39 protein-coding genes and 1 riboswitch (1 of these 40 only partly in view) are annotated in these 51,326 nt (G+C 32.0%); of the genes, 30 read left to right on the top strand and 9 right to left on the bottom strand.

Going from position 1 to position 51,326, the window contains the following annotated elements; translation table 11 throughout:
- Positions 1 to 145: 145 nt before the first annotated feature.
- Complete coding sequence (gene ttcA / locus AC1XJX_RS08350; RefSeq protein ID WP_482003518.1) at positions 146 to 940, bottom strand: tRNA 2-thiocytidine(32) synthetase TtcA; 795 nt, start codon at positions 938 to 940, stop codon at positions 146 to 148.
- A 94-nt stretch (positions 941 to 1,034) separates the two neighbouring features.
- The gene (gene metK / locus AC1XJX_RS08345; protein WP_482003517.1) at positions 1,035 to 2,288 is read right to left on the bottom strand and encodes a methionine adenosyltransferase; all 1,254 of its coding nucleotides are present in this window, start codon (positions 2,286 to 2,288) and stop codon (positions 1,035 to 1,037) included.
- Positions 2,289 to 2,880: 592 nt separating this feature from the next.
- On the opposite strand from metK, the gene ilvD reads away from it, so the two are divergent.
- The 7 genes from ilvD to azu all read left to right on the top strand — a co-directional run bounded on the left by ilvD (position 2,881) and on the right by azu (position 12,034).
- Entirely contained in the window at positions 2,881 to 4,563 is a 1,683-nt protein-coding gene (gene ilvD / locus AC1XJX_RS08340) for a dihydroxy-acid dehydratase (RefSeq protein ID WP_482003516.1), read from the top strand.
- A 46-nt stretch (positions 4,564 to 4,609) separates the two neighbouring features.
- Positions 4,610 to 6,343 (top strand): biosynthetic-type acetolactate synthase large subunit, encoded by a 1,734-nt coding sequence (gene ilvB, locus AC1XJX_RS08335; protein ID WP_482003515.1) that lies wholly within the window; start codon positions 4,610 to 4,612, stop codon positions 6,341 to 6,343.
- Between the two features lie 107 nt (positions 6,344 to 6,450).
- Positions 6,451 to 6,981, top strand: a complete 531-nt coding sequence (gene ilvN, locus AC1XJX_RS08330) for an acetolactate synthase small subunit (RefSeq protein ID WP_482003514.1) — start codon at positions 6,451 to 6,453, stop codon at positions 6,979 to 6,981.
- An 18-nt stretch (positions 6,982 to 6,999) separates the two neighbouring features.
- Entirely contained in the window at positions 7,000 to 8,475 is a 1,476-nt protein-coding gene (gene ilvC, locus AC1XJX_RS08325) for a ketol-acid reductoisomerase (protein ID WP_482003513.1), read from the top strand.
- A 14-nt stretch (positions 8,476 to 8,489) separates the two neighbouring features.
- The gene (gene ilvA, locus AC1XJX_RS08320; protein ID WP_482003512.1) at positions 8,490 to 9,755 is read left to right on the top strand and encodes a threonine ammonia-lyase IlvA; all 1,266 of its coding nucleotides are present in this window, start codon (positions 8,490 to 8,492) and stop codon (positions 9,753 to 9,755) included.
- A gap of 146 nt (positions 9,756 to 9,901) precedes the next feature.
- Positions 9,902 to 11,494: an NADP-dependent glyceraldehyde-3-phosphate dehydrogenase gene (locus tag AC1XJX_RS08315; RefSeq protein WP_482003511.1), complete on the top strand. Its 1,593-nt coding sequence runs from the start codon at positions 9,902 to 9,904 to the stop codon at positions 11,492 to 11,494.
- A gap of 15 nt (positions 11,495 to 11,509) precedes the next feature.
- The gene (gene azu, locus AC1XJX_RS08310; RefSeq protein WP_482003510.1) at positions 11,510 to 12,034 is read left to right on the top strand and encodes an azurin; all 525 of its coding nucleotides are present in this window, start codon (positions 11,510 to 11,512) and stop codon (positions 12,032 to 12,034) included.
- A 60-nt stretch (positions 12,035 to 12,094) separates the two neighbouring features.
- Here the strand turns inward: azu and AC1XJX_RS08305 are convergent, their stop codons facing one another.
- Complete coding sequence (locus AC1XJX_RS08305; protein ID WP_482003509.1) at positions 12,095 to 14,905, bottom strand: TonB-dependent receptor; 2,811 nt, start codon at positions 14,903 to 14,905, stop codon at positions 12,095 to 12,097.
- Between the two features lie 157 nt (positions 14,906 to 15,062).
- Here AC1XJX_RS08305 and AC1XJX_RS08300 point away from each other — a divergent pair, with 157 nt between their 5' ends.
- Positions 15,063 to 15,422 (top strand): transmembrane 220 family protein, encoded by a 360-nt coding sequence (locus AC1XJX_RS08300; protein ID WP_482003508.1) that lies wholly within the window; start codon positions 15,063 to 15,065, stop codon positions 15,420 to 15,422.
- Here AC1XJX_RS08300 and AC1XJX_RS08295 read toward each other — a convergent pair.
- From AC1XJX_RS08295 to AC1XJX_RS08280, 4 genes are read right to left on the bottom strand one after another with little or no spacing between them, the layout of a single operon-like run.
- Complete coding sequence (locus AC1XJX_RS08295; RefSeq protein WP_482003507.1) at positions 15,419 to 16,873, bottom strand: Gfo/Idh/MocA family protein; 1,455 nt, start codon at positions 16,871 to 16,873, stop codon at positions 15,419 to 15,421. The two genes, AC1XJX_RS08300 and AC1XJX_RS08295, sit on opposite strands and share 4 nt — an antisense overlap.
- Positions 16,874 to 16,900: 27 nt before the next feature.
- The gene (locus AC1XJX_RS08290; RefSeq protein WP_482003506.1) at positions 16,901 to 17,683 is read right to left on the bottom strand and encodes a 3-keto-disaccharide hydrolase; all 783 of its coding nucleotides are present in this window, start codon (positions 17,681 to 17,683) and stop codon (positions 16,901 to 16,903) included.
- A gap of 13 nt (positions 17,684 to 17,696) precedes the next feature.
- Complete coding sequence (locus tag AC1XJX_RS08285) at positions 17,697 to 18,296, bottom strand: gluconate 2-dehydrogenase subunit 3 family protein (protein ID WP_482003505.1); 600 nt, start codon at positions 18,294 to 18,296, stop codon at positions 17,697 to 17,699.
- 11 nt (positions 18,297 to 18,307) lie between these two features.
- Positions 18,308 to 20,032, bottom strand: coding sequence for a GMC oxidoreductase (locus tag AC1XJX_RS08280; RefSeq protein WP_482003504.1), 1,725 nt, complete (start codon positions 20,030 to 20,032; stop codon positions 18,308 to 18,310).
- Between the two features lie 114 nt (positions 20,033 to 20,146).
- Between AC1XJX_RS08280 and AC1XJX_RS08275 the strand changes: the two genes are divergently transcribed.
- From AC1XJX_RS08275 to AC1XJX_RS08180, 20 genes are all read left to right on the top strand, one after another.
- The gene (locus tag AC1XJX_RS08275) at positions 20,147 to 21,169 is read left to right on the top strand and encodes an AraC family transcriptional regulator (RefSeq protein WP_482003503.1); all 1,023 of its coding nucleotides are present in this window, start codon (positions 20,147 to 20,149) and stop codon (positions 21,167 to 21,169) included.
- Positions 21,170 to 21,273: 104 nt separating this feature from the next.
- Positions 21,274 to 22,254: a sugar phosphate isomerase/epimerase family protein gene (locus AC1XJX_RS08270; RefSeq protein ID WP_482003502.1), complete on the top strand. Its 981-nt coding sequence runs from the start codon at positions 21,274 to 21,276 to the stop codon at positions 22,252 to 22,254.
- 31 nt (positions 22,255 to 22,285) lie between these two features.
- The gene (locus AC1XJX_RS08265; protein WP_482003501.1) at positions 22,286 to 23,458 is read left to right on the top strand and encodes an MFS transporter; all 1,173 of its coding nucleotides are present in this window, start codon (positions 22,286 to 22,288) and stop codon (positions 23,456 to 23,458) included.
- A 6-nt stretch (positions 23,459 to 23,464) separates the two neighbouring features.
- Complete coding sequence (locus AC1XJX_RS08260) at positions 23,465 to 24,598, top strand: Gfo/Idh/MocA family protein (RefSeq protein ID WP_482003500.1); 1,134 nt, start codon at positions 23,465 to 23,467, stop codon at positions 24,596 to 24,598.
- A 12-nt stretch (positions 24,599 to 24,610) separates the two neighbouring features.
- Positions 24,611 to 25,663, top strand: coding sequence for a sugar phosphate isomerase/epimerase family protein (locus AC1XJX_RS08255; RefSeq protein WP_482003499.1), 1,053 nt, complete (start codon positions 24,611 to 24,613; stop codon positions 25,661 to 25,663).
- Between the two features lie 18 nt (positions 25,664 to 25,681).
- The gene (locus tag AC1XJX_RS08250) at positions 25,682 to 26,416 is read left to right on the top strand and encodes a 3-keto-disaccharide hydrolase (protein ID WP_482003498.1); all 735 of its coding nucleotides are present in this window, start codon (positions 25,682 to 25,684) and stop codon (positions 26,414 to 26,416) included.
- Positions 26,417 to 26,892: 476 nt separating this feature from the next.
- Positions 26,893 to 27,510: a GNAT family N-acetyltransferase gene (locus tag AC1XJX_RS08245; RefSeq protein ID WP_482003497.1), complete on the top strand. Its 618-nt coding sequence runs from the start codon at positions 26,893 to 26,895 to the stop codon at positions 27,508 to 27,510.
- Positions 27,511 to 27,516: 6 nt separating this feature from the next.
- The gene (locus tag AC1XJX_RS08240; protein ID WP_482003496.1) at positions 27,517 to 28,692 is read left to right on the top strand and encodes an argininosuccinate synthase; all 1,176 of its coding nucleotides are present in this window, start codon (positions 27,517 to 27,519) and stop codon (positions 28,690 to 28,692) included.
- 3 nt (positions 28,693 to 28,695) lie between these two features.
- Entirely contained in the window at positions 28,696 to 29,673 is a 978-nt protein-coding gene (argC, locus tag AC1XJX_RS08235; RefSeq protein ID WP_482003495.1) for an N-acetyl-gamma-glutamyl-phosphate reductase, read from the top strand.
- 9 nt (positions 29,674 to 29,682) lie between these two features.
- Positions 29,683 to 30,477 carry a pyrroline-5-carboxylate reductase gene (proC, locus tag AC1XJX_RS08230; protein WP_482003494.1) on the top strand — a complete coding sequence of 265 codons (795 nt, stop codon included), beginning with the start codon at positions 29,683 to 29,685 and terminating at the stop codon, positions 30,475 to 30,477.
- A gap of 1 nt (position 30,478) precedes the next feature.
- Positions 30,479 to 31,603, top strand: a complete 1,125-nt coding sequence (locus AC1XJX_RS08225) for an aspartate aminotransferase family protein (protein ID WP_482003493.1) — start codon at positions 30,479 to 30,481, stop codon at positions 31,601 to 31,603.
- Positions 31,604 to 31,605: 2 nt separating this feature from the next.
- Positions 31,606 to 32,799 (top strand): glutamate-5-semialdehyde dehydrogenase, encoded by a 1,194-nt coding sequence (locus AC1XJX_RS08220; protein ID WP_482003492.1) that lies wholly within the window; start codon positions 31,606 to 31,608, stop codon positions 32,797 to 32,799.
- A 1-nt stretch (position 32,800) separates the two neighbouring features.
- Positions 32,801 to 33,565, top strand: coding sequence for a glutamate 5-kinase (proB, locus tag AC1XJX_RS08215; protein ID WP_482003519.1), 765 nt, complete (start codon positions 32,801 to 32,803; stop codon positions 33,563 to 33,565).
- Between the two features lie 7 nt (positions 33,566 to 33,572).
- Complete coding sequence (locus AC1XJX_RS08210) at positions 33,573 to 34,511, top strand: N-acetylornithine carbamoyltransferase (protein ID WP_482003491.1); 939 nt, start codon at positions 33,573 to 33,575, stop codon at positions 34,509 to 34,511.
- Entirely contained in the window at positions 34,504 to 35,286 is a 783-nt protein-coding gene (argB, locus tag AC1XJX_RS08205; protein ID WP_482003490.1) for an acetylglutamate kinase, read from the top strand. The genes AC1XJX_RS08210 and argB overlap by 8 nt, the downstream gene beginning before the upstream one ends.
- The gene (locus AC1XJX_RS08200) at positions 35,252 to 36,355 is read left to right on the top strand and encodes a M20 family metallo-hydrolase (protein WP_482003489.1); all 1,104 of its coding nucleotides are present in this window, start codon (positions 35,252 to 35,254) and stop codon (positions 36,353 to 36,355) included. The genes argB and AC1XJX_RS08200 overlap by 35 nt, the downstream gene beginning before the upstream one ends.
- Positions 36,356 to 36,387: 32 nt before the next feature.
- On the top strand, positions 36,388 to 37,659 hold the full coding sequence (gene argH / locus AC1XJX_RS08195; RefSeq protein WP_482003488.1) for an argininosuccinate lyase: 1,272 nt from the start codon (positions 36,388 to 36,390) through the stop codon (positions 37,657 to 37,659).
- 179 nt (positions 37,660 to 37,838) lie between these two features.
- Entirely contained in the window at positions 37,839 to 41,621 is a 3,783-nt protein-coding gene (locus AC1XJX_RS08190) for a PAS domain S-box protein (protein WP_482003487.1), read from the top strand.
- Between the two features lie 266 nt (positions 41,622 to 41,887).
- The gene (locus AC1XJX_RS08185) at positions 41,888 to 44,647 is read left to right on the top strand and encodes a PAS domain S-box protein (protein WP_482003486.1); all 2,760 of its coding nucleotides are present in this window, start codon (positions 41,888 to 41,890) and stop codon (positions 44,645 to 44,647) included.
- Positions 44,648 to 45,388: 741 nt separating this feature from the next.
- Positions 45,389 to 46,537 (top strand): glycoside hydrolase family 130 protein, encoded by a 1,149-nt coding sequence (locus tag AC1XJX_RS08180; RefSeq protein ID WP_482003485.1) that lies wholly within the window; start codon positions 45,389 to 45,391, stop codon positions 46,535 to 46,537.
- Between the two features lie 94 nt (positions 46,538 to 46,631).
- Here the strand turns inward: AC1XJX_RS08180 and leuB are convergent, their stop codons facing one another.
- Complete coding sequence (gene leuB / locus AC1XJX_RS08175; protein ID WP_482003484.1) at positions 46,632 to 47,750, bottom strand: 3-isopropylmalate dehydrogenase; 1,119 nt, start codon at positions 47,748 to 47,750, stop codon at positions 46,632 to 46,634.
- Positions 47,751 to 47,760: 10 nt separating this feature from the next.
- Positions 47,761 to 48,936: a 2-isopropylmalate synthase gene (locus tag AC1XJX_RS08170; RefSeq protein WP_482003483.1), complete on the bottom strand. Its 1,176-nt coding sequence runs from the start codon at positions 48,934 to 48,936 to the stop codon at positions 47,761 to 47,763.
- Positions 48,937 to 49,084: 148 nt separating this feature from the next.
- On the opposite strand from AC1XJX_RS08170, the gene AC1XJX_RS08165 reads away from it, so the two are divergent.
- A complete protein-coding gene (locus tag AC1XJX_RS08165; protein ID WP_482003482.1) occupies positions 49,085 to 50,635 on the top strand; it encodes a hypothetical protein in 1,551 nt (516 codons plus the stop codon).
- An 84-nt stretch (positions 50,636 to 50,719) separates the two neighbouring features.
- Positions 50,720 to 50,841, top strand: a riboswitch (SAM riboswitch).
- Between the two features lie 112 nt (positions 50,842 to 50,953).
- Positions 50,954 to 51,326, top strand: partial view of an O-acetylhomoserine aminocarboxypropyltransferase/cysteine synthase family protein gene (locus AC1XJX_RS08160; protein ID WP_482003481.1) — the 5' end (the start) only. The gene runs 902 nt beyond the window's last position; 373 of the gene's 1,275 nt are visible here — the first part of the coding sequence; it begins with the start codon at positions 50,954 to 50,956; its stop codon lies beyond the right edge, outside the window.

The raw sequence follows: 51,326 nt of genomic DNA, 5'->3' as shown, positions 1-51,326 counted from the left end.
AGGGGGGCACAGTGAAAATCTGTTGACAAACCTTCCGCGGTTTGAAATCCTCCTCTCCACATAAAAAAAAATCTTTAAAAAAAAAGCTATTCTTAGCTTGTCTTTTTTTAAAGATTTTTTAAATTTTTAGAATAAATTATAAAACTTAAGAAAGTTGTTTTTCTTCTATTTTGGTTTCAAGTAAATCAAAGTTGTAAATATTATGGTCCAAAAGGTGAGAAGGATACACATTTTGTAAAGCATGCATCATTGTAGAACTTCTATCTGGATACTCGGTATCCCAATCGGTAATCATTTGCTTTACTTTTTTACGTTGTAAATTTTCTTGCGAACCACATAAATTACAAGGTATAATTGGGAACTCTTTCATTCTAGAAAAAGTTTCAATGTCACTTTCGCTACAGAAAGCTAAGGGCCTTAGCACGATTAAATCTCCTGCATCATTTCTGAATTTTGGAGGCATAGTTTCTATTTTTCCAGCAAAAAATAAATTAAGAAAAAATGTTTCTAAAATATCGTTTCTGTGATGCCCAAGTGCTAGTTTATTGCAATTTAAGTTTCTAGCAGCTTCATAAAGAGTACCACGTCTTAATCTGGAACATAAACTACAAGTAGTTTTTCCTTCAGGTGTTTTCTCCATTACAATTTTATAGGTGTTTTTCTCTATAATTTTATAGTTTACGCCTAAATTGTTTAAGTAATTTGGTAATACATCAACGGGGAATCCAGGTTGTTTTTGATCTAAATTTGCAGCTATAATATCAAAAGAAATAGGAGCTACCTTTTGGAAATATAGCATCATTTCTAGCAAGGTGTAACTATCTTTTCCTCCTGAAAGGCATACCATAATACGATCGCCAGCTTCTATCATGGAAAACTGTTTAATAGCTTCGGCTGTTGCACGTTGTAATTTTTTTGTAACCTGTTTGATGGTTTCCATGGTTGAAAATTAGTATTTAAAAGGTTAGAACTAAAATAACCCGACAGACATTTTCAATTTTCATTCAAAAAAAAGTGCTTGAAAGACTTGTAAATTATAAGCCAAATACCTCTTTTACTTTGTCTAAATAATCTAATTTTTCCCAAGTAAATAACTCTACTTCTATTGTTATGGTTTCACCCATTGGTTGAGAAAATGTTTTAGTTACTGTTTCGTTTGTGCGTCCCATATGGCCATAAGCAGCTGTTTCACTGTATATTGGCGAGCGTAATTTTAAACGTTCTTCAATTGCAAAAGGGCGCATATCAAAAATTTCGGAAACTTTTTCAGCAATCTCACCATCCGTCATATTAAAAGGGCATGTGCCATAAGTATCAATAAAAATACCCATAGGCTCAACCACACCAATAGCATAACTTACTTGTACTAAAATTTCATCAGCAACACCAGCAGCAACAAGGTTTTTAGCAATATGTCGTGTAGCATAAGCGGCACTTCTATCAACTTTACTCGGGTCTTTACCAGAAAATGCACCGCCTCCATGAGCTCCTTTTCCACCATAAGTATCAACAATAATTTTTCGTCCAGTTAAGCCAGTATCACCATGTGGTCCTCCAATTACAAACTTACCTGTTGGGTTAATGTGATATATAATATCATCATTGAATAATACTTGAATTTGCTCTGGAAGTTTTGCAACAACTCTGGGTATTAAAATATCTACAATATCTTTTCTTATTTTTAAAAGCATAGTTTCGTCATCAGCAAAATCATCATGCTGGGTAGATACAACAATGGCATCAATACGTTGTGGAATATTATCATCGCTATATTCAATAGTTACTTGACTTTTTGAATCAGGTCTCAAGTAGTTAATCTCTTTATTCTCACGACGCAATTCAGCTAATTCTTTTAAAATCCTATGCGATAAATCTAAAGCTAAAGGCATAAAGTTTTCAGTTTCGTTTGTTGCGTAACCAAACATCATACCTTGGTCTCCAGCTCCTTGTTCTTCTTTGCTAGCTCTATCAACTCCTCGATTTATATCATCAGATTGTTCGTGGATAGCAGAAAGTACACCGCAAGAATTTCCATCAAACATATATTCTCCTTTAGTATAACCAATTTTGTTTATTGTATCTCTTGCTATTTTTTGAACATCTAGATAAGTATTAGATTTTACTTCTCCAGCAAGAACTACTTGTCCGGTAGTAACTAAAGTTTCACAAGCTACTTTTGATTCTTTATCAAATGCTAAAAAATTGTCAATTAGGGCATCGCTAATTTGATCTGCCACTTTATCAGGGTGTCCTTCAGAAACACTTTCTGAAGTGAATAAATAAGCCATATTTTAAATTTTACCAAAGATTTGACGATAACGTCGAAGGAAGTTTACACTGCCTTTAGCATTTTTATTTACACTTAATAAAATTAAGTATAAAGAGGTTGCAATCAGTCAAATCTTTCCTCTATTATTTCTTAATAGCAAAAGTAAAAAAATAAAAGAAAATGAGTGTTTTATTTTGGTTTTTTAATAAAAAATTAGCAATTAAAAATGGAGTCTAATATTGACGCTTTCCAAATATAAAGTTTATTTCAACTATAAGCTCAATGAGTAACGCACTAATTAATTTATATAGTTTATAAGTTGTAAATTTCAAATTAAATAATTTTGAAAAAGCCACTTTCTGTAAAATATGATTTTTGTTTATTATTTTTTGATTTTTGAACATCATAAAAAAATAAGTTTAAGTTGTTGATATTCAATTTTTTAAATTAAAATTTAACCTTGTGAATTTAACCTTAAAATGTTTACAATATAATATGTAAAAACCTAATAAATTAATTTCGAATCTTATTTGGACTTTTTTTTATAATTATTGAATAAATGAGTATTAAAAAATGAAAACTGGCCAATTTTAAAATTTTTGCAATACAATATGAAAGAACTTAATAAACACAGTAAAAGATTAACTCAAGATGAATCTCAACCAGCATCACAAGCCATGTTGTATGCTGCAGGTTTATCTGATGAAGATATGAATAAAGCGCAAGTGGGTATTGCTAGTACAGGATATGATGGAAACCCTTGTAACATGCATTTAAACCGTTTGAAAGACGAAGTTAAAATTGAATGTAACATTGCGGGTTTAGTTGGTTTAGGGTTTAATACTATTGGAGTTTCAGATGGAATTTCAATGGGGACATCGGGTATGAATTATTCATTGGTTTCTCGAGATATTATTGCAGATTCTATTGAAACTGTCATGAACGCACAAAGCTATGATGCGTTGATTGCCATTGTTGGTTGTGATAAAAATATGCCAGGGGCAATAATTTCTATGTTGCGTTTAAATCGACCTTCAATAATGATGTATGGTGGTTCTACAGCCTCTGGCTCTTATAAAGGTAAAAAACTAAATATTGTATCAGCTTTTGAAGCTTTAGGGCAAAAAGTTGCAGGAGAAATTGATGAAGCTGAGTACAAAGAAATTATAAAAAGAGCCATTCCTGGTGCAGGAGCTTGTGGTGGGATGTATACTGCTAATACGATGGCTTCAGCTATTGAGTGTATGGGTTTTGCATTACCTTATAACTCCTCTATTCCTGCAGAAAACCCTAATAAATTATCTGAAAGCGAGAGAACAGCAATAGCTATAAAAAACCTTTTAGAGTTAGATTTAAAACCTTTAGATATTATTTCTAAAAAGTCAATAGAGAATGCTGTTACTTTAGTTAACGCACTTGGCGGTTCTACAAATGCTGTATTGCACTTTTTAGCTATTGCACATGCTGCCGATATTGATTTTACTCTAGAAGATTTTCAACATGTAAGCGATAAAACACCTTTAATTGGAGATTTAAAACCAAGTGGCAAATATCTGATGGAAGATGTTCATAGCATTGGAGGGATTCCTGCAATCATGAAATATTTATTAGAAAATGGGTATTTACATGGAGATTGTATGACAGTTACGGGTAAAACACTAGCAGAAAATTTAGCGGATGTTGAGGCTATTGAGTTTGAAGAACAAGATATTGTTTACCAAAAAGAAAACGCTTTAAAATCTTCTGGAAACTTGCAGATTCTCTATGGAAATTTAGCTGAAGAAGGTGCTGTAGCAAAAATTTCTGGTAACGAAGGATTGTTGTTTGAAGGAAAAGCTGTAGTTTATGATGGAGAACAAGCTGCAAATACAGGTATTTCAAATGGAGAAGTAGAAAAAGGTGATGTTGTTGTTATACGTTATGTTGGTCCTAAAGGTGGACCCGGAATGCCAGAAATGTTGAAGCCAACCTCATTAATTATGGGTGCGGGTTTAGGAAAAACTGTGGCATTAATAACTGATGGTCGTTTCTCAGGTGGAACACATGGTTTTGTTGTAGGGCATATTACACCAGAAGCACAATCAGGTGGTAATATTGCATTACTAAAAACTGGTGATAAAATTAGAATTAGTGCTAAAAACAATTCAATAAATGTATTAATTTCTGATGAGGAGTTAGCTGAAAGAAAAGCACAATGGGTCGCTCCAGAATTAAAACATAAAAAAGGAATATTATATAAATATGCAAAAACGGTAGCATCAGCTTCAAAAGGTTGTGTAACCGATGCATTCTAAATAAATTTTTAAATTTCCCTTTAAAGGAAAAATAAATAGTGTGGGTATGAAAACACAAACATTAAATAACACTGAAGAAGTGATAAATAAAACAGAGCGAATCACAGGTAGTGAGGCTATTATTAAATGTTTAATAGCAGAAGGTGTAGATATACTTTATGGATATCCAGGAGGTGCTATTATGCCTGTTTATGATGAATTATATAAATACAGAGATAAAATCCATCATGTGTTAACACGCCACGAACAAGGTGCAACGCATGCTGCACAAGGGTATGCGCGTATTTCTGGTAGAGTAGGTGTAGCCATGGCTACATCAGGACCTGGAGCTACTAACCTTATTACAGGGATTGCAGATGCTCAAATAGATTCAACACCAATGGTGTGTATTACAGGTCAGGTGTTTTCTCATCTATTAGGAAGCGATGCATTTCAAGAAACCGATATAGTTGGTATATCAACTCCAGTTACAAAATGGAATCATCAAGTTACCAAAGCTTCTGAAATTCCAGAAGTTTTAGCAAAAGCGTTTTACATTGCAAAAAGTGGTCGACCAGGACCAGTTTTAATTGATATTACTAAAGATGCTCAAGTCTCTGAGCTTGATTTTCAATATAAAAAATGTACAGGTATTAGAAGTTATATTCCTGTACCAAAAACTAAACCAGATGCGGTTAAAGCTGCAGCAGATTTGATTAATGCTGCTAAAAAACCAATGATAGTTTGGGGTCAAGGCGTTATTTTAGGACAAGCTGAAAATGAATTAAAAGCAGTTATTGAAAAAGCAGGCATACCAGCTGCTTGGACCATTCTTGGTGCTTCAGCAATTCCAACATCACATCCTTTAAATATTGGTATGGTTGGGATGCACGGAAATTATGCGCCTAATAGATTAACAAACGAGTGCGATGTGCTTATAGCAATAGGGATGCGATTTGATGATCGTGTTACAGGTAGTTTAAACACCTACGCAAAACAAGCTAAGATTATTCATTTTGAAATTGATCCAGCTGAGGTAGATAAAAATGTAAAAACAGATGTGGCAGTTATTGGAGATTCTAAAGATAGTTTAACGCAATTATTACCATTGCTCAATACAAATTCTCATGAATCTTGGTTACAAAAATTTAATGATTTATATGACATTGAATTTGAAAAAGTAATTAAAGATGATATTTCTCCAACCAAAGAAGGATTAACAATGGGGGAGGTATTAAAACAAATAAATATTGAAACAAAAGGAAACGCAGCTATTGTATCTGATGTAGGTCAGCATCAAATGATTGCTTGTCGTTATGCCGACTTTAACATAACTAAAAGTAATATTACTTCAGGTGGCTTAGGCACAATGGGGTTTGCACTTCCAGCTGCTATTGGAGCAAAAATGGCAGCTCCAGAAAGAGAGGTTGTTGCTATTATAGGTGATGGTGGTTACCAAATGACTATTCAAGAATTAGGTACTATTTTTCAGCAAAAAGCAGCTGTTAAAATTGTGGTTTTAAATAATGAGTTTTTAGGAATGGTGCGTCAATGGCAACAGTTGTTTTTTGATAAACGTTATGCTTCAACCGAAATGACAAATCCAAATTTTGTAGCCATAGCAGAAGGGTATTATATCAAAGCTAAGAAAGTAACAAAACGTGAAGAATTAGCTGATGCAGTGAAAGAAATGATAGCTTCAAAAGAATCTTATTTTTTAGAAGTTTGTGTAGAAAAAGAAGATAATGTATTCCCAATGATTCCTGCTGGAGCATCGGTTTCAGATATAAGATTAAGTTAAATAAAAAAATAGAATAAAGAATCAAGAAATTAGAACTGAGAGATTAAATAAATATAAATAGCACAAAATCTTTTCTCTTATTTCTCTTCTCTCTTATCTCACAAGTAATGAACGAAGACATAAAAACATTTACCATATCTATTTATACCGAAAATAACATCGGTTTATTAAATCGTATATCGGCAATTTTTCAACGCAGACATATAAATATTGAAAGTTTAACAACTTCGCAATCAGAAATTGAAGGTGTTAATAGATTTGTTATTGTTGTTAATATTACAGAAGAACAAGCTAAAAAGATTGTTGGGCAATTTGAAAAGCAAGTTGAGGTTATTAAAGCATATTTTCATACAGATGAAGAAACTATTTATACAGAATCATGTATGTTTAAAATAAAATCTTCTTTACTTTTTGAAGAACCTCAAATTCAAAATATTATCAAAGAAAGTAACTCCAGAATTGTTACAGTAAATAAAGAGTTTTTTGTACTTGAAAAATCTGGTAGAAGAAACGAAATTGAATCTTTAAGACGCGATTTAAACGTTTTTGGGATTATGCAATTTGTCCGCGCAGGACGTATAGCTGTTACAAAAGACGAAATGAAAATAAGTGAAATGCTTATGGCATTCAATAATTAATAATAATTAAAATTAAAAATGGGAAATTATTTTAACACGTTATCGTTAAGAGATAAATTAAATCAATTATCGAAGTGTAGATTTATGGATTCTTCAGAGTTTGAAGATGGTGTAAATGTTTTAAAAGGAAAAAAAATTGTAATAGTTGGTTGTGGTGCTCAAGGCCTTAACCAAGGTTTAAATATGAGAGATTCTGGTTTAGATATTTCTTATACTTTGCGAGCTGAAGCTATCGCAGAAAAAAGAAAATCTTATGTAAACGCCTCAGAAAATGGTTTCAATGTAGGTACTTACGAAACATTAATTCCAACGGCAGATTTAGTTTTAAACCTAACTCCAGATAAGCAACATACAAGTGTTATTAAAGCAGTAATGCCTTTAATGAAACAAGGAGCTACGTTATCATATTCTCATGGTTTTAATATTGTTGAAGAAGGTACTCAAATCCGTAAAGATTTAACGGTTATTATGGTAGCTCCAAAATGTCCAGGTACCGAAGTAAGAGAAGAATATAAAAGAGGTTTTGGTGTTCCAACATTAATTGCAGTGCACGAAGAAAACGATCCTGAAGGAAAAGGGTGGGCACAAGCAAAAGCTTATGCTGCTGCAACAGGAGGGGATCGAGCAGGTGTTTTAGCTTCTTCATTTGTGGCTGAAGTTAAATCTGATTTAATGGGAGAACAAACCATTCTTTGTGGCTTGTTACAAACAGGTTCTATCCTTTGTTTTGATAAGATGATTGAAAAAGGAATAGATGCAGGTTATGCTTCAAAATTAATTCAATACGGTTGGGAAACAGTAACTGAAGGTCTTAAATATGGTGGAATTACCAATATGATGGACAGACTTTCAAACCCAGCAAAAATTAAAGCTTTTGAATTGTCTGAAGAATTAAAAGACATCATGCGCCCGTTGTTCCAAAAACACATGGATGATATTATGGAAGGCAAATTCTCGAATGGTATGATGCAAGATTGGGCTAACGATGATAAAGATTTATTGGGTTGGAGAGCAGCAACTGCTGAAACTGCTTTTGAAAAAACTCCAGCAGGGAATGTTGAGATTTCTGAGCAAGAGTATTATGATAATGGTGTTTTAATGGTGGCTATGGTAAGAGCGGGTGTTGAATTGGCTTTTGAAGCTATGACAGATTCTGGTATTATTGATGCTTCTGCTTATTACGAATCTTTACATGAAACACCACTTATAGCAAACACAATTGCAAGACGTAAGTTATACGAAATGAATAGCGTTATTTCTGATACTGCTGAGTATGGTTGTTATTTATTTGATCACGCATGTAAGCCTTTATTGTCAGATTTTATGAAGAAAATTGATACTGATGTTATTGGAAAAGCGTACGCAAAAGATAACGGGAAAGGTGTTGATAATGCAAAATTAATAGAGGTGAATAAAGCGTTAAGAAACCATCCTGTTGAAAAAATAGGAGCTTTCTTAAGAGCATCTATGACGGCTATGAAGCCTATAGTTTAAATAGTAAAAAATTTATGAATAAGGAAAACAAAACTTATTTTCCTAATATTGATAATATAAAAGTAGCTGCCGATACCATTAAAAAAGTATCGGCAGTTACGCCTTTAAACCATAGTTTAAGATATTCAAAACAATACCAAGCTAATATTTTTTTTAAGCGAGAAGATCTTCAACAAGTACGCTCGTATAAAATCAGAGGTGCTTATAATAAAATTAGTTCATTAACCAAAGAGCAATCTGCTATAGGAGTCGTTTGTGCTAGCGCCGGAAATCATGCTCAAGGGGTTGCTTTATCTTGTAAACTACTAAAAATTAAAGGCACCATTTTTATGCCTGCTCCAACACCAAATCAAAAGGTGGAACAGGTAAAAATGTTTGGAGAAGATTTTATTGATATCAAGCTAGTTGGTGATACTTTTGATGATGCTTATCATGCAGCTAAGTTTGAGTGCGAAGCCTTACAAAAAACCTTTATTCACCCCTTTAATGATGAAAAAGTTATTGAAGGTCAGGCTACCATTGGTTTAGAAATTTTAGAGCAAACCGATGTCCCTATTGATTATGTTTTTTTAGCCGTAGGAGGTGGAGGTTTAGCAGCAGGGTTATCAACAGTTTTTAAGACCTTATCACCAAACACTAAAATTATAGGTGTAGAACCTGAAGGTGCGCCTTCCATGACAGTTTCTATTAAAAATAATAAAAATACAGAGTTAATACACATAGAAAAATTTATTGATGGTGCTGCAGTTAAACGAGTGGGCGATTTAACCTTCGCTATTTGTAAAGAAACCCTTTCTGATATGATAACAGTGCCAGAAGGTAAGGTTTGTGAAACCATTTTAGAACTTTATAATAAAGACGCTATTGTAGTTGAGCCAGCTGGAGCACTTTCTATTTCGGTCTTAGATTTTTACCAAGATGTTATCAAAGGTAAAAATGTAATTTGTATTGTTAGTGGTAGTAATAATGATATTACTAGAACGGCCGAGATTAAAGAACGCGCGCTTTTGTACGCTAATTTAAAACATTATTTCATTATAAATTTCCCACAACGCGCGGGTGCTTTAAGAGAGTTTGTAGTTGATATTTTAGGTAAAAATGATGATATTACATACTTCCAGTATGCGAAAAAAACAAATAGAGAAAATGGGTCGGCAGTTGTGGGTATCGAATTAAAATCAGTAAAAGATCTTGAACCACTTATTACTAAAATGAAGCAACGTAATTTTTATGGTGATTATTTGAATGATAAACCAGATTTATTTCAATTTTTAGTATAAATTTTAATAAAAACTGCGAAATCGTTTTCGTTTATTTCTTTAAAAATGTCGGGGTTATAAGTATTTTTATGGTCCTTTTTTACTTACTTTAGTTATGTAATTTAACGTTATATTTGTTAAAAAAACTAAACTTAAAATTGTATACTGTGAAAAACACCTTTGTAGAAATCCCAGAAGTTTATAAAATAAAATCTCTTTTACATCAAAAAACATATCTAGTATCCGGTGAATTGAAACAATGGAGCGGAAACAGTACAGAAGTTTATTCTACAATTTCTTCAACTTCTGAATATAAGCCAACGTTACTTGGAACGGTTCCCGACTTAGGAGCAGATGAAGCTATGGAGGCATTAAACTCTGCATTAAAAGCCTATGATAAGGGACAAGGTTTGTGGCCTACCATGAAGGTTGTAGATCGCATTGCTTGCATGCAAAAGTTTGTTGAGCAAATGAAAACTAAACGCGAAGAAGTTGTAAAACTTTTAATGTGGGAGATTGGTAAAAATTTACCAGACTCAGAAAAAGAGTTTGATAGAACGGTTGATTATATTAATGACACCATTGAGGATTATAAACAATTAGATAGAGATTCTGCAAAATTTGAAAAAAATGAAGGTGTATATGCACATATTAGAAGGGGTCCTTTAGGAGTTGTTTTGTGTTTAGGGCCTTATAACTATCCACTTAATGAAACATTTACATTACTTATTCCTGCATTAATTATGGGGAATACCGTTGTGTTTAAACCTGCTAAACATGGGGTGTTATTAATTTCTCCTTTATTAGAAGCCTTTCAAAGTAGTTTTCCTAAAGGCGTAGTAAATGTTATTTATGGTCGTGGTCGAGTTCTGGCTTCTCCAATAATGAAATCTGGTAAAATAGATGTATTGGCTTTAATTGGAAATAGTAAATCTGCCAATGCATTACAATCACAACACCCAAAAGGGAATAGATTACGAATGGTTTTGGGCTTAGAGGCTAAAAACCCAGCCATCATTTTACCTGATGCCGATTTGGATTTAGCTGTAGATGAATGTATTGCCGGAAGTTTGTCTTTTAATGGACAGCGTTGTACAGCTTTAAAAGTGATATATGTTCACGAATCTATTGCAGAGGAATTTAATAGACGTTTTGCTTATAAAGTAGATCAATTAAAATATGGAAATCCTTGGGAATCTGGTGTTAAATTAACACCACTACCAGAAGTTGAAAAACCAGCGTACATTCAAGAATTAATAGATGATGCGCTTGAAAAGGGCGCCCATATTATTAATGAAAAAGGCGGAGAAACAATAGAGAATTTTATTTTTCCAGCTGTTTTGTATCCAGTTAACAAGGAGATGAGAGTTTATACAGAAGAGCAGTTTGGACCTGTAGTACCCGTGATTTCTTTTAAAGATATAGACCAGCCTTTAGATGATATGGCAGAATCAAATTATGGTCAACAAGTAAGTTTATTTGGAAAAAATGTTAATACTCTAGCGCCTTTAATAGATACTTTAGTAAACTTAGTATGTCGTGTAAATTTGAATAGTTCTTGTCAACGTGGTCCAGATGTATACCCTTTTACAGGAAGAAAGGATTCAGCTTATGGTACGCTAAGTGTTCTTGATGCCTTACGTTCGTTTTCTATAAGGACTTTTGTGGCTTCAAAGGATAACGAGTATAATAAAGCTATTTTAAATGAACTTCTTGATAAAAAAATATCTAACTTTATAAGTACAGATTATATACTATAAATTAAATTCATAAAAATGAAAATTATTAAAATTCAATTTTTAGCCGTTTTGTTAGCTTCTTTAATGTTTAATTGTGGCGGTAAAGAAGAAAAAAAGAAAGAAGGATTTACTTATGAAAAAGTAGCTTACCCTGAAGGAAAGGCAGATTTAAAAGAAGCTGAAAATAACTCAGGGAATATTGTTATTACATCCAACGATTTGATGCAATTTAATACAAAAGAAATTAAAGCAAAGGCAGGTAAAAAAGTAAAACTAACACTTAGGCACGTTGGAAAACTTGATATTAACGTTATGGGACATAATGTTGTGATACTAAAACAGGGTGTTGATTTATTAGAGTTTTCTGCTAAAGCTGCTGTAGAAAGAGAAAACAAATACATCCCTAAAAATTCTCAAGACATTATAGCTCACACAGATCTTATTGGTGGCGGGCAAGTAACATCGATTGAGTTTGATGTGCCTGAAGCTGGAATTTATGATTTTTTATGTAGTTTTCCTGGTCATTCTGGTTTGATGAAAGGAAAATTTATTGTGGAATAAGTGTAAAGAAAATTATATTTTAAAAACCTCAAAAGATATAGCTTTTGAGGTTTTTTATTTTTAAATTTTATAATTTAATCTTAACAATGTTCCTCTTGGAAGCACTGGAACTACAACAAAACTAGCATCAGGATTTGCTTGAATAAATTCAGGAGTTGCACCATTAGCATTAGCTCCAAAGCTGTTTTCTCCAAAGAAATTCGCTAGCCCTTCAGAGTTAAAAACATTGTTTACTAATAAGTTAGTAGATAATTTTTTAGTTATTTCATATCCAAAACCTAAATTAAAAATACTGTAAGCTGGAAGTTTAAATCCGTTGGCAACATTACCTTCACGTTTTCCCATAAATTGCCATTTAAAAAATGCACTTATTTTGTTTTTTTGATATTCATGACTTAAGTTAAACATTAATCTAGGGTTAAAAGGTAATGTGTTGCCTGAGAAATTTTCAATGGTGTCATCACTTACATTAACAGATCCTGCAGCATTATAGATTTTCCAATCTGTTGCTTTCGGATTTTGAATGATACCATTGAAACGAAAAGTGAAGTTTTCAATTGGAGAAAAAACACTTTCCCATTCAAGACCAATTGTTCTGGAAGTATTAAACTGAATTGGAGTATAGAAAATACTATTATCGTCAGAATCAAATTCAAAATTAGCTATTCCAATATTATCTAACTCACTCCAAAAAGCAGTTGTTGTAAATGAGAAATCTTTAAGGTTACATTTAGTGCCTATTTCTAATTGAGTTATTTTTTGAACGGCTCCTTTTTGATTTATGGGAACATTTGAAAAATTGTTAAAATAATAATTTAGTTCAGGGGCTTTGTTTCCTAGAGAAAATCTTGTAAAAAGAGTAGCTTCTTCATTAATCTTATAATTCAAGCCTCCAGAAAAAGATACATAGTTGTAGGTGTAATTAAAGTTGTCTTTTTGTCCTGTAGGAGCTATAATACTATTATCATACGCTGTTGTATTATCGCCGTCTAAACCACCATTTTGAGAAAAAGGCGCAAAACGATCTTTACTTCCTTTATGTTTAATGGACTCATATCGAACACCTAAATCTAGGTGGATGTTATCAGAAATCTTCCATCTATCATTAATAAACGTAGCTAATTGACTCACTTTTGCTTCAGCATTCACAAAAAATAATCCACCATAATTACTTAGTCCATTAACGTCAGATAAAGCTATTACAGGATCTCCAGGATTTTCAAGAGTAACTTGTAACATTTTAGGGTTAGGCTCATAAGTTACATAAGCAAAAGTGCCTTGAGTAAATATAGATGTGTCCGACAGGCCTAAAGAAAAACCTGTTGTTATATTGTGGTTTTGCAATTCTTTTCTTAAGATAAATTGGTTCATCAATTCATCGGCACTATTATCTTTATACCAAGCTGATGTACCCATTATAGCATCATTTGGCAAGGTTTCCGTTCCAAGATATTGAATGGGTTGTCCTGATAAAATCCCTGAATTATTTATTCTAGCTAATTCTTCGCCAGATTGCGTGTCTCTGAAAACTACTTGGCCTATTGGAAAATCGGCGCCACTAATAAAATAGGCTAAAGGATTATCAAGAGAAACAAAAGCATTACTTATTGAAGTTTGCCAGTTAGCATTTTTAGAGGAAATTTTTATATTATTTTTTACAGACCAATTATTTTCTAAATCTTGTGAAATATCAAACCCAAAAGCTAAATCTTTAGCATGAACACCTTGTGAGGGATCAAAACTATTTGTGGTATTATTATTTAGTGATCTTCCATCAGGAATATTTCCTGAAAAACCTGGCATCAGTAACGATGTAGAATTAAAATTTTGACCAAAAGCAGGTGTAGGATTGTTCCAATTAGTTGCTGCAACACCAGTCCATCTGTTTGTGTAATCATCTAAAATTTTACCATAAAACTTCAGATAACCCCTTTCATTTTTTTTAATAACATTAAATTTGAATTGTCCACCTTTACTGAAAGTGAAGTTTGTATTTCTCGCACCATCATCTTGTCTGTAATGCCCACCAGCATTTATAAACCAATTATTTCCTAATGAACTACCAAAATTTGCGTCAACTTTAAATAATGCATTTTCTTCACCTTGTAATCCGCCAGATATTTGAAAGTCTCCTCCAAAATCATTTCTAGTTCCATGAGAGATGAAATTAAATATCCCTCCTGGCGCATTAAGTGCTGTTATTGATGAACTTCCGCCTCTAATAGCTTCAACGTTTTTTGTTGTTAAATCAACTCTATGGAAAAGGTCTGGACTATAATAGGAGTGTTGAACTAAACTCACAGGAAGTCCGTCCTCTTGTAATGATGTGTAATACCAACCCATATCATCTTCAGCTGAAGCTGAAACACCTCGGCTATATACTTTTGTGAAAACTTCGCCTGCAGAGGCATCAGTAAAAGTACCTGGAATATTTTGAAGTAAACTAGCTGTTCCCTGAGGAAACGTTTGAAGTACAGTTTTTGAATTAAGAATACTAATTGATGTAGTAGATTCTAATTTAACTCTTGGGTCGAAGGTGCCAGTTACTACGATACTTTGTAGGTTTAATAAATCTTCTTGTAAAACAAAATTTAAGGTTTTATTTTTTTCTTTGAAATCAAAACTTTCGTTTATTGTTTTATAACCCAAGTATGTGATAATTATTGTATAGTTGCCAGTAGGTAGATTTTGAATTTCAAAATTCCCATTCGAGTTAGTGACACTGTAAAAACTTGTTGGAATTAATGAAATTGTTGCACCTTCAAGAGCTTCACCTTTCAAATTTTTTACGCTACCATTTAAAGTAGTTTGAGCTGATAAAAAGAAAGTTGAAAATACGAAAACTAAAAAAAGTAGTTTAATTTTATTCATAATAAAAATGGGGTAATAAATGATTTAAAATTTTTTGTTAAAGGGCAAATTTATAAAATATATCCAGATAACTCCAATGATTCTTTAATTCAAAAGCTGATAATATTTATTAGTAAAAAAAAGATTTATTAAATTTGAACTTGAAACCTTCCAAAACATGAAAAAGAAGCTTATAAATATTATATTATTTGTTTTATTTACATTATTTGCGGTATTTCAATTAAATGACCCAGATCCTTTCCATTGGTTTTTGATTTACGGATTTGTTGCTTTAATTTCTTTAATTGCAATTTTTAAGGCATTACCAAAGCCTTTAATTTGGATTATGGTTTTAGGATTATTAATCTATTCGGGGTTTTATATTCAATATTTTTTTGAATGGTTACAAATTGAAAATAAATCAGAAGTTTTTGGTGAAATGGTTTATCAAAAACCTTATTTAGAAGGTACTAGAGAATTTTTAGGCTTAGTTTTAGCAGCCATAGCCTTGATGTTTCAATTAAAAAAAACTAGCTAAAAGTTTAAATTCCAACCTTCACGATAGTCTCTTTTTACAAATTGATTAGCGTCTTCAAAATTTGTTATTTTCATATTTGTGCCATCCCAAAGCAGTTTTTTTCTTCCAGGATATACGAATCTATTGTTTTTGGTTTCCTCTCTAAGATTATAACTTCTTATGGCTAAATTACCCATTAATATTGATTCTGTTAAAGGTCCAGCAAAATCAAAAGAAGAGGTTAGTGCTTTATGAGTCTCACTTCCATATCCAGCTTTACAAGCTTCAACCCATTTTGTTGGATGTCCATTTTCAGGAAGTTGGTTTTCTTGCTCAGTTTCATCATTCTCAGGTAAAATGATTTCGCCAGAGTTAAGATATATTTTAGGACTTCTTCCATAGGTGCCACACGTCATGATGCCTTTTTCGCCTATCATCATAACACCATTTGAGCTATCATCATCGCCAATTTGATGATCTGCAGGGATAAGATCTGGATGAAAAGGTCTTAGCCCACCATCTGTCCAATTCAATTTAACAGTTGAAGGATTTTTCTCTGTTGCTTCAAATTTTAATTGTGTTCTTGATGAAGGCGGACAGGATTCTGGATAATAATCTGGTGTCCAATCTTGAGTAAAAATCGATCCTACGCTGCTTTCAACTTCAGTTGGATAACCTAAACCTAAAACACGGTAAGGAGGATCCATTAAATGGCAACCCATATCTCCAAGTGCGCCAGTGCCAAAATTCCACCATCCGCGCCATTTAAAAGGATGATATAATGGATGATAATCAACCCATTGTGAAGGCCCTACCCAAGTATCCCAATCCAAATTGTCTAGTATAGTAGGCTTATCAGTTGGTGTTTTTATACCTTGAGGCCAAACAGGTCTGTTAGTCCAAACATGCACTTCTTTTACAGTGCCAATAATTCCGGAATCAAACCAGTCTATCATGGTTTGAACACCTTTGCCTGAAGCGCCTTGGTTACCCATTTGAGTAACAATTTTGTATTTAATTGCAGCTTCAGTTAGCACTCTAGCTTCGTATATGCTGTGAGTTAATGGTTTTTGCACATACACATCTTTATTTAATTGCATTGCAGCCAGTGTAATAACGGCATGGGTATGGTCTGGGGTAGATACGGTAACCGCATCAATATCATTTGAATCTTCTAATAATTTTCTATAATCTTTAAATTGTTTAGCTTTTGGAAATTGAGTAAAAGCATTGGCAGCTCTGTTCCAATCTACATCACAAATGGCTGCAATATTAGATGCGCCATTATTCCAAACATTCATCATATCCGAATAGCCTTTACCACCGGCACCTACAACGGCTATATTAAGCTTATCACTTGGTGCTATAAAACCTTTTCCCATAACGTGGCGCGGAATGATTGAAATACCTAGGGTTGTTAGTGCTGTATTTCTAATAAATGATCGTCTGCTATTGGAAGGCTTTTTATTCATTTTTAAAAGATTTAATATTATGAAAATTTATAATTTAAGTATTTCAATATTTCTAAATTCAATAGGATGACTCTCACTTTGTAAAGAAATATAACCGCCTTTTAATGGTTGTCCATTTTTAGCTTGAATTTCCTGAGAAGTTGTATCTAAAAATTCGCCACCAATAATGGGGTTAGCATACGATATTACGGGTATTCCATCAATATAATGTGTAATAGAATCGTTATTAACTAAAACTTCAGCAGTTATCCATTCCTCACCGTAATACGTTTTACAATTTGCTTTAATACAATGTTCAGTTATCATTTTTTCATTCATAGTAACATGTGTGCCTGGTGTACAAAGATTGCCTGAGGAGCGAGGTTCATTTTCTTTAACACCACCAAGCAGTTGTACTTCTAAAGATATTGGAAAACCTTGGTTAACTAGCATGCTTTTTGGGTCTTGACAGTGTATCATGATGCCACTATTTTTTGTGGCCCAACCTTGTCCGCCTCTAGCTTGTTCACCAGTAAATCTGTATTGTAAACGGAATCTATAATTTGAAAAAGGAGTTTTGTAGAATAAATGCCCAAATTGGTTGGTAAAAGTATCATATTGATCATATGATACTTTTATAACTTCATTTTCAACCCTAAAAGTATTATTATAATTATCATTAAGTTCGAAACCATTTATTTTAATGGTCCAATCGTTTAAGTCTTTACCGTTGAATATTTTTACCCAATTTTCAGTTTTTTTTTCTGTTTTTTTACAGTTGAAGTTTACAAATAGTATAATAGTAAAAATGACTATTGAGTATCGTTTCATATGTTCAAATTTTTTATAAAGAATACGATTTTCCTCCAGTTAATTCTTGAAGATTACCACAGTAATATTGAGATGGAACTGGATCATAAACCAATACATTTTCACCAATTTGTTCTGTAGTTAAATATGCGTTTATAGTCATCCATTTAATACTGTTCAGAAATTCTGATTTTGTTAATTCTAAAGATTCTGGATTTTCTTCTCTTTCTTCATCAATTTCATCTTTTACAAGCATGTGTTTGTCTAAAAGTATTTTATAAGCATCTTCTGAAACATGCTCTATACTTTCTTCAGTATTTGGTTTAATCATAGTCATCATATTTGCAAAAGCAGACTTGTATTTTATTTGCTCCTCATCATCCAAAACTTCATTCATATATTTGTCTATAAATTGAGGGACGTTTAGCTCTGTTGCTGCTGGTAGATTGTCTGTTTTCGGTAAAATGATATCAACTAGTTTAGCCAAAGCTACACCTTGATCAGTAGTTAAAAATTCTGGTATCCAATTTTTAACCTCACTAGTACAACTTTGTAATAAACCAATAATTGTTGGTGTTGCAACAAAAAAGCCTGTTGCTAGTCCTAAGTTTTTTAATGCATCTCTTCTTTTCATCTTTTCAAGTTTTATGCGTTATTTTTTTTAAGCTCTTCTGCTGCATGATTGGCAGCTCTTGCAGTGAAAGCCATATAACCTAAAGAGGGGTTGTGGCATGCTGCCGATGTCATAAATGCACCATCGGTAACATATACATTTGTACATGCATGAATTTGATTGTATTTATTTAAAACCGAAGTTTTAGGGTCATGTCCCATTCTAGCTGTTCCCATTTCGTGGATGCCTAAACCCATTGCTCTCCCTTCAATTTCATCGTATCCTTCAACATCTTTAAAACCTGCGGCTTCAAGCATTTTTACAGCTTGCTTTCGCATGTCTTTTCGCATTGCGAGTTCATTTTCACCAAAATCTGCATCAAAAGTTACGGTAGGTAAACCCCATTCGTCAAGTTTTTCATAGTCTAAGTACATTCTGTTACTATGGTCTGGAAGTGTTTCACCAAATGCTAAAAGATTAATAGACCACTCTCCAGGTTTTAAAATTGCTTCTTTTAGTTTTGGTCCATATTTTAATTCAGCAACCATTTCAGAAATATTAGATCTGCTTGCGCCACCTTGGTAGCCATAACCTCTTTTAAATTCTTTTACATCAGTATTGCCACCTAAATTTCTAAATCTGGGAATATAAATGCCATTAGCTCTTCTACCTTTATTTATCTTATCTTCAAAACCAACAGCTTTAGCTCTTGCGCCTACTTTAAAATGATGATCCATAATATTATGTCCTAGCTCACCACTATCATTGCCTAAACCATTTGGAAAACGCTCAGATTTTGATTGTAATAGTATAGCTGCTGATGCAATTGCTGACGCGCATAAGAAAATAACTTTGGCTTTATATACAAAAATTTCTTTTGTTTCAGCATCAATAACTTTTACGCCAATAGCTTTTTTGGTAGTATCATCATAAATGACTTCATGTACTATAGAGTTTGGTCTTAAGGTCATATTACCAGTAGCTTCGGCAGCAGGTAGTGTTGAAGAGTTACTGCTAAAGTAAGCTCCAAATGGACAACCTCTCATGCATCTATTTCTATATTGGCACGTACTTCTACCTAAACCAGGTTTGGTACCTTCAGTAATATGTGCTGTTCTGCCAATGGTTAATAATCTTCCATCTTCAAAACTTTCAGAAATCTTAGATTTTAAATGTTCTTCGACACAATTAAGGTTCATGGGTTTTAAAAGTTTTTGGTCTGGTAATACTTCTAATCCTAAATTTTCACCACTTACACCAATAAACTCCTCTACTTTGTCATACCAAGGTTCAATATCTTTATATCTTACTGGCCAATCAACGGCAATACCATCTTTTTTATTAGCTTCAAAATCAATATCACTTAGTCTATAACTTTGTCTTCCCCACATTAATGAACGTCCTCCTACATGATATCCACGTATCCAATCAAACCGCCTATCTTCATTATAAGGGTGTTTTAAATCATCTACAAAAAAATGTTTGCGAGCTTCTTGAGTAACATATCCTGTTCTATGTTGTTTAGGCATACGTTCTTTAGTCTCCTTTGAAGCTACGCCACCATTTGGAAAATCCCATGGGTCCATATTAGCAGTAGGGTAATCTTCAATATGTTTTACCATTCTCCCTCTTTCAAGAACTAATGTTTTTAAACCGTTTTCACAAAGTTCTTTTGCAGCCCATCCTCCAGAAATACCAGTGCCAACTACAATAGCATCATATTCTATTTCAGTAGAGTTTAAATTGTTGTTGTTCATTATCATTAAAATTTTATTAGTTTATTTATCTATTTGGTGATAAAAAGATATTAAAATTACGCATTTATCGGCAAATTAGTTAATTTGCATTCTAAACTTGTTCAATTTTTTTCAGTGAAGATAAATATACAAAATATAGCGCCTTTTGAAGCTGATGGCATTATCTATCATGCGGATACTTGTTTGCCATTAATTGATGCGGTAAAAAGGAAAAAAGTAAGTTTTAAAGCGCTCGCAAGATATACATATCCTGGAGACAGGCTGAACGAAGACACTTTAGGATTAAATAGTATTGGTTATTGGAATGCCAATGAACCACAGGATTGGGGTTTAGATTGGCATAGGAATGAAGGTATAGAAATTCATTTTTTAGAATCTGGGAATATGCCATATGCTCAAGAAAAAAAGGAAATAGAATTAAAGCCTAATGATTTAACAATTACTAGGCCTTGGGAAGCACATAAAGTAGGTAATCCTAATATTGGCATTGGCAAGTTTTACTGGGTTATATTAGATTTAGGAGTGCGAAGACCGCATCAAAATTGGGTTTGGCCAGATTGGATAATTTTAGCCCCAGATGATTTATTTAGATTAACAACTATATTAAGACAAAATGCAGATGTTAGGTTAAGATCTGATAAACGTGTAAGAGATTGTTTTCAGAGGATTGGAAGAGCTGTTGATGGTGATAAAAATGGTAGTAACTCATCGAATATTAGACTATTAGTAAATTACTTATTGCTTTTACTTTTAGACCTTTTAGATTCGGAAAATATTGAGCTAAAAGAAGAGCTAACGGATAGTTCTAGAAGTGTTAAATTGTTTTTAAATGAGCTTGAAAAAAATTTATCTGAAGCTTGGACTATTGAGAAAATGGCTGATTCTGCAGGTGTTGGGTTAACACGATTTACGTATCATTGTAAACAGCTAACAAATTTAACGCCAATGCGTTATTTGATGATGCGGCGTTTAGAAATGTCTAAACAAATATTATTAGAAAACAGAGATTTTAGTGTAGCTGAGGTGGCTTTTAGCGCTGGTTTTTCAACAAGCCAGTATTTTTCAACAGTTTTCAAAAAACATGAAAAATGCACACCAATAGAATATCGACAAAAACATACGATTTCAGTTTTATAAATCAAATAACTCTTTGTATAAATCCTTTCACTGAATAATTATAAACAGTTTTAAATTATCAATTTTATAATTTTCGGATGAAATTTGAACTAAATAATAAATAAATGAAATTATATTTTTTTGAAAAAAAGCGAGTTCTTGCCTGTTTAATATTGATACTCTTGTTGAATTTTTCATGTAAAAACGGGAAAAAAGAAGCAACATCAGAAACCATTACTGAAGCAACAATAAATGAACCTTTCTTTAAGTTGTCGTTAGCGCAATGGTCTTTGCACAGAACTTTTAATGAAGATGGAGTAGATCCATTCAAATTTGCTGAAATTGCTAAATTGGATGGTTTTGAAGGATTAGAATATGTAAATCATATTTATGATAAACAAATTGAAAGTTTAGGATTTGACAAAGTAATAGATTCTTTAAAGACTTTGAGCGAGAAATTTGAAATACAGAATGTTTTAATTATGATTGATGGTGAAGGCGATCTAGCAGACCCAAATGAAGAATTAAGAAATACAGCTGTGGAGAATCATAAAAAATGGGTAGATGCAGCGCAAAAATTAGGTTGTCATTCTATCCGCGTTAATACTTTTGGAACCAATGATCCTGAACTTTGGGTGCCTTCTGTGGTAGATGGTTTAAAAAAACTTTCTGCATATGCAGCAACCAAAAACATCAACATATTATGTGAAAATCACGGATGGCTATCATCCAATGTACCGGTTTTAATGAGAGCAATTAACCAAGTAAATATGGATAATTGTGGAACATTACCAGACTTTGGTAATTGGTGCGTTAAGCGAAAAAATGGCGCTCAATGGGGCGAATGTGATGAAGTTTATCATGATAAATATGAAGGTATAAAAATAATGCTTACAAAAGCAAAAGCGGTTAGTGCAAAGGCTTACGATTTTGATGAAAATGGAAACGAAACTACTCTAGATTTCCCAAGAATCATTCAAATGGTTAAGGAATCTGGTTACATAAACTACATTGGTGTAGAGTATGAAGGGAATAGATTAAGTGAAAAAGAAGGCATATTAGCTATCAAAACTTTATTGTTAAAATCTGCAAAAACAATACAATAATTCAAAAACACTAAATAAATATTTTTTTAATATGGAAAACATAAATACGAATAGATTATTTCTAGCAAGTTGTCTAGCTTTGATAACGACCTCAATGACTTTTGCTATTAGAGCGAGATTAGAAACCGTTTTTGGTCCTGAGGGAGTTGGCTTAACATTAGAGCAAATAGGTTATGCTTTTACACCTGCTTTTTTTGGTTTTACCTTAGCTATGATTTTTGGAGGACCTTTAGTGGATTTTTTAGGAATAAAAAAAATTACTTGGATAGCATTTGTTTCACATGCAATTGGTATTGTTTTGACAATTTCGGCAAATTCTATGACTTCATTATTTGTTGCTACATTATTTGTTGGCATAGGAAATGGGATGGTTGAAGCAGCTCTAAATCCAATGATTGCATCTATGTATCCTCAACAAAAAACAAAAATGCTTAATAGGTTTCATGTTTGGTTTCCAGGAGGTATAGTAATTGGGTCTATTATAGGTTGGCTTATAATGGATGTTTTAGGATTAAGTTGGCAAATTATGGTTGGCACTTTATTCATTCCTCTAATAATTTACGCAGTTTTGTTTTTTGGACAAAAATTTCCACTTACTGAGCGTGTTCAAATGGGTATAAGCAATAAAAAGATGTTTTCGAGTATTGGTAAGCCCTTATTTTTGTTTATGGTATTCTGTATGTTTTTAACTGCAGCTTCAGAGTTAGGAACTACTCAGCGTATAGAGTCGTTGTTAAAAAAATCTGTAGCAGTACCACTTTTAGTATTAGCATTTATTAACGGAATTATGGCATTGGGTAGAATGTTTGCAGGTCAAGTAGTTCACAAGTTGAAACCTGCTGGAATGCTTTTATATTCTGCAATATTAACCTTTTTAGGTTTATGGTTGCTAACTGTAACTAATGGCGGAATGACCTTTGTTGCAGCAGCTGTTTTTGCAGTTGGAGTTACATTTTTCTGGCCAACAATGTTAAGTTTTGTTGCAGAATATCTACCTGAAACGGGTGCTTTAGGCTTGTCAATTATGGGTGGTGCTGGTATGTTTTCAGTGTCATTAGTATTGCCAATTATGGGGAATCTCATGGATAATGTAAGCCCCGTTGAAGCATTAAGAACCATGTCTTTGCTTCCTGCAATACTCATTTTAGCATTTTTAGGATTAAATATTTATATGAACAAAAGAAGCAAAGCAGAACAAGCTTAAGTTAATATGGAAAAGAAAGTAAGACTAGGTATTTTAGGAGGAGGAGGAGATTCTCTAATAGGTGTTTTACACCGTGTAGCTTCAGCTATGTATGATAAATATCAAATTGTTGGAGGAGTATTTAATCCTAATTGGGAGGATAACATTTCGTTTGCCAATAAATTAGCATTATCTCCTAATCGGATTTATAGAGATTTTGACACCTTCATAGAAGAAGAATTAAAGCTCCCTGAGACTGAAAGAATAGAGGTGGTATCGGTATTAACACCTAATTTTTTGCACTTTCCTATGGCAAAAAAACTTGTAGAAAATGGTTTTCATGTGATTTGTGAAAAGCCATTGACAACCACGTTAGCTGAGGCAGAAATTTTAGAAAACGCTTTAAAAAAATCAAATACAATTTTTGCTGTAACATATACATATACAGGATATCCAATGATTCGCCAAATGCGAGAAATGATTCAATCAGGAGTTATAGGCGAAGTTCAAAAAGTGGATGTGCAGTATTATCAAGGATGGATAAATCCAATATTATTAAATAAAGAATTGCGAAAAACAATATGGCGTTTAGATCCTAAAAAAGCAGGAATAAGTAGTTGTGTTGGAGATATTGGTACACACGCATTTAATATGGCGGAATATTTAACAGGTTTGGAAGTAAAATCTGTATTAGCAGATCTTAATACCAGGTATGAAGACAATCAATTGGATGTAGATGGTACAATTCTTATACGTTTTTCAGAATATGTAAAAGGCGTTATTAGATCTAGTCAAATGGCTACTGGTGAAGAAAATGGACTTGAAGTAAAAATATATGGAACCAAAGGAGGTTTTAATTGGAAACAAGAAAACCCTAATTACTTGTATCATCTCACTGATGATAAACCGTTGCAAGTTTTAAAGCCAGGGCATGCATATAACGGAGATTTATCTTTAGATGGAACAAAATTACCCCCAGGACATCCAGAAGGGATATTCGATTCTATGGGTAATATATATTACGGTGTAGCTAAAGCAATTAGAAAACAGCTTTACGATAGTGGAGAGTTTCCAAGTATTAATGATGGAGTTCGTGGTATGAAGTTTATCGAGAAAAGTGTTGAGTCTCATAAGTCAGGAAATATTTGGTTAGATATTTAGATTAAATAAATTATGAAAACAATAAAAGGACCAGCTGTTTTTCTAGCTCAATTTGCTGGAATTGAAGCACCGTTTAACAGTTTAGATGGAATGTGTAAATGGGCTTCTGATTTGGGTTATAAAGGCATACAAATACCAACATGGGAATCTAATTTGATAGATATTGAAAAAGCTGCCGGGAGTCAAACTTATTGTGATGAGTTAAAAGGTAAAGTAAATGCTTATGGTTTGGAAATCACAGAATTATCAACACATTTGCAGGGTCAATTGGTAGCTGTAAATCCTGCTTATGACAGCATGTTTGATGGTTTTGCGCCAAAAGAAGTAAGAGGTAAACCTAAATCCAGAACAGAATGGGCTATAGATTTTGTGAAAAAATCTGGAACGGCAAGTGGGCGATTAGGTTTAAAATCACACGCCTCGTTCTCAGGGGCTTTTATGTGGCATACTATGTATCCTTGGCCACAAAGACCAAACGGTTTGGTAGAAATGGGGTTTGAAGAATTAGCTAACCGTTGGTTACCCATTTTAAATCATTTTGATGAACATGGTGTTGATATTTGTTATGAACTACATCCTGGAGAAGATTTACATGATGGCGTAACGTTCGAACGATTTTTAGAAGCTACAAATAATCATATCCGTGCAAATATTCTTTATGATCCCAGTCATTTTGTACTTCAACAATTAGATTATTTAACGTTTATTGATTATTACCACGAGCGTATTAAAGCATTTCATGTAAAAGATGCAGAGTTTAACCCTACAGGGAAACAAGGTGTTTATGGAGGGTATTCCGATTGGAAAAATCGTGCAGGGCGTTTTCGTTCCTTAGGTGACGGACAAGTAGATTTTAAGGGCATTTTTTCTAAATTAACGAAATACGAAGTTGATGTTTGGGCAGTTATGGAATGGGAATGTTGTATTAAATCTTCTGAACAAGGTGCAAGAGAAGGCGCTCCATTTATTCAAAGTCATATTATTGAAGCAGCAGGACGAATTTTTGATGATTTTGCTGGAGGTCAAATTGATGAACAGCAACTAAAAAATATATTAGGTTTATAAACTAAAAAACAATTTAAAATGAAGAAATTAATTTTACTGTCAATCATAGTGCTTATAATTTCAAGTTGTAAAGAAAAAGCTAAAGAATTTAAAGGCATAGAAATTGAAGAAGAAGTTCTGGCTGAGCAAAAGCCTGAATGGATTATGCTTTTTGATGGAACCTCTTTAGATAATTGGAGAGGTTATTTAAAAGATGAAATGTATGACGAATGGACTATAGAAGATGGTGCTATGGTTTTTACACCAAGTGAAGAAGGAGGTAAAAATATAATTACTAAAAAAGCTTACACCAATTTTGAACTTTCTCTGGAATGGAAAATATCAGAAGGAGGTAATAGTGGTATTTTTTGGAGTGTTTATGAAGATCAGAAATTTAAAGAAGCTTATCAAACAGGGCCTGAAATTCAGGTGCTTGATAATGAGCGTCATCCGGATGCTTTAGCTAATCCTAAATTCCATCAAGCTGGGGCTTTATATGATATGGTTCAGCCTGAGCAAGATGTATGTAATCAAGCAGGAGAATGGAATCTTTGCGAAATTAGTATCAATCACAAAACTAATGAAGGAAGCGTTACTTTAAATGGCGTTAAAATTGTTGAATTTCCATTGCATGGAGAAAAATGGGATGCCATGGTAGAAAATTCTAAGTTTAAAGGATGGGAAGGTTTTGGTAAACATCAAACAGGGCATATTGGATTACAAGATCACAGTGATAAAGTTTGGTTTAAGAATATTAAAATTAAAGAATTATAAAATAGAATTTATAGTTAAACACCTTAAAAAAAGGGAGTTCAAAATTTGGGCTCCCTTTTTTATTTTGTAAAAAGATTCATAAATAAGTGCATTATTAATATCAAATAACTTTATTTATTAAGATTTAATAATTTTTTTAAAAAACTAATGAGTTTTTATTAGTTGTATTAAATAAAATTATAGTTTTACATTATGAGAAATTTAAAAAATAAAATACGTTGTTCTGTTCCCGGTTCTCCCGTGCGCTTTCGCCGCCGCTTATAATCTTTTTAAAGCAGTAAACCAAAACGTCATTTTAATTTTTTCATAGTGTCCAAAGATTTTTTCATAATATTTCAAATTACAGTTAGTACGCTAACTAACAACATTATTACAATCTATTTTAGATTACTAAACTTTGCCAATAATTTTTTTGAACAAAATGAATATTTCCTATTAAAAAGAATAATTAACAGACATTCAATACAAAATGAAAAATGAAGATTTTAATAGCTGATAAATCACATATCAAATACGCAGAAATTATTTGCGAAACTATTGCAGAATCTGCAGCTGTTAGAGGAACTGGTATAGCCAGAAGAACACCTGAATATATTGCTACAAAAATGGAAAACGGCAATGCCGTAATAGCTTTAGATGGCGATAAATTTGCAGGTTTTTGTTACATAGAAAAATGGGGTCACGGCAAGTTTGTTGCTAACTCTGGTCTAATTGTTCATCCAGACTATAGAGGCGGTGGTCTAGCCAGACAAATTAAGCATAAAGTTTTTGAGCATTCCAGAACCAAATTCCCAGATGCTAAAGTATTTAGTATTACTACTGGTTTGGCGGTTATGAAAATGAATACAGAATTAGGTTATAAGCCTGTACCGTTTTCCGAATTGACAGACGATCCTACTTTTTGGGATGGTTGTCAAACGTGTAAGAATTATGATGTATTAACCAGAACCAACAGAAAAATGTGTTTATGTACTGGTATGTTATATGATGCAGATAAGGTTAAAAAGCAAGATAAAACAGAAATAAAAGAGAAAACTTTCAATAGATTAAAAAGAATAAAAGAAGCATTATTCTTAAAAAAAGATAAAAAATAAGTATCAATGAAAAAATTAGTAATAGCATATAGTGGCGGTTTAGACACATCTTACTGTGCAGTGAGTTTATCAAAAGAATATGATGTTCATGCTGTAAGTGTAAATACCGGTGGTTTTACAAAAGATGAAATAAGCCGCATAGAAAGCAACGCATATAAAATGGGGGTTTCAACTTACAAAAATATTGATGCTGTAGCTACATTTTATCAAAAAGTAGTGAAGTATTTAGTATTTGGTAATGTTTTAAAAAATAACACGTATCCTTTATCTGTAAGTGCTGAACGTATAATTCAAGCTATCGAAATTATTGAATATGCTAAAAGTATTGATGCTGAATTTATTGCACATGGTAGCACAGGTGCTGGTAACGATCAAGTACGTTTTGATATGATTTTTCAAACGTTAGCACCAGAAATTGAAATTATCACACCAATTAGAGATAAAAAATTAACCAGACAACAAGAAATAGATTATCTTAAAGAAAATGGGATTGATATGTCTTGGGAAAAAGCAAAATACTCAGTTAACAAAGGACTTTGGGGAACAAGTGTTGGAGGCTCAGAAACTTTAACCTCAGAAAAACCTTTACCAAGCGAAGCTTATCCTTCGCAATTAAAACATGCTGAAGAAGAAAAAGTTAAATTAACGTTTGATAAAGGCGAGTTAGCAGCTGTTAATGGTATAGCAAACGACCCAGAAATCAATATAGAAACCTTAAATAACTTAGCATCTGCCTATGCTATTGGTAGAGATATTCATGTAGGTGATACTATAGTTGGAATTAAAGGACGCGTTGGTTTCGAAGCAGCAGCAGCATTAATAACTATAAAGGCACATCATCTATTAGAAAAACATACGCTTACCAAATGGCAATTGCAGCATAAGGAATACATTGCTAGTTTTTATGGCATGCATTTACATGAAGGCCAATATTTAGATCCAGTAATGCGAAACATGGAAGCCTTTTTACAAAGTAGCCAGGATAAAGTGTCTGGTGATGTAATAGTTTCACTAAAACCTTATCATTTCACTTTAGATGGTATTTCCTCTAATCACGATTTAATGAATGCTAAGTTTGGCAGTTATGGTGAAGAAAACAAAGGATGGACAGCCGATGAAGCTAAAGGATTTATAAAAATCTTTGGAAATCAAAATAAAATCTATCAACAAGTAAATTCTTAAATTATGATTAAAGTAGGAATTATAGGTGGAGCAGGATATACAGCAGGTGAGTTAATTAGATTATTAATTAATCACCCTGAAACTGAAATTGATTTTGTTTTTAGTACAAGTAATTCTGGCAATAAAATTAGCAAAGTGCATCAAGATTTAGTTGGAAGTTTAGATTTAGAATTTACTGACACCATTAATCCTAATGTAGATGTCTTATTTTTGTGTTTAGGACACGGAAATTCTGTGAAGTTTTTATTAGCAAATACATTTTCAAATAAAACTAAGATAATCGATTTAGGGAATGATTTCCGACTTCAAAAAGATGAATTTTTTAGCGGAAAAACGTTTGTCTATGGTTTACCAGAGTTACAAAAAGATAAAATTAAAACTGCAAGTTACATAGCAAATCCAGGGTGTTTTGCAACAGCTATTCAATTGGCATTATTACCATTAGCAAGTAAAGGACTTATTAATTCAGATATTCATGTTAATGCGGTTACTGGGGCAACTGGAGCTGGTACTTCATTATCAGAAACTTCTCATTATACCTGGAGAGATAATAACTTTTCATACTATAAACCATTTACACACCAACATTTAGGTGAAATAAACCAGTCGGTGAAACAATTGCAAAATAATTTCTCGTCTGAAATTCTTTTTATGCCCAACAGAGGTAACTTTTCAAGGGGAATTTTCGCAACAGTTTATACAAATTATGAAGGCTCTTTAGAGGAAGCTAAAAGTATTTACAATACGTATTATAAAGATGCGAAATTCACATTTATTTCAGATGAAACATTACATTTAAAACAAGTTGTTAATTCAAATAAATCCCTCATTCATTTACATAAACATAATGGTAAATTATTGGTTACGAGTATTATCGATAATTTATTAAAAGGCGCTTCTGGTCAAGCAGTTCAGAATATGAATTTAATGTTTGGTTTAGAGGAAACAACAGGTTTAAATTTAAAAGCAACCTATTTTTAAAAAAAAATCATGAAAATAGCTATAATAGGTACAGGAAATTTAGGTAGTTCCATTGCCAAAGGACTTATTAATCATAAATCATTTATCTCGTTATATTTAAGCGATAAAAATACAGCAGCGGTTCATGCTTTTATCGATGAAGATTATGTAACCATTACAAGTGATAATTTATTAGCGGTACAAGAATCTGATGTATTAATTTTCGCATTACAACCCAGACACATTGAAAATGTTTTGGCGAGTGTTTCATCTATAATTACTGAAAATCATGTGGTAATGTCGGTTGCAGCAGGATTTGAGATTTCTAAAATTGAAAGTATTATAGGTAGCGATAAAAATATTATTAGGGTGATGCCTAATACAGCAATTTCTATTGGTAAATCGATGACGTGTTTAGCAGCGAATGATAAGGGAGAAAGTAAAATGGAATTGGCTAAAAAAATATTTAATCAATTAGGTACTACTATGGTTATTCCGGAAGAACATATTCAAGCTGCAACGGTTATTTGTGCTAGTGGTATTGCTTTTTGGATGCGTTTAGTTCGGGCAACAACTCAAGGAGCTATTCAATTAGGTTTTGAAGCCCATGAAGCACATCAATTAGCAACCCAAACCTGTTTTGGAGCTGCTAGTTTACTAATAGAATCTGGTAAGCATCCTGAGCAAGAAATAGACCGAGTAACCACACCAAGTGGATGTACTATTGAAGGTTTAAACGCCATGGAGCATCAAGGCTTAAGCTCAGCTTTAATTCAAGGTATTGTCGCATCATTCGAAAAAATTAATCAAATTAAAAAAACTTAAAATGCCATTATTTGACGTTTATCCATTATACAATGTAACGCCTGTATCTGCAAAAGATGTTTATGTTTATGACGAAACAGGAACAGAATATTTAGATTTATACGGAGGTCATGCTGTAATTTCAATTGGACATGCTCATCCAAATTATATAAAAGCTATTACTTCACAAGTCAATGCTTTAGGATTTTATTCTAATGCCATTCAGAACCCATTACAAGTTGATCTGGCTGATAAAATTGAAGCCTTATCTGGGTGTAAAGGTTACGAGTTGTTTTTATGTAACTCTGGTGCAGAAGCTAATGAAAATGCATTAAAATTAGCATCTTTTAAAACAGGAAAATCTCGTGTTTTAGCTTTTAAAAACGGTTTTCATGGGCGAACTTCGGCTGCTGTTGCAGTAACTGATAACGCTAATATTATTGCTCCTATAAATGCACAGCAAAAAGTAACTATTTTAGAGCTTAATGATATTGTTGGTGTAAAAGCGGAACTTGAAAAAGGCGATGTTTGCGGTGTTATTATTGAATTTATTCAAGGTGTTGGTGGTTTAGATCAAGCAACTGGTGATTTTTTCGAGCAAGTTTTTACACTTTGTAAAGCAAATAATACCATGTTTATTGCCGATGAGGTGCAATCTGGTTATGGCCGTTCGGGTAAATTCTTTGCGTTTCAACATTACAATGTAACTCCAGATATTATTTCTATAGCCAAAGGAATGGGTAACGGATTTCCTATTGGTGGTATTTTGATTCATCCAGATATTGAGGCTAAATATGGGATGTTAGGAACTACTTTTGGAGGTAATCATTTAGCTTGTGCTGCTGGTTTAGCAGTTTTAAATACTATTGAAAAGGAAAACTTGATAGATAATGTGAATGAGATGTCTGCTTATTTTATTGAAGTAGCACAAACAATTCCGCAGATAAAAAAGATTAAAGGACGAGGCTTAATGTTAGGTTTAGAATTTGATTTTGAAGTTGGTGATCTTAGAAAAAAACTCATTTACGATTACCACATTTTTACAGGTGGTGCATCCAATAAAAAACTACTAAGAATTTTACCACCACTTACAATTAAAAAAGAACATATTAATCAATTTTTTGATGCTTTAAAAAAGGCACTTTAAGCATGTATACCACATTATCCATAGATATTAGAAATGATGTTTTATTAAAAATGGCTTTGCTTTTAGAAGAAGAAAGAAATGCTATAATCACTATTAACAAGCAAGATCTTGCAGCTTATAAAGGCGACGATATTTCTATGTTTGATCGTTTAAAGGTGGACGATTTTAAAGTGGATGAGATGATTAAAGCTGTTAAAAATCTGGCTTCTCAAAATGATCCTGTTGGGGTAGAACGTTTTAGTTTTAAGCACGAAAACGGGATGCAGATTTACAATAAAACGGCTTCATTCGGAACTGTTTTAATTATTTACGAATCGCGTCCAGATGTTACCGTTGAAGCAGCTGGTATTGCTTTTAAATCAGGAAATAAAATTTTATTGAAAGGTGGGAAAGAGTCTTTAAAATCAAATTTAAAAATTGTTGAGTTGTGGCATCGAGCTTTAGCTGAAAATAAAGCTTCAATAAATTGGGTGGAGTATTTAGAGTTTAACCGAGCCGAAACCCAAGCATTTTTAGAAAAACCAACTCAAAAGGTTGATTTAATTGTACCACGAGGCGGTGAGCGTTTAATTGAATTTGTGAAAGTACATGCTACTTGTCCAGTTATTATTAGTGGTCGTGGGAATAATTTTGTATATGTTCATAAGGATGCCGATTTAGATATGGCTTTGGATGTGATTATCAACGGAAAATCTAAAATTTCTGCTTGTAATGCGGTCGATAAGGTGTTGATTGATGCAAATCTTACAAATAAAAATGAATTCATTATTAAATTGATTTCAAAACTAAAAGCTTTTAAAATTTACGTTTTAGGAGATGAAGTTATTTCTAAAAATTATAAAGTAGATTCAATTACATCAGACGAAATCTGGTTTGAGGAGTTTTTAGATTATAAAATTTTAATAGGAGAAATATCATCTACAATAGATGCGATTACTATGATAAACAAATACTCAGGTGGACATTCATCTTCTATAATCACCAAAAGCGATACCGATGCGAAGTTGTTTATGGAAAATGTGGATACGGCTGCTGTATATCATAACGCTTCAACACGTTTTACAGATGGCGGTCAGTTGGGTTTAGGTGGAGAATTAGCCATAAGTACTGATAAATTGCACCAACGAGGACCTATTGGGTTACAACATTTGGTTACAAATAAATGGTATGTTCATGGCAATGGACAAATTAGATAGTATGCAGAAAAAGAAACGAATTTTACTAAAAGTAGGCTCTAATACCCTAACTAAAGAAACTGATAATTTATCGAGAGGTAAAATTGAAGATATTGCTAGTCAAATTGCGCAACTTCAAGATACTTGTGAGTTTGTTATTGTAAGTTCTGGCGCTATTGCGGTTGCAAAACAATTTGTAAAACTTGAGAGTAAAGGGAAAGATATCAATGTTAAACAAGCCTTAGCATCTATTGGGCAGCCACATTTAATTAGAATCTATCAAGAAATTTTTAGAGAATATGGGCTATTAACCTCTCAATGTTTATTGTCATATTCAGATTTTGAAAAACAAGAAAGTAAAACAAACATTGTAAATACTATTAATGTATTGGTTGATAATAATTACATACCAATAATTAACGAGAACGATACAGTTGCAACCGATGAAATTAAATTTGGAGACAACGATAAATTAGGCGCCTTAACGGCATCGCTTTTAAATGCAGACTTATTTATAATCGCTACTAATACTTTTGGGATTTACACCAAAGAATCCATAGAAAACAAGTCGCCAAAAACTATTGAAATAGTTGAAGATTTTGAGGCTTTAGAAAAACAAGTTGTTAACTCCAAATCATCACACGGAAGTGGTGGAATGCAATCAAAAATAGAGGCAGCTTCTGTGGCAAAAAAAGCACATATTGAAACATGGATAGTAAACGGATTGGAAGATAATTTCATTATTAATGCTTTTGAAAACAAAGTACCGTTTACCAAAATAAAATAGATAAAATATGAAAAATTATACATCCATAAACGATATAGATAATATTCATAATTGGATAGAGGAAGCTAAATTATTGAAAGCAAATCCGTTTAAGCACATACAATTAGGTAAAAACAAAACACTTGGTTTGTTATTCTTTAACTCTAGCTTGCGTACACGTTTAAGTACTCAAAAAGCAGCTTTAAATTTAGGGATGAATCCTATTGTTATGAACGTTTCTGGAGATGCTTGGGGAATTGAGTTTGGAGATGGTACCATCATGAATGGTAATACCGCAGAGCATATTAAAGAAGCTGCAGCTGTGGTTTCTCAATATTGTGATATTATTGCGGTAAGAGCTTTTCCAACCTTAATTGATAAAGAAAAAGATGAAAGTGAGCACGTAATAAATTCATTTGTAAAGTATGCTTCAGTACCTATTGTAAATATGGAAAGCGCTACAGGACATCCATTACAAGGTTTAACGGATGCGATAACCATTTCAGAAAATACCAACAAAGAAAAACCTAAAGTGGTTTTAAGTTGGGCGCCACATATTAAAGCTTTGCCTCATGCAGTAGCCAATAGTTTCGTTAAATCCATGCAAAAAATGGATGTAGAATTTGTAATTGCTAATCCTGAGGGTTATAATTTGAGTTCAAAAATAACAGAGGAAACTCCTATTATTCATAACCAAGAAGAGGCTTTTAAAGATGCTGATTTTGTGTATGTAAAAAACTGGAGTTCTTATGACGATTATGGAAAGGTTTTGAGTACCGATCCTAACTGGATGATTACTCAAGATAAATTAGGAAAAGCTAAATTTATGCACTGTTTACCAGTAAGAAGAAATGTTATTGTTGAAGATGCTGTTTTAGATGGCGAAAATTCTTTAGTGATTGAGCAAGCTAATAACAGAACTTTTGCAGCGCAATTAGTATTGAAAAAAATATTAGAAAATGCCTAAACAAAAACTATCCATAGTAAAAATAGGAGGAAACATTATTGAAGATGACTTAGCATTAAACGCTTTTCTAAAATTATTTTCTAGCTTAAAAGGTAACAAAATTTTGGTACATGGTGGTGGTAAACGTGCTACTCATATGGCTTCAAAATTAGGAATTGAATCTAAAATGGTTAAAGGAAGGCGTATTACAGATGCTGAAACATTAGAGGTTATAACCATGGTTTATGGTGGTTTGGTAAATAAAAATATTGTAGCAAAACTTCAAGCTTTACAAATTGATGCCATAGGATTAACTGGTGCTGATGCTAATGCAATTACATCGAAGAAGCGACCTGTTAAAGAAGTAGATTTTGGTTTTGTTGGTGATGTTAAAAACGTGGCGTACAATGCAATAAATAAATTAATTAAAGCTGGATTTACGCCTGTTTTTTGTGCAATAACCCACGATGGAAATGGACAATTACTAAATACCAATGCCGATACTATTACTTCTCAAGTTGCGATTGGGATGAGTGCGTTATTCGAAACATCTATGTATTATTGTTTTGAGTTAAATGGTGTTTTAAAAGATATTAATGATAAAAATTCAGTAATAAAACACATTGACACCAATTTGTATGCTGAATTATTAAATCAAGGTATTGTTGCAGATGGGATGCTGCCAAAGCTAGAAAATTGTTTTGATGCTTTAAATCATGGTGTTAAAACCATCAATATGGGTAACACCTCTATGCTGACAAATGAAAACGATAATTTTACAAGAATCACCTTATAAAATGGCTCTAAAAGAATTAACAAATGATGCGATTGCTCTATTAAAAAAGTTAATAGAAACTCAATCTTTTTCATCAGAAGAAGACAATACAGCATTACTTATTGAAGATTGGTTTAAACATCATAAAATAGACTATCAAAGAACAAAAAATAATGTTTGGGCCATCAATAAATATTTTGATGAAAGTAAACCAACCCTATTGCTTAATTCACATCACGATACCGTAAAGCCAAATTCGGCATATACTAAAAACCCCTTTGAGGCTATTGTAGAAGACGGGAAACTATATGGTTTGGGTAGTAATGACGCAGGAGGTTGTTTGGTGTCGTTAATTGCAACTTTTACATATTTTTATAACCAAGAAGATTTAAAATATAATTTGGTTTTGGTCGCTTCTGCAGAAGAAGAAAGTAGTGGTCCAAATGGACTTAATAGTATGTTATCAATCATACCAAAAGTTGATGTAGCAATTGTAGGCGAGCCTACTTTAATGAATTTGGCTGTGGCTGAAAAAGGCTTAGTTGTTTTTGATGCTAAAGTGATGGGTACACCCAGTCATGCGGCACATCCAAACGATAATAATTCTATTTATAACACCATTAAAGTGCTTCAATGGTTTAAAGATTTTAAATTTGAAAAAGGATCTGAGGTTTTAGGAGACGTTAAATTAACTGTCACTCAAATTAATGGAGGTAAACAACATAATGTAGTGCCAGCAGATGTAGATTTAGTAATAGATGTTCGTGTAAATGATGCTTATACGAATGCTGAAATTGCTCAAATTCTTCAAGAAAAATCACCTTGTGATAGCATTACACCGCGCAGTTTAAGATTAAATTCATCTTCTATTCCGGTTAATCATCCGTTGGTGCAGGCAGGTATAGAAATAGGTAGAACCACTTATGGGTCTCCAACCTTATCAGATCAGGCAGTTTTAACTTGCCCTTCGTTAAAATTAGGACCTGGAGATAGCACACGATCACATTCAGCTGATGAATTTATTTTTATAAATGAAATTGAAGATGGTATTAAAATATATGTTGAATTGTTAAATCGAGTAATCGTTTAAATCAATCAATAAAATCATAAAATTTTTAGAACATGAAACTCTGGGATAAAGGCATATCAATCGATAAAAAAATTGAGCAGTTTACTGTTGGAAATGATAGAGAAATTGATATTCATATTGCTAAATACGATATTATAGCATCTAAGGCACATGCTAAAATGCTCCAAAAAATTGGCATTTTAACAACAAATGAGTTGGTGGATTTGCTTACAGGCTTAAAAAATTTAGAGAAACAAGTTACCGATGGCACTTTTGTTATTGATTCGCAGTTTGAAGATGTGCATTCTAAAATTGAATATGAGTTAACAAAAAGCTTAGGTGAAGTTGGCAAAAAAATACACACTGCGCGCTCGAGAAACGACCAAGTTTTAGTTGCACTTCATTTATATTACAAAGAAAATTTAGGTTTAGTTAAAGAAAAAACAAAAACGTTTTTTGATACACTTTTAACCTTAGCCGAAACACATCAAGACAAAGTACTTCCGGGTTATACACACTTACAAGTTGCCATGCCATCTTCATTTGGATTGTGGTTTTCTGCCTATGCAGAGCTTATGGTTGATGATGTTTATTTGCTTAACGCAGCCATCAAAACCGTTGATCAAAACCCACTTGGTTCTGCTGCTGGTTACGGGAGTTCGTTCCCTATTGATAGAGAATTAACTACTAAAGAGATGGGCTTTTCAACTTTAAAATATAATGTTGTTGCAGCGCAAATGGCACGTGGTAAAAATGAGCGTACAATTGCTGCAGTATTAGGGGGGTTATGTAATACCATGAGTCGTTTTGCTATGGATATTTGTTTGTATATGAGTCAGAATTTTGGGTTTATTTCTTTTCCTGATGAGTTAACTACTGGCAGTAGCATTATGCCGCATAAAAAGAATCCTGATGTTTTTGAGCTAATTAGAGGTAAATGCAACAAAATCCAAGCTTTACAAACCGAAATGATTTTGATTACTAATAATTTACCAAGTGGATATCACAGAGATTTTCAGTTATTAAAGGAAAACATGATTGCGGCTTTTGAGGAAGTTAAAGATATTCTAGATATTTTTAATTACGCCATTCAGCAAATCATGGTTAAAGATATTGATGTAAATAGCGATTTATATAAATACCTGTTTACAGTAGATAATATTAATACGCTAGTAGTTAACGGTATGAGTTTTAGAGAAGCCTATCAGAAAATTGGCGGAGAAGTTCAAGATGGCACTTATATTCCAGACACTTCTAAAAAACATTCCCACATAGGGAGTATCCATAATTTATGTTTAAATAAAATCAAGAATAAGTTTATTTAACCAAGTAAAACATTAACATTTTTTAAAGTTAATATTGCCTTGAATTCCTTGAATTCCTTGAATTCCTTGAATTCCTTGAATTCCTTGAATTCTTTGGATTTCTTGAATTTTTTAGTTATTTTTAACTCTCTCTCATATGAAATTTTTTAGTTAGTTAGCTATCGTTCTAAAATTTAATTATGGAAGAGAATAAAATAAAAAAATCAGATAATAAAAATTCAAAAGAGATTCAAGAATTCTTGTCTTCTGATTTTGCAAATTTGGTTGTTAATACTACAGAAGATGCTATTGTGTCAACTGATCTAGATGGTATCATTACTTTCTGGAATCAAGGTTCTGTAGATCTTTTTTCTTATTCCAAAGAAGAAGCTCTTGGGAAGCATGTTTCCATGCTTTATAGAGAACAAGACCTACCGTTGTTAATTTCAAAATTAGAACAGGTAATCCAGGGAGAAAATGTTTCTAGTTCAGAAATAATTTATTTAGATAAATATAAAAACGAGATAGTTACATTATGCTCCATTTGCGGGCTCAAAGACGAAAATGGAAAAGTTTATGAGTTAGTTGGCATTACAAAAGATATCACTAAACAAAGAATTGCCTTATCTAAACTTAAAGAAGTTGATTTTTTGTACACCTCTGCTTTTAATGTTTTAATAGAGGGTTTTATTATACAAGATACATCTCTAAAAGTTATTTCTGCAAATCAAGCAGCCTCAGATATTTTAGGTATTACACTAGAAGAGATTTTAAATAGAGAATCAACAGATTTAGAACGAGACTCTCTACACGAAGATGGTACGCCCTTTAAAAGAGAAGACCATCCCAGTGTCAAAACATTACTAACAGGTAAAGCTTATCTTAATCAAATAATAAACATTAAATCTGGTGATGGTAATCGAAAATGGATTTCTGTTAACTCACAACCTTTTATTGAAAATGGTATTTTAAAGTATGTAGTAACAACAATAACAGATATAACTTTACAAAAAATCACAGACATAAAATTAAAAGAAACAGAGCGTTTATTTGGTTCTACAATTAACTCTATTTCAGAAGGATATCTTGTACTTGATGCCAATGCCAAAATTTTATCAGAGAATAAAGCAGCCTCAGATATTTTGGGTTTAACTATGGGGCAGTTGGTTGGTAAAGATGCTTTTGATCCAAGATGGAAAGCGCTGCATGAGGATGGATCAGAATTTAAACCAGAAGATTTTCCTAGCGTAAAGAGCTCTGTTACGGGTAAGGCTTATTATAATGAGTTAATGAATATTCATTGTGGTGATGGTGTTAGAAAATGGATATCTATTAATTCCCAGCCTGTTTATTATGGTAAAAATTTAAAATATGTAGTAGTTACTTTTTCAGACATCACAGAACAGAAAATATCAGAACAAAATTTAAAAGAATCTGAACAAAAATTTCTTAAATCTTTTGAGAATTCTCCTATCCCCGTTTCAATATTAAATTTTAAAACAGGAAAGCGAATTGATGTTAATAATGCTTTTTGTGAAGTTTTTGGTTACACAAAGGAAGAATTATTGAGTGTAGATAGTTTTTTGAAAAACAATATTACTGTTTCAGAAGATTTTAAAAAAATTCACACTAAAATATATAAAGATGGCTTTTTAAATAATCATCCTTCTAGAATGATTACCAAATCTGGTGAAATTCGAGATGTATTATATAGTGCAACCAAATTATATCCTGATAATGACGATATTTTTATTGGGGCTTCTTTAGATATTACAGAGTTAAAAAATACCCAAGAGGAACTTAAGGAATCCCTATCTAAAAATGAATTAGCCATTGAAAGTGCCGAATTGGGTGTATGGGAATACGATACTTCAAGCAATTACCTTTCTTGGAATGATAAACAATTAGAGTTTTATGGTATTAAGCGTACAGAATTTAAAAACAGTTTAAAACAATGGTTCGAATTTGTACACCCCGATGATGTTGATTATATAGATAAATGTATTAAAAGCATTCTTGTAGATTTTAAAAAAAGAAATAATATTGATTTTAGAATTATTAGACAAGGTGGAGAAATTAGATATTTAAATGGATCTGCAACCCCAATTGTTGTTGATGATGTTTTGGTTAAGTTAATAGGCGTAGTAAAAGATGTTACAAGTGTAAAAATAGCCGAAGATGAATTAACAGAAGTTTTATCTCAAAATAGATTAGCTATTGAGATGGCTAAACTAGGTGTTTGGGAGTTTAGTTTTGAAACCGGACAACTAACTTGGAATGACACCCATTTAGAGTTTTATGGTATTACCCGAAATGAGTTTAATATGGATTTAAACGCGTGGCGCACACAAGTGCATCCAGATGATATTGAATATGCAGATAAACGTTTTGCTGATGCTTTTGAAAGTAATAAAACCATACAAGGTATTGAGTTTAGGATTTTTAGACCTAACGGAGAGTTAAGGTACTTAAGTGGTTCTGCAACGCCAGTTTTTAATAATGGAGTTCGAGTTAAGTTAATTGGTATAGTTAACGATATTACCGATGAAAAATTAAGAATCGAAAAAATTAGAATAAGTGAGGTGCGCTACCGTACCTTATTTGAAACGGCAAGAGATGCTTTGTTTTTGGTAGATCAAGAAATAGTAGTAGATGTAAATTTATCTACTACAAAATTATTTGGTTTTAAGGATTCTTCAGAAATTATAGGAAGAAAAATATGGGAGTTTGCCCCACAAAAGCAAAGTAATGACATAATCACAGAAGAAGCAGTTAAATCAATTTATAAGTCATTAACTGAAGGTCGTGCAGTTTCGGAAATATTTACACTTACCAAAAAAGATGGTAGTGAATTTTTGGCTGAGGTTCGATTAAACAACTTTTTTCATAACGGACAATCTAGTATTTTAACTATAGTTAGAGATGTTACTGAAAAAATTGCTACAGAAAATGAATTAAAAGCTGCTTTTGAAGAAATTAAAGGACTTAAACAAGAGTTAGAAGCAGAAAACCTGTATTTAAAACAAGAACTAAAACTTGATAATAATTTTGAAGAAATTATAGGGAGTAGTACTTCGTTAAAGAAAATACTAAAACAGGTTGAGCAAGTTGCAAAAACCGATTCTACGGTATTAATTCTAGGAGAAACAGGTACAGGTAAAGAGTTAATAGCTAAAGCTATTCACAAAGCCAGTGATAGAGCAAATAAACCACTTGTAAAAGTAAATTGTGCGTCTCTACCTTCAGAATTAATTGAAAGCGAACTTTTTGGGCATGAAAAAGGCTCTTTTACAGGTGCTATAAATAAAAAAATAGGCCGTTTTGAGCTGGCCGATGGTGGTACTATTTTTCTTGATGAAATAGGCGATCTGCCTATAGATATGCAAACACGTTTACTAAGAGTATTACAAGAAAATGAGTTTGAACGTGTAGGAGGTGAAAAAACAATAAAAGTAGATGTAAGAGTATTGGCTGCAACAAATAGAGATTTAGTTAAGTTTGTATCAGATGGTAAATTTAGGCAAGATTTGTATTATAGATTAAATGTATTTCCTATAACATGCCCACCATTAAGAAATAGACAAGATGATATTCCAGATTTGGTTAATCATTTTATTACTAAATACAACCATAAAGTACAGGGTAAAATAAAATCTGTGGGTAGTTTGATTATAGAAAAGCTACTAAAATATAAATGGCCAGGTAATATTAGAGAATTAGAGCATGTAATTGAGCGTGCAGTTATTGTGAGTGTTGGAAGTAAATTGCAAATTGGTAGTTGGTTTCTAGATAATAGTGTTGAGTTGCCCCTTGATGATAAGTTTAAAACCCTAGAAGCTTTTGAAAAAGAATATATTTTAAAAGTTTTAACAGAAACTAATTGGAAAATTAGAGGTAAAAATGGCGCTTCTGAAATTTTAGGTATGAAACCAACCACTTTGGAATCTCGCATTAAAAAACTAGAAATTGCCAAGAAAAATTAATTGTTTTTAACTCTTAAAAACTCCGATATTTCGTGCAACTATGAAATGTCGGAGTTTTTTTATTTAAGTGTTTTAGCTTTTTTTTTAGAGGATAAAAAACTAAAAGCCTATTGGTTAGCAAGTTGTGAATTAATTTAGCCTCTTATTTTACTTTGGCATCTCATTTGCCTTATATATTACTCTCATTAAAAACAACGGTCCCAATTTTTTAATCATTGTTAAAGAAAAATATGAATCAATTTTTACTATCTAAAAAGAGAGGGTTTATGAGAAGATCTTTACTATTATCTGATAAAAAAGCAGTGTGCGATTTAGAGTATCATAAATTGTTAAAAAAAACATATCAGCTATACGATGATCCAGTCATTGTTTTCGATTTAAATAATTACGAAATAGTTACAGCTAACGATGCGTTTTTACAAGTTTTTCAATATGCTTCAGATGATTTCTTGGATTTAAAAATTAATGATTTAGATATTTTTCAGGATGCTGCTAAACTTAAAACCATCATTACCGTATTAAAGGAATATGGGTTTCTAAAGCAACATGTGCTTCAAATTAATTCTAAGAGAACGGTATTATTTAATGCGATTGTAGAATCTGGTAATGATGAATTGTACGCCTTATGTATGTTAAAAGATATTACAGAAAAGAAAGATGTTGAAAATGTAAATTTTTTATATGAGCAACAATTTGGTAAAGATTTTTTTTCAAAACGTATTTCTGATAGTGAGGGGAAATATAATGAGTTAATAGAAAATGCTATTGCGGCCTCTACCACAACTACAGATGGAGAAATTGTATATGCAAACAAAACCTATGCAAATATGTTTGGTTTTGAAACTGCTGATGAGATAATTTCTAAAAATGTTAATGGAAATACCGACAGTTCTTTTCGTTGGAAAAATCCATTAAAAAGGCAATTATTATTAAGAAAACTTAATAAGAAAGGTTCAGTTGATAAATTTACATGCACATTTATAAATAATAAAGGTGAAGACGTTTATATTTTGCTTACTGCTAAATTATCAAATAATTTAATTTACAGCATATCTGTTGATATAACTAAAGAAGTTGAGGTAAAGAAAATTGTAAAAGATAACCAAGAGCGGTTTAAAGCTTTATATGATAATGCTGTAGCAGCCTTAATTAGAACCGATGCTAAAAACGAAAAAGTTATTGAAGCTAATAAAGCGGCTGCCTTTTTGTTTGGATACGAATCCATAAAAGAATTTAAAGAAAAATTTACTGTTGATCATTTTATAAAACCACCCTTATATTCGTTTTTAGAACAGCTTAAAAAATATGGTCGTTTAGAAAAGCGAGAAATACATTGTAAAGCAAAAGATGGGCAAGAATTTTGGATTGAGGCTTCATTAAAATTAAATAAAGAAAATGCCTTTATAGATTGGGTATGTATCGATATTACTTCAAAAAAACAAATGGTTTTGGAGCTGGATTTAGCTAATGAGAAAACAGAGAAAAATGAAGTTTTATACCGTGGTCTTTTTGATAATTTAAGCGCAGGTGTTGTTGTGCATGCAAACGACACTTCTATAGCCATGGCTAATAATAGAGCTTCAGAATTACTAGGAGTAACACTAGATCAATTACAGGGTAAAACAGCCATGGATAAAGATTGGTTTTTTACAGATTTTAATAATATCAAATTACCTATTGATAAATATCCAGTAAATATTATAAAACAAACAAAGGCGCCAATTAAAGATTTTATAGCTGGTGTTAATAGGCCAAAAACGAAAGATAAAGTTTGGTTAATGGTAAATGGCTTTCCTGTTATAGATAAATCAGGCGAAATAACAGAAATCGTAATAAGTTTTGTTGATTTTACAGATCGAAAAGTAGCCGAAGATAATCTTATTGAAGCTAAAGAAAAAGCAGAACAAAGTGATAGGCTAAAATCGGCATTTTTAACAAATATGAGCCACGAGATACGAACCCCAATGAATGGTATTCTCGGATTTACAAATCTTTTAAAAGATACTAATATATCTGGCGCAGAACAGCAAGAGTATATTAAAATAATTGAGGAAAGCGGCGATAGAATGCTTAAAACTATTCAGGATATTATTGATATTTCAAAAATAGAAAGTGGTGTTGTTAAATTGAATTATTCAAAAGTAAATTTAAATGAAAAATTAAATTATTTACACGATTTTTTTAAGATTGAAGCAAATAGTAAAGGACTTGATATTTTCTATGAAAATGAGTTGTTAAATAATAACCTAGTTATTAATTCTGATAAACATAAGATAACCTCGATTTTAACAAAATTAATTAAAAATGCCATTAAGTATACCAATAAAGGCAGTATAACTTTTGGTTGTAAACTTGCAAATGTTGCAGGCGAAAAAATGATAGAGTTTTTTGTAAAAGATACAGGAATCGGGATTGCAGAAGATAAGAAAAAAATTATTTTTGATCGATTTATTCAAGCCGATATGAGTGATAATAGAGTTTATGAGGGGTCTGGTTTAGGCTTGTCTATAGCTAAAGCTTACGCTGATATGCTTTATGGAAAAATATTAGTTGAAAGTAAAATAGGTAAAGGCTCGGAGTTTCGTTTTGTTTTACCGTATGAATGTGTTGATGAAAAGATTGATATAATAAACAGAAGCAATAATAATTTTAGTGATATTAAGAAGTTGAAAATACTTGTTGTTGATGATGAGAATTTTGTAAGAACTTTTCTCGGGATTTTACTTAAAGATATTAGCAAAGAGATGTTGTATGCCACAGATGGTCTTGAGGCTATAGAAATTGCAAAGGAGCACTCAGATATTGATTTAATTTTAATGGATATTAGAATGCCAGGAATTGATGGCTTTGAGGCAACGAAAAGTATAAGAGAGTTTAATAAAGATTCACTTATAATTATACAATCTGCATTTGTTGAAAATGGCGTCTATGAAAAAGCTAAAGAAGTGGGTGCTGATAATTATGTTACAAAACCAATAATAAAACAAAAGCTGTTTAGTATTTTAAGAGAGAAGTTTTCAGAATAAGTAATAAGTTAATTTAAAACAATTTAGTTTGGGTTATTGTGTTTTAAATTATATAACGAAATAGGTATTTGAGAGTATCCCTATTTCTTTTTAGCGAAGAGCGCAAGGTGAGAGACTGCGCTCTTCTTTTTTTTAAATCGATAAGATGAATTGGATTTAGGCTAAATTAAAGGTTAAAAATACGTTGCAAAAATAATATGTAATAATTAAAATGTTAATTAGCCTAAATTAAAAACTACGATATTTAGTAACTACACGAAATATCGTAGTTTTTAATTAATTTTAATCAGGATTAAAATATTTTTACAAAATTTAATTAACTGATTTATAATATTTTATAAGTTTTTTTCATCACTTTATAGTTTTGGCACCAAAGTTGCTTATTTATTGTAGTAATTATTCCTATTAGGATATTAATAGCTAAAATTAAAATTTGAGGAGTGCTATAGTTTGGGACTACTTAACTCTTCAAATTAAAAGTTGTATTGAGAGTTACAACTTTATTAATCTTTTAAGATGAGCGCAAGGTGAGAGACTGCGCTCTTCTTCTTTTTATAACCTTTCTTAAAACATTTAAACATTATTATTCGTTTTATAGTTATACCAAAAATTTATTCTACCTTGTTAAAACTTCCATTAAAAATTTACTATGGTATAATGTGTTTCATAATTACAAATTAAAATTCGCCTTTTATTTTGTAGACCAAAAAGTAAATTTTCAACATGAATAATTATGAAATTATGAAAAATTTATACATTTTAATTTTAGCCGTTTTTATAGTTTCCTGCATTAAATTAAAAGAGTCCAATGACGCTAATTTGGCTAAAGTTAATAATTGGGCATTTAACAGCTTTAATAAGGTAGATAATCTCAATCCTATACTAGTCCCTTCTTTTAGTTTAAAATTCGCTTGTCCTTTATCTGAAACAGAAGTTTTTTGGGAAAGTAGAAACGTTTTAAATCCTTCGGCTATTTTGAAAGATAATAAAGTGTTTTTATTTTATAGAGCGCAAGATTCATCAGGGACATCTAGAATTGGTTTGGCAGTAAGTGTTGATGGTCTTCATTTTAAAAAAAAACCATCACCTGTGATATTTCCAGATGATGATTTTATGAAAATTTATGAGTGGAACTATAAAAAGTTTTTAAAAGATAAAGATTTTGAAGATTGTAAAGATTGTTATTTTGATGGAATTGAAGACCCAAGAATAGTAATGAATAATGAAGGTACTTATGTTATGACTTATACGGCATATGATGGGAAAACGGCTCGTTTAAGTGTAGCTTCCTCAAAAGATTTAACCAACTGGACAAAACATGGTTTGGCATTTAAAGATGATGTCTATAAAGATCTTTGGACTAAATCTGGGGCTATTGTCATAGAAATGAAAGATGGTAAGCCAATAGCGAAAAAGATTGATGGAAAATATTGGATGTATTTTGGTGATACTAATATTTTTTTAGCAAATTCAGTAGATTTAATCAACTGGGAAGTTTGTGAAAACGAGGAGTCTAACCATAGAATTTCTGTTTTAAATCCAAGAATGGGATATTTTGATAGCAGACTTGTAGAACCAGGACCTTATGCTTTATTTAAAAACCAAGGTATTTTATTAATATATAATGGAAGTAATGCTGCAAATTTTAATGATACTAACTTACCAAAATTTTCTTACGCAGCAGGACAAGCCCTTTTTGATAAAGATGTGCCTTATAAATTAATAGATAGAACGAAAGGCTATTTTATATACCCAGATAAGGATTATGAGAAAATTGGTGAAGTAAATCAGGTTTGTTTTGTTGAAGGTTTAGTTAAAAAACAGAATAAGTGGTTTTTGTATTATGGCACAGCAGATTCTAAAATTGCTGTAGCAGTGAGTGAAGATTAAATTAATTATATTAAAAAAGCGCATTAGTTAGATGCGCTTTTATGGAGTAACCCGAGTGATATTTTTAATTTGGCTTATTGACTAACTCAAGTAATTAAATAATTGTGGATTGCCCCAGGTGGATGTTGGTAAAATTTAAGTTGGTTTCATCAGGATTATTTATAAAATCTTCTATAAAATCCCCAACTTTAGTGGTGGTAATATTATCGTATTTAGTATTTAAATCTGGTGTGGTAATATGTAGTTTTAATGATTTATCAACCCCTTCTCTCAATAAAGAAGCTTCATCATCTAAACCAAAATGGTCTAATAGCATGGCAGCTGATAAAATAGAAGCTATGGGGTTAGCAATGCCTTTATTAGTAGCTCTGGTGTATGCACCATGAATGGGTTCAAACATTGCGTGATCTTTACCTATAGATGCAGAAGCTAATAAGCCAATAGAACCTACAATTACGCTGGCTTCTTCTGATAAAATATCTCCAAACATATTTTCAGTTAAAATAACATCAAACTGTTTTGGGTTAATAATAAGCTCCATTGCCGCTTTGTCAATAAACATGTAGTTTGTTTTTACATTAGGATATTGAGTTGCTAATTCTTGAACAACTCTACGCCAAAGTCTAGAGCTTTCTAAAACATTTGCTTTGTCAACTAAAGTAAGTTTTCGTTTTCTTGCTTGAGCAGCTTGAAAAGCTAAATGTGTGATACGCTCAATTTCATCGCGTGTATATTCACAAATATCTGAGGCTTTATTACCATCCTCACTTAATTTTTTTTCACCAAAATAAATACCACTTGTTAATTCTCTATATATAAGAATATTAGTCTCTTTAATTTGGCTTTTCTTTAAAGAAGATTTGTTTAGTAAATCTTCATAAGCAATTACAGGTCTGATGTTAGCAAATAAATCTAGAATTTTACGAAGCCCTAAAAGCCCTTGTTCTGGACGGACTTTAGCGTTGGTATCTAAATCATAAGAGGTATTACCAATAGCTCCGAATAAAATAGCATCTGCTTTTTTACATATGCTAATAGTTTCATCAGGTAGAGGATTTCCTGTTTTATCAATAGCCGAAGCACCAACAAGTCCGTAATTAAAAGTAAATACATGATTAAATTCCATAGCAATAGCTCTCAAAACCTTAACGGCTTGAGCTGTAACCTCTGGGCCAATACCATCTCCTGGTAAAACGGCAATATTTAATTTCATTTACTTTAGTTTAAGCAGAAATAATTTCTTTGTATACTTTGCTATTTTCTATAATTTGATGAATATCATTATCAACCACTTCCTTTTTTTTATCGGCAAAATCTAAAAATTTTGTATAGATTTCGTCTAATTGAAGCTTTGTTAATTCATATCCAATATTTTTTGCTCGGTATGCTAATGCGGCTCTACCACTTCTAGCTGTTAAAACGATAGCGGACTCTGTTACACCAACATCTTTAGGGTCAATAATTTCGTAAGTTTCACGATTTTTTATTACCCCATCTTGATGAATACCAGAACTGTGGGCAAATGCATTTGCACCTACAATGGCTTTATTAGGTTGGGTATAAATTCCCATACTATCCGAAACTAGTTGACTAATACCATAAAGCATTTGGGTTTGAATTCTAGTATCTAGGTTTAAATAAGGATGCTGTTTTAAAATCATAACCACTTCTTCCAAAGCAGTGTTTCCAGCGCGTTCTCCAATACCATTTATGGTACATTCAATTTGTCTAGCTCCATTAATTACTCCCTCAATAGAATTTGCAGTAGCCAATCCTAAATCGTTATGGCAATGGCAAGATAAAATAGCTTTATCAATACCATTTACGTTTTCTTTTAAGTATTTTATTTTAGCTCCGTACTCACTTGGCAAACAGTATCCAGTTGTGTCTGGAATATTTAAAACAGTAGCTCCAGCTTTTATGACAGCCTCGCAAACTCTAGCTAAATATTCATTATCAGTTCTACCTGCATCTTCCGCATAAAACTCTACATCCTCAACAAAAGACTTAGCATATTTTACAGCTTTCACAGCGCGATCAATGATGTCCTCTTGAGTTGATTTGAATTTATGTTTAATATGAGAATCTGAGGTTCCAATACCTGTATGTATTCGGGGTATTTTAGCATATTTTAAAGCTTCAGCAGCTACCTTGATATCATTTTCAACTGAGCGTGTTAAACCACAAACCGTAGCGTGTTTTACAATTTTAGCAATTTCTTCAACTGATTTAAAGTCGCCAGGACTAGAAACCGGAAACCCCGCTTCAATAATATCAACACCTAAAATATCAAGTTGTTCGGCTATAATTATTTTTTGCTCAGTATTTAGCTTACAACCAGGTACTTGCTCTCCATCTCTTAGTGTTGTATCAAAAATTTGAACTTTATTATCAGACATTTATTAAAATATATTTTCTTATTGTTCTACGAAGTTATATTTTGGTTATCGAAAAAGAGAATTCAACGTTATATTATTACGATGTTTAACTTAGTAATAATTAGTTTAAAATACTGTAAATCAATATTTTATTATTGTTTTTATAACTATGACAAAAGAGCAAAAAGATAATTTGTTTATATTAGTAAAGTCCTTGTCAAAATCTGAAAAAAGACAATTCAAACTTTATGTTGGAAGATTAGGGGTAAATGAAGACTCTAAATTTTTAACGTTATTTAATATTCTTGATAAATTATCAGTTTATGATGAATCGACAATTTTAAAAAAGGGTATTGTTAAAAAACAGCAGCTTTCAAATTTAAAAGCGCATTTATATAAACAAATTTTAATAAGCTTAAGACTCAATCCTTCGCATCAAAATATTAGAATTCAAATTCGTGAACAACTTGATTTTGCAACAATACTTTACCACAAAGGATTATACAAACAGAGTTTAAAAATATTAGATAAAGCTAAAACTTTAGCCATTTCTCATGAAGAAAAAAATGTGGCTTATGAAATTGTGGAACTTGAAAAAGTTATTGAATCTCAATATATTACAAGAAGTTTAAGTAATAGAGCTGATGAGCTAACTATACAAGCCAAAGAGCTTAGTTTGCAAAATGTTTTAGCTAGTAAATTATCCAATTTATCACTTCAATTATATGGATTATTTTTAAAAACCGGCTATATTAAGAATGATGAAGAGCATCAAATAATTACCAATTATTTTAATGATAGACTCCCAAAATATGATATTAATAAACTTGGATTTAGAGAAAAACTCTGGCTTTATAAATCGTATTTATGGTACAGTTTTTTAACTGTCGATTTTTTATCTTGTTATAAATATGCATCAAAATGGGTTAGTTTATTTTACGAAAACAAAGATCAAATTATTTTAAACCCAGTCTTTTTTTTAAGAGGAAATCATTATTTATTAGAAACACTTTTTTATTTAAGACAGTACGAAAAATTTAAAGAAACTTTGCTTCAACTTGAAGCTATTACTAAGGAAAGTTGGTTTCCTTTAGATGATAATAATGAAAGTTTAGCTTTCCTTTTTATTTATAATAATAAGTTTAATCTCCATTTTATGGAAGGCAGGTTTAAAGAAGGTTTGCCTCTTATTGATGAGCTTTTAGAACGTTTAAAAAAATATAACAACCGTATTGATGAGCATCACATTATGGTGTTTTATTACAAAATAGCAAGTATGTATTTTGGTGCTGGAGAAAATAAAAAATGTATTAAATTTTTAGAAAAAATTATTAGTAATAAGTCTTTACAAATGCGTGAAGATTTGCTTTGTTTTGCTAGAATTTTAAATCTTGTTGCTCATTATGAAGCCGGTCTAGATTACCATTTGGATGTTTTAATTAAGAGCACTTACAAGTTTTTGATTAAAATGGAAGATTTGTATGAAGTTCAAAAAGAGTTTATAAAATTTTTAAGAGGTTTGGGGGATATTTATCCACACGAAGTGAGAGAAGAATTTGTGAAGCTTCACAAAAAATTAAAAGAATTTGAGAACGACCCTTATCAAAGTCGTGCCTTTTTATATCTAGATATTATCTCGTGGTTGGAGTCTAAAATTCAAAATAAACCAATAGATTTAGTGATACAAGAAAAGTTTTTAATTAGCCAAAACCATTTATAAATTTAAAATTTTAATCAAAAAAATTTGGATATTAACTTTTTCTGAACGAATATTTGCACTCACAAAGTTCAAGCACTTACTGAAATGTTATCAAGAAAGGCGGAGGGATTAGACCCTATGAAGCCTTAGCAACCCTTTACTTGTAAAGAAGGTGCTAAATTCTACTTAAGTTCTAAAAATAATTTAGAGTTTTAGATAGATAACCTAACGAAATTACAGAAAGTAATTTCTATATTCTTTTTAACATTTTTCTATTAAGTACGCTTTCATAAGCGCATTTGGCTTTTTAATTAATTTATTAATAAAAAAATTAGAAAAATGAGTACACAAAAATTAGCAACAAACGCATTACATGCAGGACATGATTTCGCAGCAAATGGAGGAGCAAGAGCCGTTCCTATTTATCAAACAACATCTTATGTTTTTAATAATTCAGATCATGCCGCAAACTTGTTTTCACTCAAAGAATTAGGGTTTATTTATACACGTTTAAATAACCCAACTAACCAAATTTTGCAGGAACGTTTAGCAACCATTGAAGGTGGTGTTGGAGCTGTAGTTTTTGCTTCAGGTACATCGGCTATTTCAACTGGATTATTAACACTTTTAAAAGCTGGCGACCATATTGTTGCTTCAAGCAGTTTGTATGGAGGTACTTATAATTTATTAAATGTAACACTACCACGTTTGG

The sequence above is a fragment of the Flaviramulus sp. genome (assembly GCF_982512915.1).
The sequence above is the reverse complement of the archived record's forward strand: the minus strand, read 5'-3'. Positions and strand labels throughout refer to the sequence as shown.

Coding starts and splice junctions, on each gene's coding strand:
- ttcA (WP_482003518.1), bottom strand. CDS start 940: ATGGAAACCATCAAACAGGTTACAAAAAAATTACAACGTGCAACAGCC.
- metK (WP_482003517.1), bottom strand. CDS start 2,288: ATGGCTTATTTATTCACTTCAGAAAGTGTTTCTGAAGGACACCCTGAT.
- ilvD (WP_482003516.1), top strand. CDS start 2,881: ATGAAAGAACTTAATAAACACAGTAAAAGATTAACTCAAGATGAATCT.
- ilvB (WP_482003515.1), top strand. CDS start 4,610: ATGAAAACACAAACATTAAATAACACTGAAGAAGTGATAAATAAAACA.
- ilvN (WP_482003514.1), top strand. CDS start 6,451: ATGAACGAAGACATAAAAACATTTACCATATCTATTTATACCGAAAAT.
- ilvC (WP_482003513.1), top strand. CDS start 7,000: ATGGGAAATTATTTTAACACGTTATCGTTAAGAGATAAATTAAATCAA.
- ilvA (WP_482003512.1), top strand. CDS start 8,490: ATGAATAAGGAAAACAAAACTTATTTTCCTAATATTGATAATATAAAA.
- azu (WP_482003510.1), top strand. CDS start 11,510: ATGAAAATTATTAAAATTCAATTTTTAGCCGTTTTGTTAGCTTCTTTA.
- AC1XJX_RS08305 (WP_482003509.1), bottom strand. CDS start 14,905: ATGAATAAAATTAAACTACTTTTTTTAGTTTTCGTATTTTCAACTTTC.
- AC1XJX_RS08300 (WP_482003508.1), top strand. CDS start 15,063: ATGAAAAAGAAGCTTATAAATATTATATTATTTGTTTTATTTACATTA.
- AC1XJX_RS08295 (WP_482003507.1), bottom strand. CDS start 16,873: ATGAATAAAAAGCCTTCCAATAGCAGACGATCATTTATTAGAAATACA.
- AC1XJX_RS08290 (WP_482003506.1), bottom strand. CDS start 17,683: ATGAAACGATACTCAATAGTCATTTTTACTATTATACTATTTGTAAAC.
- AC1XJX_RS08285 (WP_482003505.1), bottom strand. CDS start 18,296: ATGAAAAGAAGAGATGCATTAAAAAACTTAGGACTAGCAACAGGCTTT.
- AC1XJX_RS08280 (WP_482003504.1), bottom strand. CDS start 20,032: ATGAACAACAACAATTTAAACTCTACTGAAATAGAATATGATGCTATT.
- AC1XJX_RS08270 (WP_482003502.1), top strand. CDS start 21,274: ATGAAATTATATTTTTTTGAAAAAAAGCGAGTTCTTGCCTGTTTAATA.
- AC1XJX_RS08265 (WP_482003501.1), top strand. CDS start 22,286: ATGGAAAACATAAATACGAATAGATTATTTCTAGCAAGTTGTCTAGCT.
- AC1XJX_RS08260 (WP_482003500.1), top strand. CDS start 23,465: ATGGAAAAGAAAGTAAGACTAGGTATTTTAGGAGGAGGAGGAGATTCT.
- AC1XJX_RS08255 (WP_482003499.1), top strand. CDS start 24,611: ATGAAAACAATAAAAGGACCAGCTGTTTTTCTAGCTCAATTTGCTGGA.
- AC1XJX_RS08250 (WP_482003498.1), top strand. CDS start 25,682: ATGAAGAAATTAATTTTACTGTCAATCATAGTGCTTATAATTTCAAGT.
- AC1XJX_RS08245 (WP_482003497.1), top strand. CDS start 26,893: ATGAAGATTTTAATAGCTGATAAATCACATATCAAATACGCAGAAATT.
- AC1XJX_RS08240 (WP_482003496.1), top strand. CDS start 27,517: ATGAAAAAATTAGTAATAGCATATAGTGGCGGTTTAGACACATCTTAC.
- argC (WP_482003495.1), top strand. CDS start 28,696: ATGATTAAAGTAGGAATTATAGGTGGAGCAGGATATACAGCAGGTGAG.
- proC (WP_482003494.1), top strand. CDS start 29,683: ATGAAAATAGCTATAATAGGTACAGGAAATTTAGGTAGTTCCATTGCC.
- AC1XJX_RS08225 (WP_482003493.1), top strand. CDS start 30,479: ATGCCATTATTTGACGTTTATCCATTATACAATGTAACGCCTGTATCT.
- AC1XJX_RS08220 (WP_482003492.1), top strand. CDS start 31,606: ATGTATACCACATTATCCATAGATATTAGAAATGATGTTTTATTAAAA.
- proB (WP_482003519.1), top strand. CDS start 32,801: ATGCAGAAAAAGAAACGAATTTTACTAAAAGTAGGCTCTAATACCCTA.
- AC1XJX_RS08210 (WP_482003491.1), top strand. CDS start 33,573: ATGAAAAATTATACATCCATAAACGATATAGATAATATTCATAATTGG.
- argB (WP_482003490.1), top strand. CDS start 34,504: ATGCCTAAACAAAAACTATCCATAGTAAAAATAGGAGGAAACATTATT.
- AC1XJX_RS08200 (WP_482003489.1), top strand. CDS start 35,252: ATGAAAACGATAATTTTACAAGAATCACCTTATAAAATGGCTCTAAAA.
- argH (WP_482003488.1), top strand. CDS start 36,388: ATGAAACTCTGGGATAAAGGCATATCAATCGATAAAAAAATTGAGCAG.
- AC1XJX_RS08190 (WP_482003487.1), top strand. CDS start 37,839: ATGGAAGAGAATAAAATAAAAAAATCAGATAATAAAAATTCAAAAGAG.
- AC1XJX_RS08185 (WP_482003486.1), top strand. CDS start 41,888: ATGAGAAGATCTTTACTATTATCTGATAAAAAAGCAGTGTGCGATTTA.
- AC1XJX_RS08180 (WP_482003485.1), top strand. CDS start 45,389: ATGAAAAATTTATACATTTTAATTTTAGCCGTTTTTATAGTTTCCTGC.
- leuB (WP_482003484.1), bottom strand. CDS start 47,750: ATGAAATTAAATATTGCCGTTTTACCAGGAGATGGTATTGGCCCAGAG.
- AC1XJX_RS08170 (WP_482003483.1), bottom strand. CDS start 48,936: ATGTCTGATAATAAAGTTCAAATTTTTGATACAACACTAAGAGATGGA.
- AC1XJX_RS08165 (WP_482003482.1), top strand. CDS start 49,085: ATGACAAAAGAGCAAAAAGATAATTTGTTTATATTAGTAAAGTCCTTG.